Below are 46938 nucleotides of genomic sequence, written 5' to 3' on the forward strand. Positions count from 1 at the left end.
GCTTGTGGCTGTTGACGGCGGGTCGGAGGGCGGGGCCTCAGGGCTTGCGGCAGTCGACGGAGGTTCGGGAGCAGCGGGCGGGGCCGCGCCGCCCCGCGGGGCGGGGATTCGGTCAGGAGTGACGATTCGGCTGACTGTGGTGTAGTGATCATGTCAAGCAATCGGTCATCATGCCCGGATGACGTGGGGAATGACGTTACGACCTTGGCGTTCGGGAAGCGGGAAGGCGGCCGCCGCCGCGGCGGCCCTCGCACTGGTGCTCACCTCCTGCGGCGGTGACGGGGACTCCTCGCCCTCGGACGGCGGGCGCACGACGGTCAGGGTGGCCGCGCTGCCCCTGAGCGACTCCGCCATGCTGTACATCGCGCAGAACCGCGGACTGTTCGAGAAGGAAGGCCTGGACGTCCGCATCCAGCAGATCCAGCAGAGCCTCCAGGCGCTGCCCGCCCTGTCCAAGGGGCAGATCGACATGGTCGCGAGCGCGAACTACGTGACCTACTTCCAGGCCCAGGACCAGGGCACCCTCGACATCCGGATCGTCGCCGAGGCGATCAGGGCGGCGCCGCGCATGATGGAGGTGCTGGTTCCCAAGGACTCGGGCATCAAGACCCTCGCCGACCTCGCGGGCAGGAAACTCGCCGTCAACGTCCTCAACAACGTCCAGTCGCTGACCTTCAACGAGATCCTGGCGAAACAGGGCGTCAAAAGGCCCGTCTACCGGCAGATCCCCTTCCCGCAGATGGGCGCCGCCCTGGACAGGGGGCAGGTCGACGCCGTGCACGCCGTCGAACCCTACGACAGCGCCATCCAGGACGAGTCGGGGGCGAGGGTCCTGGTGGACGGGGCGTCCGCGCCCGTCCAGTCGATCCCGCTCAGCGGGTACATCACGACGGAGAAGTTCGCCGGGAAGCACGCCGACGCGCTCGCCCGCTTCCAACGGGCCCTGAAGGCGGCCGTGAAGCTCGCCGACGCGGATCCGTCCGTGGTGCGTGAGGTGCTGCCGTCGTACACCAAGGTCACCAAGGAGCAGGCCGCGAAGATCGACCTGCCGGTGTATCCGGCGACCATGGACGGGAAACAGATCGCCCGGCTCACCGCGCTGATGGAGAAACAGAAGATGCTGAAGACACCGATCGATCCTTCGGCACTTCTGGTGAAGTGAGAGAGGTGTGCGGGGTGGGGGCCAGGGGGCGGTTGCCGTGCGCCGGCTGAGGGCGCGTCAGGAACTGTGGCTGGGGCTCCTCGGTGTGCTGCTCGCGTTCGGCGGCTGCGAGGCGGTGAGCCGGGCGGGGCTGGTCCGCCGCAGCTATCTGCCACCCGCCTCCGAAGTCCTCGCCCGCGCAGTCGAGTTGGCGGGTGACTCCGTCTTCCTCGACGGGCTCGGCGTCACCCTGCGCGCCTGGGCGCTGGGCCTCGGCCTCGCCTGCGCGATCGCCGTACCGCTCGGACTGCTGCTCGGCAGTGTCCCACTCGTCGACGCGGCCGCCCGGGCGATCGTGGAGTTGTTGCGACCCCTGCCGTCCGTCGCCCTGATCCCCCTGGTCTCCCTGCTCCTCGGCTCCGGCACCGAGACCGAGGTCGCGCTGATCACCTACGCGTCGGTGTGGCCGATCCTCTTCAACACCGTCTACGGCCTGGGCGAGACCGACCCCCTCGCCAAGGACACCCTGCGCGCCTTCGGCTTCGGCCGCCTCACGGTCCTCCTGCGCGCGGAACTCCCCGCCACCGCCCCCTTCATCGCCGCGGGCATCCGTATCTCCGCAGCCGTCGCTCTCATCCTCGCCGTCGCCACGGAGATCCTCTCCGGCTTCGGCGAGGGCCTCGGCATCTTCATCGCCCAGGCGGGCCTGGCCACGGACGGCACGAGGGACGTCCTGGCGGGTGTGGTGTGGGCCGGGGGCCTGGGGCTCGTCATCAACGCCGTGTTGGTGTGGGCAGAGCGACGGCTGTTTCCCTGGACACCGGAACATCGGGAGACCGCCGCCCGGTCGAGGGACGTGGCACCCCGATGAGCGCGACGGACGGAGCCGGGGGTGGGGAGGGGGCGCGCTCGTCGTCGCAGCCGTCGTCGCCGGCGGAGGGGGAGGCGTCTGGGGCGTGTCTGCCGTCGTCGTCGGAGGGGGAGGCGTCTCGACCCTGGCCGCCCTCGCCGCTGACAGGCCGGTCACCCGGCTCTCATCCACCTCCGTCGCCGAAGGCGCCCGTGCCCGTGGCCGGCCCCAACCCGCCCTCGCCGTCGACAGACCAGTCACCAGGCCCCCACCCACCCCCAGCGCCGAAGGTGCCCGCCCCCCGCCTCCGTACCGTCGCCGCCCACCCCGTCCTGCTGCGCCGGCTGGTCCTGCTCCTCGCCGTGGGGGTGTGGGAGTTGGCCGCCCGGGCACACGGCAGCGTCTACTTCCCGCCCCCGGACCGCATCGGGCGCCAAGTCCACGAGCTGTGGTTCGACGGGCCCGCCCGGCACCTTTTCCTCAGCCCTGCCGCCGTGGACGACATCCTGCCCAGCCTCGGCCGCATGGCCGCCGGGTTCGCGCTGGCGGCCGTCGCCGGGATCGTGCTCGGTGTCGCGGTGGGCCGCTCGCGGCGGACGTACGCGCTGGCCAACCCCGTCCTCCAGTTCGCCCGGGCCGTCCCGCCCCCGGCGCTCGTCCCCGTCTTCGTCGTGGTCTTCGCCTTCGGCACCCCGATGCAGATCGCCTCGATCGCCTTCAGCGCCGTCTGGCCGGTGCTGATCAACACCGCGGCCGGCGTCCGCAACACCGACCCGCTGCGCCTCGACGTCGCCGCGGTCCTGCGCCTGAACACCGCCGAACGCCTGTGGTTCCTCGTCCTGCCCTCAGCCCTGCCCCGCGTCTTCGCCGGTCTGCGTCTGAGCCTTTCGCTCTCCCTGATCCTCATGGTGTTCTCGGAACTGCTGCCGGGCACCGCGAACGGCATCGGTTTCACGCTCACCGAGGCCCAGACCCGCTCCGACCTGCTCACCGTGTGGGCGGCGCTGGTCCTGCTCGGCGCCCTCGGTCATCTGCTCAACACCGGCCTGCTGGCGGTCGAGAAACGGCTGATCGGCAGGGAGAGGGCCACGTAAGCCACATGAGCCACATGAGCCACACGACCCCCACCCGGGGACGGGGGACCGACCGCATGCTCCAGCTCTCCTCGGTCGGCCAGCACTACGGCGACCACCAGGTCCTGCGCGACGTCACCCTCACCGTCCCCGCGGGCCAACTCCTGTGTGTCGTAGGCCCGTCCGGCTGCGGCAAGTCCACCCTGCTGCGGACCATCGCCGGTCTGCTCCCCGCCCGCGAGGGCACCATCACCGTCGACGGCGCCCCGGTCACCGGCGTCCCCGACAGCCTGGCCGTCGTCTTCCAGGACTACGGACGGTCCCTCTTCCCCTGGCTCACGGTCCGCGACAACGTCGCCCTGCCACTGCGCCGCCGTGGCCTCGCCCGCACCGAACGGCGTGCCGAGGCCGACCGCATCCTCGACCGCGTGGGACTGTCCGGCGCCGCCCGCCGTCACCCCTGGCAGCTCTCCGGCGGCATGCAGCAGCGCGTCGCCATCGCCCGCGCCCTCGTCTGCCGCCCCGCTCTCCTCCTCATGGACGAGCCCTTCGGCTCCCTCGACGCCCAGACCCGCGAGGACCTGGAGGATCTGCTCCTCGAGGTCCACCACACCGACGGCACAACCATCGTGTTCGTCACCCACGACATCGACGAGAGCGTCTACGTCGGCGACCGCGTCGTCGTCCTCTCCCCGGGCCCCGGCTCCAGGATTCTGCTGGATCTGCCCGTCCGCCTCCCCGGACGGCGCGACCAGATCGCCACCCGGGGACTGCCGGAGTTCGTCGCGCTGCGGGCGGAGGTGGGGCGGGCGGTGCGCAGCCGGGAGACGGAGCGTGCTCGGGGCGACCAGGACACCCAGGACACCCAGGGCTCTCAGAGCACTCGGGGCACGTGACGTCCGACGCCACAAGTCTCTCCCAGAACTCCCGAGTTCAGTCCGGATTCACGCGATGGTGTGATCATGTGTGCCGCCGCGGATGCCTCCCGAGTGCCCTGGGTAGGGCCCGGCTCATGACGCAGCAGCCCTTCGAACTCCCGCACTTCTACATGCCGTACCCCGCGCGGCTGAATCCGCACGTCGACGAGGCCCGCGCCCACTCGGCCACGTGGGCGCGGGAGATGGGCATGCTGGAGGGGTCCGGGATCTGGGAGCAGTCCGACCTCGACGCGCACGACTACGGTCTGCTCTGCGCCTACACACACCCCGACTGCGACGGCCCCGCCCTCTCGCTCATCACCGACTGGTACGTGTGGGTGTTCTTCTTCGACGACCACTTCCTGGAGATCTTCAAGCGCACGCAGGACCGAGCCGGTGGCAAGGCCTACCTCGACCGGTTGCCCCTGTTCATGCCGATGGACCTGGCGACCCCGATGCCGGAGCCGCAGAACCCCGTCGAGGCGGGCCTCGCCGACCTGTGGACGCGGACCGTGCCGTCGATGTCCGCCGACTGGCGCCGCCGCTTCTCCGTCGCCACCGAACATCTGCTCAACGAGTCCCTGTGGGAGCTGTCGAACATCAACGAGGGGCGGATCGCCAACCCCGTCGAGTACATCGAGATGCGCCGCAAGGTCGGCGGCGCCCCCTGGTCGGCCGGTCTGGTGGAGTACGCGACGGCCGAAGTACCGTCGTCCGTCGCCGGAACCCGACCGCTGCGCGTCCTGATGGAGACCTTCTCCGACGCCGTCCACCTGCGCAACGACCTGTTCTCCTACCAGCGCGAGGTCGAGGACGAGGGCGAACTCAGCAACGGCGTCCTCGTCCTGGAGACCTTCTTCGGCTGCACCACCCAGGAGGCCGCCGACACCGTCAACGACGTCCTCACCTCCCGCCTCCACCAGTTCGAGCACACCGCCCTCACCGAGGTTCCCGCGGTCGCCCTGGAGAACGCTCTGTCGCCGGCCGAGGTGACCGCCGTCGCCCGGTACACGCAGGGCCTCCAGGACTGGCAGTCCGGCGGCCACGAGTGGCACATGCGCTCCAGCCGCTACATGAACGCCCGCGCCGACACCACCGCCCCCTGGCAGGCCCTGACCGGTCGCGGCACCTCGGCCGCCGACGTCGGCGCCCTGCTCGCCGCGGCCGGCGCCGAGCGGCTGCGCGCCCACTCGCATGTGCCGTTCCAGAAGGTCGGCCCGTCCCTGCTGCCCGACTTCTACATGCCGTTCCGGAACGAGCTCAGCCCGCACCTGCCCGGCGCCCGCCCCCGCCTCGCCGAGTGGGCGCACCGCATGGGCATGCTCCAGGAGGGCGTCTGGGACGAGGACAAGCTCGCCGCGGCCGACCTCCCCCTGTGCTCGGCGGGAATCGACCCGGACGCGAGCCCCGAAGCCCTGGACCTGAGCTCGCACTGGCTGGCCTGGGGGACCTACGGCGACGACTACTACCCCCTCGTCTACGGCGGTCGCCGCGACCTCGCCGCCGCCCGGCTCACCACACAGCGTCTGTCGGACTGCATGCCCCTGGACGGCGAGCAGACCCTCGTCCCCGTCAACGCCATGGAGCGCGGACTGATCGACCTGTGGGCCCGCACCACGGCCGATATGACCCCCGATCAGCGGCGCACCCTCAAGGACGCCGTGAACGTGATGACCGAGAGCTGGGTCTGGGAGCTGGCCAACCAGATCCAGCACCGCGTCCCCGACCCGGTCGACTATCTGGAGATGCGGCGCGCCACCTTCGGCTCCGACCTCACCATGAGCATGTGCCGGATGGGCCACGGCCCCGCCGTCCCGCCGGAGGTCTACCGCAGCGGACCCGTGCGCTCCCTGGAGAACGCCGCCGTCGACTACGCGTGCCTGGTCAACGACGTCTTCTCCTACCAGAAGGAGATCGAGTACGAGGGCGAGGTCCACAACGCGATCCTCGTCGTGCAGAACTTCTTCGGCGTCGACTACCCGACCGGGCTGCGTGTCGTCCATGACCTGATGACCCAGCGCATGCAGCAGTTCGAGCATGTCGCCGCGCACGAACTGCCCGTCGTCTGCGACGACTTCGGGCTCTCGGAGGAGGCGCGCGAGGTCATGCGGGGCTATGTGACCGACCTCCAGCACTGGATGGCGGGCATCCTGCACTGGCACCGCACGGTCGACCGCTACAAGGCCGAGCACCTGGCCGGCCGCACCCACGGCTTCCTCCCGGACCGTCCGCCCGCGCTCCCCTTGGCGGGCTGACCCGGCGACCGACGCGGCGAGTGAGGGAGCGGCCTCCGACGGGGCGGGCGGGCGCGTTGTGCGAGGTGGCGTGGTCCGGCGGGGGCGGCGGGTTCTGTGTGGCTGTGCGGCCGCGCAGCCGTGCGCCGGAGGCGGTCCGTTCTGCGCGGGCCGGACGGTGGCCGCCGGGGCCGGTCCGCCCCCCCCGGGCTCCCCGGCGCCGCCGCCCGTGTTCAAGAGCGCGCGGTCCTGGAGGGCCGCGTGCAGGCGTCGCGCCCGATCAGCCCGGACCGGCTCACCGAGTCGCTCGAAGTCGCCGACGAGTTCGGCCCGTCAGAAGTCCTGCCGGAGCAGGCGATCTCACCCGTTCGTGGCTCGTCGCGTGCCGGTACGACGGGTAGACACCACCCGGTGGTGATCCAGCCGGAGGCGATCCATGGAACAGACTGCGTTGCGCCCCAAGCCGATGCCCGGTCAGGAGCCCGGCGGCGGCCGGAAACCCCGGCCTGCCCGGCGTCCGCACGCCGCGCGTCGACGCGGACGCCGACTCGCGACCCTGCTGTCCGGCCTGTTCGTCGCGACCGTCCTGGTGCTGTCGGGGGTGGGTCTCGGGACGGTCGGCGCCACAGTGATCGGCATGAGCAGACTGGCCGAACTCCAGCGGCAGGCGGGGCATCCCCAGGGCGGCCCGTCCGCGTCGGCGCATCCGCGTCACTCCCCGTCGTCCGCGGCGCAGGCGACCGCCCCCTCGCCCGCGCCGGCCGTCGCGACTCTCGGTCTGGAGGCCGTGGACGCCGAGAAGGCGGGCGCGCTGGTGGTCGGAGTCCACGTCCCCGGCCCGGGCTACAGGGCGGGCCTGGTGCGCGGCGACGTACTCCTCGCCTTCGGCCGGACGCGCATCGACACGGCCGACGACCTCGCGCGCGCCGTCGCGGGCACCCGGGCCGGCCGCGAGGTCGTGCTGACGGTCCGCCACCGCAGCGGCGGCTACCAGCAGCTGACGGCGGTACCGGGAGTCGTCATCTGAACCATCGGCCGGTGCCGGTGCCGGTGCCGGTGCCGGTGCCCATGGCCGTGCTCACGTGACCACCCTGAAGTGCGTGGTGAGCAGTCCTCCGTCGTCCAGCACATGAAAGGTCAGGCCGACCGGCGCGTCCCGGTCCGCGATCTGTTCGCCCTCCCAGGGCAGCCGCAGCGTCCAGGTCACCCCCGGGCCCGACGACCAGGGGCAGCCCGGCGAAGACGGTCGCCGCGGGCGTGTGCGCGTGCCCGGTGATCAGACCGGCGATCTCGGGCCGCAGTGCCACCGGCGGACGATGGAAGGCCCGGAGCACGGGAAGACGCCCGTCCAGTTCGTCCAGCGTCGCCTCGATCCAGTCGTACGTCTCCTCGTCCAGGGCCCCCTCGTCGCGTCCCGGGATGCTGGAGTCGCACATCAGTACCGCGCACCGCCGTCGAAGACCCGCACGGCGTTCACCGACCAGCCGGCCGCGGGTTGCCGCAGCAGGGCCTTGCGGTACGGGGCGCGGCTGTCGTGGTTGCCGGGGCGGGGGAGCACCGGGGACGGCGGGTCGCCCTCGTGCAGTCCCAGGATCCGCGCGGCCTCCTCGTACTCCGCCTCGGCGCCGTGATCCGCGATGTCACCGGTCACCAGCAGGGCGTCCACCCGCGTGTCCAGGCGCTGCGGCAGGCGCGCCGCGCCAAGGGGGCGTCGGCGACGGTGGCTGGGAGAGCGCAGGCAGGACCGGCTGGGCCACCTACCGCGCGGGGCTGCTGCTCAACCTCGCCAATCCCAAGTCGGCCGTCTTCGCCCTGTCCTTCCTGCCGCAGTTCGTGCCCGAGGGCGCCCTCCACCCGCCCTGGGGCACCTCCCACGCCCTTGAGGCAGTGGGGGAGGTCGGTCTCGCCGCGCTCTGGGTGGTCTACGAGATCGGCTACTACGACCTCTACGTGTGGTTCCTCGGCCGGTTGCGGCCGTGCTGTCCCGCGCGGGCGTGCGCCGAGGGCTGGAACAGGTCTCCGGGGGCGTCCCGCTGTTCCTCGGGGTCCGTATGGCCCTGGAGAGCTGACCTGCGCCCGACACCGCGTCCGGTGCCGAAAAGCGTGTCGATCGGCTCGCGCGCCCCTCGCCGTCCGGGCAGGATGCTGCCCACAGACCATCACCCGCCCAAGGAGGCCCGGATGACCGGCACCGCAGCGCCCTTCGCCGCCGACGACTACAGGGCCCGCATGGAGCGCGCGGCACGGTCGGCCGCCGAGGCCGGGCTCGCCGGGCTCCTGGTGGCACCGGGCCCGGACCTGGTGTGGCTCACCGGCTACGCGCCCACCGCCGTCACGGAACGGCTCACCCTGCTGGTCCTCGCCCCCGGACAGGACCCCGTCCTCGTCGTGCCCACCCTGGAGGCCCCGGACGCCGCCAAGGCCACCGGCGCGAGCGCCCTGACCCTGCGGGACTGGACCGACGGCAAGGACCCGTACGCCGCCACCGCCGCCCTCCTGGACGCCGGCGGCCGGTTCGGCGTCAGCGACAACGCCTGGGCCATGCACCTCCTGGGCCTCCAGAAGGCCCTGCCCGGCACGTCGTACGCATCGCTCACCGAGGCCCTGCCGATGCTCCGCGCGGTCAAGGACGCGGCGGAGCTGGAGCTGCTGGCGGCCGCGGGAGCGGCCGCCGACGCGACGTTCGAGGAGATCCGGAAGGTTCCGTTCGGCGGCCGCAGGGAGTCGGAGGTGGCCGCCGACCTCGCCGACCTGCTGCGTCGCTTCGGTCACTCCCAGGTCGACTTCACCATCGTCGCCTCGGGGCCGAACGGCGCCAACCCGCACCACGAGGTGGGGGACCGGGTCATCGAACGCGGCGACATGGTCGTCCTCGACTTCGGCGGCCTCAAGGACGGCTACGGCTCCGACACCTCCCGCACGGTCCACGTCGGCGAACCCACCGACGAGGAGCGCCGGGTGCACGACCTCGTACGCGCGGCCCAGGAGGCGGGTTTCCGGGCGGTACGGCCCGGTGTGCCCTGCCAGGAGGTCGACCGGGCCGCCCGTGCGGTCATCGCCGACGCCGGGTACGGCGAGTACTTCATCCACCGCACCGGGCACGGCATCGGCGTCACCACGCACGAACCGCCGTACATGATCGAGGGCGAGGAGCAGCCCCTGGTCCCGGGCATGTGCTTCTCCGTGGAGCCCGGCGTCTATCTGCCGGGCCGTTTCGGGGTACGCATCGAGGACATCGTCACGGTCACCGAGGACGGCGGCCGCAGGCTCAACGACACCACCCGCGAGATGGTCATAGTGGACTGACCGAGCCCCCCAAGGAGCCCTTCCACCACCGAGCGACTACGGCGCGACCATGACTCAGGCACCGACACCCACCGCGGACACGGTCCGCCGACTGGTCCGTTCCCTGCTCAAGGACGGACCGCCCGACTCCGGCGGGCCCGAGGTCCGGCCCGTCGCCGAGGGCGGGCACTGCACCTGGTGGATCGGCGCCCGCCATGTCCTGCGCCTCGCGGGCGACCGCGAGGCCTCCGTCCGCAGACGCCGGGAACTGCGGCTGCGCGACCTGATCCGCCCGCTCGTCCCGGTCGTGGTGCCCGCGAGCGTGGCGCAGGGCGAGTGGGCGCCCGGGCTGGCCTACACACTCGACACCAAGGTCCCCGGCGGCTCCGCGGAGGAGCACGAGGTGTCCGCCGTCGGCGAGGCCGACCTGGCCGGTCTGCTCACCGGCCTGCGCGAGGTGCCGGTACGGCAGGCAGAGGCGCTCGGTGTCCCACGCGTCGCCCCGCGCTCCCTGGAGGCGCTGCGCCGGGAGGCCGGCCGGGCCGCCGAACGCCTCCGCGCCGCCGACGAGTTCGACCCGGCCCGGCTCCAGCAGCTCACCTCGCCGGCCGCGGTCCAGCTCGCCGCGCAGCCCGGCAGCGCGGTCCTCGTGCATCACGCCCTGACCGGCGACCACCTCGTGATCAGCGCCGACGGCCGGGTGCGCGGTGTCCTCGACTGGACCGGAACGATCGTCGGCGACCCCGCCGAGGACATCGCGGGCCTCGCGCTGGCCGTCGGCTCGCCCGCCGCCGTCCGCGCCGCCACCCTCGCCGGGTACGGCGCCCGTCCCTGCCTGCGCGGACTGTGGCTCGCCCGTTGCGACACCGTGATCCGCCTCTCCGCGGGCCTGGACGGGCGCGCCGCCGAGCCCCTGCCCCTCCTGCGTACCCGGCTGCGGCGGGCCTGGGAGGCGATCCTGTTGGAACGCGTCACCGAGCTGCGGGACGAGGAGACGGACGACGCGGAGTTGTAGACGGCTCCACCTGGGCTTTTCCACCCTGCTTCCACCCCAGGGCCGAGGCGCGCGACCGTGCCGGAGCCGGATGGTAGAGCCAGGACGATCTCCGACTGGCTCATCGACGTGGCGCTCCTCCTGGTCGTCTTCCGGCAGCTGCGGGAGGAGCAGCCGACGCTCCGCACGATCCTGCTGCCACTGCCACTGCCACTGCCACTGCCACTGCCACTGGCGCTGATCGGCTGGGCGGCGGCCACTACCTGCACGACCTCCCCACCGCGGGCAACGTCATGGTGCTGATCGGCGCTTTCGCCGGGACCGGCGTCGCCTTCGGTCTGGCCGGAGGCCTGATCACCCGGTGTCGCCGCCCTGGTCCTCATGGCCTTCGGCGAGGTCGTCGTCCGCGGCGGCATCCTGCGGACCCGCGGCAGCCATGAGGGGCGAGGCGCCCTGCAGGTCGTCTCATGACCCCGAGGAGCCCCGTGAGGTCACGACTGCAGCAGCACCACGCACGACTCCCCGGGTACATGCAGCACCCCGTCCGCGCCCGGCGCCTCGACCGGCTCCCAGGCCGCCAGGACGCGGGCCTCGCGGGGCCCCAGGGGGATGACCGCCGGCGACTTCGCGAGATTCACGGCCACCCGGACGTCCCCGCGGCGGAAGGCCAGCCAGCGCTGGTCCGCGTCGTAGGCCACCTTGGTGTCGGCGAGGTCGGGGTCGGTGAGGTCCGGTTGCTCGTGCCGCAGCGCGAGGAGCCGGCGGTACCAGGCGAGTACACGCGCGTGCGGTTCGTGTTCGAGTTCGGACCAGTCGAGGCAGGAGCGGTCGCGGGTCGCCGGGTCCTGCGGGTCGGGCACGTCCTCCTCCGCCCAGCCGTGCTCGGCGAACTCCCGCCGCCTGCCCCGCCGCACGGCCTCCGCGAGCTCGGGATCGGTGTGGTCCGTGAAGAACTGCCAGGGTGTGCTCGCCGCCCACTCCTCACCCATGAACAGCATGGGCGTGAAGGGCGCGGTCAGTACGAGCGCCGCCGCACAGGCCACCAGGCCGGGGGAGAGGGACACCGCCAGCCGGTCGCCCTGGGCGCGGTTGCCGACCTGGTCGTGGGTCTGGGAGTAGCCGAGCAGCCGGTGCGCCGCCGCGCGCGTACGGTCCAGCGGACGCCCGTGGCTGCGGCCACGGAAGCTGGAGTAGGTGCCGTCGTGGAAGTAGCCCCCGGTGAGGGTCTTGGCGAGCGAGGCCAGGGGTGCGCGGGCGAAGTCCGCGTAGTAGCCCTGGGACTCGCCGGTCAGGGCGGTGTGCAGAGCGTGGTGGAAGTCGTCGTTCCACTGCGCGTGCAGCCCGAGACCGCCCTGCGCGCGCGGTGTGATGAGCCGCGGGTCGTTGAGGTCGGACTCGGCGACGAGGAACAGCGGCCGTCCCAGCTCGGTGGAGAGGGCGTCGACAGCTGTCGACAGCTCCTCCAGGAAGTGGCACGCACGCGTGTCGGCGAGCGCGTGCACGGCGTCCAGGCGCAGCCCGTCGATCCGGTAGTCCCGCAGCCAGGAGAGCGCGCTGCCGAGCAGATACGCGCGCACCTCGTCGGAACCGGGGGCGTCGAGGTTGACCGCCGAGCCCCAGGGCGTGTGGTGGGTGTCCGTGAAGTACGGTCCGAAGGCGGGCAGGTAGTTGCCGGAGGGGCCCAGGTGGTTGTGCACCACGTCCAGGACGACCCCGAGGCCCACCTCATGCGCCCGGTCGACGAAACGCTTCAGGGCCTCCGGACCGCCGTAGGGCTCGTGCACCGCCCACAGGGAGACGCCCTCGTAACCCCAGCCGTGCCGCCCCGGGAAGGGGCACAGAGGCATCAACTCGACGTGGGTGACACCGAGTTCGACCAGATGGCCGAGACGGGCGGCGGCCGCGTCCAGGGTGCCCTCGGGCGTGTAGGTGCCCACGTGCAGTTCGTAGAGGACCGCCCCCGGCAGTGGACGGCCCGCCCACCGCGTACGCCAGTCGTACCGCTCGTGCTCCACGACGGCACTGAGTCCGTCCGGGCCGTCCGGCTGGCGGCGTGAGCGCGGGTCGGGCAGCACGGGGCCGTCGTCCAGCGCGAAGCCGTACCGCGTGCCGTCCCCGGCCTCCGCCTCGCCCCACCACCATCCCGAGCGCTCCGGATCGCGCTCCAACGCATGCGTAGCGCCCTCGCAATGGAGCGTCACACGGCCGGCCTGCGGTGCCCACACCTCGAACTGCACGGGCGGTTCCCTTTCGTCTGCTCACCGTGATGTAGCCCGTCCATGGTGCTTCAAACGAGATCAATCCACCTTGTAATCCTCCCCTTTGCGGCAGGTGTCGTCAGGTGCGCGCGGGTGGCGGCCGTTGTCTCGTTTTCTGGACACCCGGGGTTCACTGCCCGACAATCACCAACGTGACGTCGTCCTTCGAGTTCAACACGTACCCCGCGCGGCTGTCCGACGCCGAGCGCGACAAGGTGCTGAAGGTGCTCCGTGACGGCGCCGCCATGGGCCGCCTGTCGCACGAGACGTTCGTGCGCCGCATGGAACTGGCCCTCGTCGCGCGCCGGTCCGACGAACTCGCCGCGCTCACCGCGGACCTGCCCCAGGAGAGCCGCGTCTCCCGGCTGGTGTTCGGCACCGTCGAGGCCGTCTCGGGCTTCACCGTACGGCTGCGCAGGGCCTGGCAGGCCGAGCGCCTGCCCAAGCTGCTGCTGCCGCACCCCGGCAGCGGCCACGCGCTGCGCATCGGCCGAGACCCGGCGAACGGACTGCGGCTGACCCACGAGACGGTCTCCCGTGTCCACGCCGAACTCAGCCGTCAGGGCGGCATGTGGGTCCTGCGCGACCTCGGCTCCACCAACGGCACCACGGTCAACGGCCGGCGGGTCATCGGCGCCGCCGTCGTCCGCGAGGGTGATCAGGTCGGCTTCGGCCGGATGGCCTTCCGGCTCGCGGTCAACTGAGCCCCACCTCACCTCTGGCCTGGGCTTTACGTCTGGTCGCGGCCCAAAGCCCTTTCCGTCGCGCGGTGTTGACGTACCCCACAAGTCGTGACTGACTGTGCGTACACCATGCACACCAGGTGAATCGACGGCACCACATTGTGGAGGTGTGCCCTGCCGCCCCTCCTCCGCTACCCGACCGTCGACGAACTCGGCGCGCGGGCCGCGGCGCTCGTCGCCCGCCATCCCGCGGACGCCCGACTGCGCCGCGTCGGCACCTCCCGCGCGGGCAGCCCCCTGTGGCTGCTCTCCGTAGGCCACGGCAGCCGTCAGGCCCTCGTCGCCGCCGGCCCGCACGCCAACGAGCCCGTGGGCGGCGGCACCGTCCTCAGACTGGCCGAGCGCGCCCTGGCCGACCCCCGGCTCACCGTCGAGGCCGACGCCACCTGGAATCTGCTGCTGTGCCTCGACCCCGACGGTCTGCGCCGCAACGAGGGGTGGCTGCGCGGCCCGTACTCCCTCGGCCGCTATTTCCGTAACTTCTTCCGGCCCGGCTTCGGCGAACAGCCGGAATGGCTGCCCGACGGCGCGGACGCCGCCGCGCTGCCGGAGACCCGCACCCTCCTCGCCCTCCAGGACGAACTGCGGCCCTTCCTCCAGTGCTCCCTGCACGGGGTCGACGTCGGCGGTGGCTTCGTCGAACTCACCCGGGACCTGCCCGGCCTCGCCCGCCGCGTCGCCCACACCGCGGCCCGGCTGCGCATCCCGCGCGAGCTCGGCCCGTACGACACCCTCTACTGGCCGTGTCTCGGCCCCGCCGTCTACCGGATCCCGCCGCCCCGCCGCGGCGACCTGGCCGCCGCCATCACCGAGGCCGCGGTCGAGTCGACCTGGTACCACCCGCACCGGCACGGCACCGTGACCGCCGTCGTCGAGGCGCCCATGTGGGGCGTGGCCGCCGTCGAGGACGCCGGCACACCCACCGACGCGGCCGCCGTACTGCGCACCATCAGCCACACGCTGCGCCGCGACGCGCGGCTCCTGGAGGACGTCCTGGCGCGGATCCGTCCGTACGTCTCGACCGCCCCGGACGCGGCGCGGCTGCTCGCCCCGGTCGAGGACTATTTACTGGTCTGCCCCGGACTCGCCGACGCCTGGGACCCCGACGTCACCGACGGCGGCCGCCCCCTGCCCCCGCTCAGCACCGGCCACCTGGCCGCGCTGCGCATCGCCGGACGGCGCCTCGCCCTGCGCACGGCCGGCCTCCTGCACCAGCTCGTGACCCGCGCGGGCACCGACCCGGTCGGTGCCCTGCCGGAACTGGACCGGCTCATCGACGTCTGGTGCGCCGACTACCGCGACGGCCTCGGGGCGCGCTGGATCCCGGTCCCGCGCCAGATCGAGTACCAGTCCCGGGTCGTGCTCGCCGCCTTCGAACTCGCCGCGCGGCACGCGCCCGCGTGCTCCCGTTCGGGTGAGCCGGGGTGGGGATCCGAGGCCGCCGTGCCGATGCATCGGGAATGACGTCCTCGATCACAGCGACAACGACAGCGGTACGGCGAGCGGCACACGTGGGTCTGGCGGCCGCGGCCGCCCTCCTCCTCGCCGCCGCGGCCCCCGCGACGGCCGGGTCCTCCGCCGGGAGCGGCCACCTCTACCTCATGGTGACCACGGGCGACGGCGACTCCGGCGACACCCGCGGCACCCTCCTGCTGTGCGACCCGCCCCAGGGCCACGGCCGTGCCGCCGAGGCCTGCGACCAGCTGGACTCGGTCGGCGGCGACATCGACGCCCTTCAGCCCGCTGACGTCTACTGCCCGATGCTCTACGCGCCGGTCACCGCCCGGGCGCACGGACAGTGGAACGGCCGACCGGTCGAGTACCGGCAGACCTTCCCGAACGGCTGCGTGATGGGGGCGCGGACAGGGGCGGTCTTCGCACTGGAGAGCTGACGCGCGGCTCGGGGCGCGATGACGCACACGCGCGTGGGGCGACCTCGGCTCAGTCCGCCCCTTCGCGCGCGTGCAGGGCCACCGTCACGACCGTGCGGGCCTGGTGCTCGATCTGGTCCTCCAGCGGAACCCAGCGGGCCCCGAAACGTTCCGCGAAGGAATCGCTCCACGCCTTGACGAGCCGTTCGAGACGCGGTGCCGCGCGGTCGTCCTCCTCCTGCAGCACCCGCAGCAGCATGGCGGCGGCCCGCAGCGGCAGCCTGCGGGAGAACGCGTCCACACTGCCGATGTACGCCCTCGTGTCGTCGGCGGGCCGCGTGTGGATCCAGTCCGCGGCCAGCCCCGGCACCAGCTCCAGGCCCCAGGTGGCGGCCCGCAGCAGCGGCCCGCCCGCGCCCTCCAGACGCGGCAGCGCGTCCGCCAGCACCTGGTCCACCGCCCGCGACTGAAGCAGCAGCCGGCCCGCCAGCCGGCGCATCGCCGCCGCCGGCGCCGGATGCGGCGCCGGATCGTCCACCAGCTCGCTCGCCCACATCGGTACCTCGACCACCGCGGTCAGACCGCCGTAGCGGTGCGCGTGGTACCAGGTGCTGTGCCGCGCGTCGTCCGGCATGCTCGGGTACGCCGCCCCGGCGCCCGGCGCCGGCATCACATGCACCCCGGGCCCGGACGCCGGCCAGCCCGCCGCGTCCGAGGCGCCGGTCTCCACCGGGATGTGCAGCTCCGCCGCGGACTTCGCGAAAGGCTCGGCGATACCCGGTACGTCCTTCGTCAACTGCACCCAGCTCCCGCCCAGGTCTGTGCCGTGCAGGGACACCTGGACGTAGGGCCGCAGTTCGTCGATCACCCCGGTCAGGGCGCGGGTCTCGGGCGGCAGGCGGTCGGGCGGCAGCATCGCGGGGGCCCACTCCGGCTGCTCCGCCCCGGCGGGACGGAAGAAGCCGAGGTGGTAGTCGAAGAGACTGTGCGGCGCCGGGGTGACATGGAGGCTCGCCCCGTCGGGATCCGCGCACAGCAGGAAGTGCCAGGACGTGTCCGCCCGCAACTCCCGCTCGGCCAGCACCCGCCGGGCCACCGCCAGGGCCGCGGGGCCGCCGGTCGGTTCGTTGGAGTGGGCGCCCGCCACCACCAGGACGGCCCGTCGGGCATGGCCGATCGACAGCAGATGCAGGGGCCTGCCCGCACGCGAGGCACCCACCTGCCTCAGTCGGCACACGCCGGGCCGCCGTGCGGCCAACGCCCGCGCGGACCGGACCAGTTCGGTCACCGTGGGGTAGCGCAGCTCCGGCAGCAGACTCACCCCCGATATGTCCGACCGGCCTCGCAATCCGCAGTACCCCACGGTCTGGTTGAGCTGTCAAGCACGCCGTGGGGAGCCGCCAGGGGGCGCCCAGAGGCATTTACCGCCAGTCGGTAGAGCCGTAGGTGCCGACGGGGCTGCCCGCGCCCCGGCGCCCGCGGTGCCGGCCGGGGCGTCACCGCTGGTGGAGACCGCGCCCGACCGGCGTCAGCAACGCCTCGCCGACCGCCTCCGACAGCGTCGGAACGCGGGTGCACATGCCGGGCCACGTCGACGCGCTTGCCCGAACCCAGTCAGTCCGTAGTCAGTCCGTGGCGACCCGCTCCAGCAGCGCCACCGGCGACTCGCCGAGAAGCTCCGCCACGCGCGCGTGCCCGGAGAACTCCCGCTCCGGTACCAACACGTCGCGCCAGACCCCCGGCGGCAACGGCAGCACCGTCTCCCCCCAGCCGCCCGCCTCCGCCAGCCGCAGCGACAGCCGGGTCACCGCGGTGACCACCTCCCCGGAACGCGCGAAAGCGACGCAGTGCGCCGCCGAGGGCCCCTCCGCGGTCAACGGCGTGTACGTCGCCGCGTCGCCGAAGACGTCGGGCCGGCGTCGGCGCAGCCGCAGCGCGGCGGCCGTGAGCGCGCCCTTGTCGCCGGAGTCCTGTGGCGGGAACGGCACAGGCCGCCGGTTGTCCGGGTCCACCAGCGCCAGGTACTCGCCCTCCGTGCCCTGGTACACGTCGGGCACCCCTGGCATCGTCAGGTGCACCAGGGCCGTGCTCAGCTCGTTGGCCCGGATGTGCGGCGCGAGGCGGCCCCGCAACGCGGCCACCTGCTCGGCGTGCGGCCCGCACGGCCCGGCCGCGACGAACTCCGCCACCGCCTCCTCGTACGCCGGTTCCTGCTCCGTCCAGCTCGTGTACAGCCCCGCCTCGCGCACATGCTTCAGCAGCGCCTCCCGCACCCGCTCGGGGGCCGCGGGGCCGAGCCCGAACACCGTCTGCCAGGCCGCCCACGCCAGCTGCGCGTCCGGCACGCCGTCACCGGCGCGGGTCACCTCGGCCAGCGTGTCCGCCCACCACTGGGGGCACTCGGTGAGCACGGCAAGGGCCGCGCGCACATCGGCACTGCGCTTGGTGTCGTGCGTCGACACCACGGTTCCCGTCAGCGGCCAGTCGCGCTGCACGCGCGTGCAGTACGCGTGGAACTCCTCGGGCGAGACGGCCGGACTCCCGGGGTTCCCGCCCACCTCGGTCGCCGACAGCAGCGGTACATACCGGTAGAACGCCGTGTCCTCCACGGACTTGGCCCGCAGCGCCGACGCGGTCTGTGCGAACCGGGTCCGGAACTCCACCTGGTCCGGCCCGTCCCCGGCCCGTCCCAGCACCAGATCCCGTACGACGTCGACCGCGCCCGCCTCCTCGGGGACCACGAAGGCGAGCCGGGCCTCGGCCGCGGCCTCCTCGGTGACGACAGAGGCGGCGTCCGAGGAGCCGTAGGGCCGGTAGACCTCCATCCGCACCAGCAGTTCCTGGAGCGCGGTGCGCAGCGCCCAGGGCGCGCGGTCGCGCAGCGCGGGCTCCGGGGACGTGGCACACACGCGTGCCGCCACCCGGGTCAGCCGGTCGGTCTCGGCGGCCAGCTCATGCGTGATCACCTTGTACGCCGCCCGCCGGGCCGTCGCGGCCCAGTCGCCGCCCCGGTCGGTCTGCGGGGCGGCGAACCGCCGGTACTGGCCGAGGAGTTCCCCGGCCCCCGCCGGGTCCGTGAACAGCCCGTCGATGTGGCGCAGTGCGTCGTACCCCGTGGTGCCGGCCACGGGCCAGGCCGCCGGGAGCTGCTCGCCGTCGGCAAGGATTTTCTCCACGACGGTCCAGCGCCCCCCGGTCGCCTCATGCAGCCGCTGGAGGTACGTGTCGGGGTCGGCGAGGCCGTCGGGGTGGTCGACCCGCAGCCCGTCCACCACTCCCTCGTGCAGCAGCTGGAGGATCTTGGCGTGGGTGGCCTCGAACACCTCCGGGTCCTCCACCCGCACCCCGATCAGCTCCGAGATGCTGAAGAAACGCCGGTAGTTGAGCTCCGTACGGGCCAGCCGCCACCAGACCGGCCGGTACCACTGCGCGTCCAGGAGCTGCGGCAACGGGAGTTCACCGGTGCCCTCGCGGAGCGGGAACACATGGTCGTAGTAGCGCAGCACCTCGCCGTCCACCGTGAGGTTGCCGAGCTCCTCGCCGACCGGGTGCCCCAGCACCGGCAGCAGCACCTGGCCGCCCTGCGCCTCCCAGTCGATGTCGAACCAGCGCGCGTACGGCGACTTCGGGCCCTCCCGGAGCACCTCCCACAGGGCGTGGTTGTGGCGCGGGTCCATCGCCATGTGGTTCGGCACGATGTCCATCACCAGGCCTAGCCCGTGCTCCCGCGCGGTGCGCGACAGTGCCCGCAGCCCGTCCTCACCGCCCAGCTCGCCGCGCACGCGCCCGTGGTCCACGACGTCGTAGCCGTGCGTCGAACCGGGGACGGACTCCAGGACGGGGGACAGGTGCAGGTGCGAGACGCCCAGCGAGGCCAGATACGGCACGGCCGCCGCCGCGGCCGCGAACGGGAACTCGCGCTGCAGCTGCAGCCGGTACGTGGCCGTCGGCACCGAATACGGGTCGGGTCGCTCAGGTGTCATGCAGACCTACGTACCCGCCCTGCGGCCTTTCGTGTCATCGGGTGGTCCATGTGCGTAGGAGCCGGACGACGCGACGCTACCGTCCCGTTCCGACGTCGGCGGACGCGACGGCACGGTCCCGTCCCGACGTTCGGCGCCACGACGGCACGGTCCCGTCCCGACGTTCGGCGCCACGACGGCACGGTTTCGTCCCCACGCCGACGGGGCGCCCGGCCTCATATCCCGGGCGCACCCACAACGACGACGAACACACTCCGCTAGACGGGCCGTTGCAACACCGCCATGCTGCGGTCCACCAGCGTCAGCCGATCCCCGGCCTGCACCTTCGCCCCCGTGCCCGGCGGCACCCCGTCGGGGCGGCCGGTGTCGACGACGACCTCCCACTGCCGGCCGTGGTTGACCGGCACCACGAAGTCCAGCGTCTTGGGCGAGGCGTTGAACATCAGCAGGAACGAGTCGTCGGTGATGCGCTCCCCGCGGGCGCCGGGCTCGGAGATCGCGTTGCCGTTGAGGAAGACCGTCAGCGCCGAGGCCTGCGCCCGGTCCCAGTCCCGCTGGGTCATCTCCTTGCCCTGGGGAGTGAACCAGGCGATGTCCGACAACTCGTCGTGGGTGCCCTCCACGGGCCGCCCGTGGAAGAAGCGGCGGCGCCGGAAGACCGGATGGTCCTTGCGCAGCCACACCATCGCGCGCGTGAACGCCAGCAACTCGGCGCCCATCCCCGCCGCCGCCTCCCCGGCCTCCTCCGGCCAGCGCACCCAGGCCAGCTCGCTGTCCTGGCAGTAGGCGTTGTTGTTGCCGCGCTGGGTGCGCGCGACCTCGTCGCCGTGGCTGATCATCGGCACGCCCTGGGACAGCATCAGCGTGGCGATGAAGTTGCGCATCTGCCGGGCGCGCAGCTCCCGCACCTCGGGGTCGTTGGTCTCGCCCTCCGCCCCGCAGTTCCAGGACCGGTTGTGGCTCTCGCCGTCGCGGTTGTCCTCGCCGTTGGCCTCGTTGTGCTTGTCGTTGTACGAGACGAGGTCGTGCAGGGTGAACCCGTCGTGGCAGGTGACGAAGTTGATCGAGGCCAGCGGGCGCCGGCCGTCGTCCTGGTAGAGGTCGGAGGAACCGGTCAGCCGGGACGCGAACTCCGCCAGCGCGCGCGGTTCGCCCCGCCACAGGTCCCGTACGGTGTCGCGGTACTTGCCGTTCCACTCGGTCCACAGCGGCGGGAAATTGCCCACCTGGTAGCCGCCCTCGCCGACGTCCCACGGCTCGGCGATCAGCTTCACCTGGGAGACCACCGGGTCCTGCTGCACCAGGTCGAAGAACGACGACAGCCGGTCCACCTCGTGGAACTGCCGGGCCAGGGTCGCCGCGAGGTCGAAGCGGAAGCCGTCGACATGCATCTCGGTGACCCAGTACCGCAGCGAGTCCATGATCAGCTGGAGGACGTGCGGGGACCGCATGAGCAGGGAGTTCCCGGTGCCCGTGGTGTCCATGTAGTACCGCTGGTCGTCGGTCAGGCGGTAGTACTGCGGGTTGTCGAGCCCCTTGAAGGACAGCGTCGGGCCCAGGTGGTTGCCCTCGGCGGTGTGGTTGTAGACGACGTCCAGGATGACCTCGATCCCGGCCTCGTGCAGCGCCCTGACCGCCGATTTGAACTCCAGGACCTGCTGGCCGCGGTCGCCCCAGGAGGCGTACGCGTTGTGCGGGGCGAAGAAGCCGATGGTGTTGTAGCCCCAGTAATTGTTCAGACCCATGTCGACCAGACGGTGGTCGTTCACGAACTGGTGGACCGGCATCAGCTCCAGGGTGGTGACGCCGAGCTCCACCAGGTGCTCGATGATCGCGGGGTGCGCGAGCGCGGCGTAGGTGCCGCGCAGCTCCTCGGGCAGCCCCGGGTGCCGCATGGTGAGGCCCTTGACGTGCGCCTCGTAGATCACCGTCTCGTGGTACCCGATCCGTGGCCGCCGGTCGTCGCCCCAGTCGAAGTAGGGGTTGACCACGACGGACGTCATGGTGTGCGGCGCCGAGTCGAGGTCGTTGCGCTTCTCGGGCGAGTCGAAGTGGTAGCCGTACACCTCCTCGCCCCAGCGGATCGAACCGCTGATCGCGCGCGCGTACGGGTCGAGCAGCAGCTTCGAGGAGTTGCAGCGCAGACCGCGCTCGGGAGCGTACGGGCCGTGCGCACGGAAGCCGTAGCGCTGTCCCGGCATCACGCCGGGCAGATACGCGTGCCGGACGAACGCGTCGCTCTCGCGCAGTTCCACCGCCGTTTCCGAGCCGTCGTCGTGCAGCAGACACAGCTCTACTCGGTTCGCGGCCTCCGTGAAGACCGCGAAGTTGGTACCGGCGCCGTCGTACGTGGCACCGAGTGGATACGCCTCTCCAGGCCAGACCTGCATGAAACGACTCTTTCAGCTCTCCCGCGCCGCGTGTGGCGCCTTGGCCCCGAGTGTCCCCGAAAGTGATGGAACCACCTATGACTTACGTCCCTCTTACCGATCGACCGGTGCACAGGACGATCACAGGATCGTCCTGAGCCGAACCATTTGGGGCAGACACGTACTCCCGGAGTACCCGGGGAGTAGGGGGAAGATGTGCGCAAGATAGTGCACCGCCACCTCGGGAAGGTGGTGGCAGGTGCGGCCATCGCGGTGGCCGGGACCGCCGTGATGGTCGGGATCACCCTGCCGGGTACGGCGGGGGCGGACGACACAGGGGGCGGCAAGTCGGCGTCGGGCCAGTCCGCGGCGCAGGCCGGACAGGGGGCGGACGGGGCCGTGGCGCCCGGGGTCGTCGAAAAGGCGCCGGCCGCCGAGGGCGAGAAGGGCAAGGGTCGCGACCCGCTCACCGACGACGAGATCCAGCGGGTCGAGCAGCTCGCCGTGAACCCGCAGATGATGAACGCCAGCGAGGATGTCGAGGGCGACCGCGGCCCCGAACGGCTCACCGTGGACCTCGCCGACCCCAGGGTCGGCGAACTGGACGACCCGAACGCGCCCCGGCGCGCGAACGTGACGTTCTACGACTACCGGGACGACACCCTTGTCACCAGGACCGTCGACCTCGACAGCGGCAAGGTCGTCGCGACCGGCACCCAGCACGGCGTCCAGCCGCCGCTGAGCAGCGCCGAGTACGCGGAGGCCGCGAGCCTGCTGATCGCCGACCCGCTCGGCGCGGACCTGAAGGCCGACTACAAGGACGCCACCGACAAGGAACTCACCGACCCGAACCAGCTGCTGCTCACCGGCGCCGTGTACCGGGCCGTCCCGGGCGGCCAGCCCGCCGTACTCGACAAATGCGGTGAGCACCGCTGCGTGCGGCTGTTCCCGAAGGTGAAGAACGGCCCCTGGATCGACGCCAGGGCCTTCGTGATCGATCTCAGCGCCCGCAAGGTCGCCAAGCTCGAGAGCTGATCCGCCTCCCTCCGTCCACTTTTCCCACCTGCTCCTTCCGCAAGGGAGTCATTTTCTTCATGCGTGTCAACAGAATCAGCCGCGCGCGCAGGCACGCGGCCCTCGGCGTGTCCGTGGCCGCGCTGGCCGCCGGTGTCACGACCGGTGCGGGACCGGCCGCCGCCCAGCCCAAGGCCGCCGCCGCGGCCGCGGCGGAGTGCAGCAGCGCCTACAAGATCGAGCAGAAGCTCGCCAGCGGCACGACCTGGCGGATGTGCTGGCGCTACGACAGCAAGGCCGGAATGGTCCTGGAGGACATCTCCTACCAGCCCAAGGGCGAGGCCACGGCGATCAAGGTCCTCAACAGCGCCCGGCTCGGCCAGATCCACGTCCCCTACGACGACGGCAGCGTCGAGTACGACGACCTGACGGGCTTCGGCTTCGCACAGGGCCTGATGAACCTGGACCCGGGCGAGTGTCCCGGCGGCACCATCAAGAGCGTCAAGGTCCCCGACGCCTGGGACCCGGACCGCGCGAACGTCAACGGCCTGTGCACCACGACCCGTTCCCGCGGCCACGCCTACCGCATGCAGGGCGACAGCGCGAACAAGGTCTACCAGGCCCAGGGCAAGGACCTGCTCGTCTACACGGTCAACCAGGTCGGCTGGTACGAGTACATGACCGAGTGGCGCTTCCAGGACGACGGCACCATCACCATGAACCTCGGCGCGACCGGCAGCCTCTCCTACGAGGACTACGACGCCGGCGACGGCCGCGGCTGGCCCATCGGCAAGGGTCCCCGGGCCCAGGCCGTCAGCCACAGCCACAACGCCTTCTGGCGCCTGGACTTCGCCCTCGATGGCTCCTCCAAGAACCGGGTCGAGCAGTACGACTCGACGGTCACCGCGGCCGCCCAGGGCCAGCAGACCGCCACCGTCAAGACCACCCGCACCCCGGTCACCAAGGAACTCGCGGGCGACGCCAAGAGCTACCGCTGGTGGCGCATGGTCAGCGCGGCCGGCAAGAACAAGGACTGGCACCCGCGCTCGTACGAGATCGTCCCCGGGCCCAGCACCAAGTACCCGGCCCGCTCCTTCACCAAGCACGACGTGTACTTCACCGAGTACAACCCGTGCGAGCAGTTCGCCAGCAACAACACCGGTGACTGCGGTGCCGGAGCGGGCAAGTCCGTCGACAAGTGGGTCAACGGCCAGACCCTCACCCACCCGGTGGTCTGGATGAACGTCGGCTTCCACCACATCGCGCGCGACGAGGACCAGCAGCCCATGCCGGTCCACTGGCAGGGATTCTCCATCGCCCCCAGGGACGTCACGGCTATGAATCCGCTCACTCCGGCCGAGCTCGCCGGGCAGAACGGCCACTGGGAATTCGGTAGTTGAGATTGAGCCTGTCCATCCGGCTGCACCGCCGACCGCTCCCGGAGTACCCTTCCTTGATCGTTGGCAAGGGGAGTGCTCGGGGGAGCGGAAGGCGGTGCGCGGGTGGGCTCGGGAGGGCTGGAGTTGCCCCCTGGTGACGAGGGTCACGAGGGGAACTCCGCAGACGCCCCGCCCGGCACGGTGTCCCTGGCACGGCCGATGGACGCGGGAGCGACGATCGGGCCGGAGCTGGACTGGGACGCCGACGCCTGGCGTGAGGTACGCACGCGCGCACAGCGGGCGGGCCGGGCCTACATCTGGCTGAACCTCGTCGAACAGCGGCTGCGGGCCGTCGTGGCCGCTGTACTGCGTCCCATCTACGAACCCGTCCACGGTCAGGACGACTGGGTGGTCGCCGCCGCCGGTCCCGCCGGACAGGAGTGGGTCCAGCGCGCGGTCGCCGTCCGCGAGGTCAGCCGCCGCAAGGGATATCTGCTCGACCCCGCCGACGACAACGTCCTCAGCTTCCTCACCCTGCCCCAGCTCCGTGAGCTGATGGTGCAGCACTGGCCGTGCTTCGAGCCCTACTTCGACGACCGCCGGGACGTCGAACTGGCCCTGGACGAGCTGGAGGTGACACGCAACGTCGTCTCCCGCAACCGGGCCCTGTCCGAGGCGGTCCTCGGTCAGGCCGAGCGCGCCTCCGCCAAGCTGCTCGAGATACTCGGCGCCGGCGGTGACGTGCCCTCCGCGCGGCGGCTGCCCGTCGACGCGGTCGAGGACCTGGTCGGCGACCGGTACGCCGACGTGGTCGCCGTGCACTCCGACCGGGTGCGGCTGCTGCGCCAGTTCCCCGCCGAGGACATCTTCGGCGCCGCCCGACGCCTGGACGCCGTCGGCATCGGCCTCAACCTCCTCGTGCAGAACTTCTCCGGCCGCCGTCTGGTGCGCCTGGCCGAGGCCGGCTGCCGGGTGCGGCTGCTGTTCCTGAACCCGGCCTCCAGCGCGGTCAAGCGGCGGGAGCGGGAACTCGGCATGAAGCGCGGCGAGTTGAGCCGCGCCGTCGAGATGAACATCCTGCACATGCGCCGGGTGCGCTCCAGGCTGCGCGACCCGGGCGCCTTCGAGATCCAGGTCTACGACGACACCCCGCGCTTCACGGCCTACCTTGTGGACGGCGACGGTTCGGACGGGATCGCGGTCGTGCAGTCCTATCTGCGCCGGTCGCGGGGCATGGAGGCACCGGTCCTGGTGCTGCGCAACGGTAACCGGGTGGTCAAGGCGGGCGACATCGACGACAGCGGCCTCTTCCCGACCTACCGCGAGGAGTTCGAGACGAACTGGGCGGATTCGCGGCCGGTGTCCTGAACATCCCACCGTGCGGGGTGCCAAGCGGAACGCGGTCCCCTGATTGTCAGTGGCGCATGGGAAGGTGGAGACCACTGGGGGAAAGCACCACCAAGAAGGGGGACCGCCCATGGGCTGGCACCGAGAGCTGCTGATCGGCTTCGACCTGGAGACCACCGGCACCGATCCGCGCGAGGCGCGCATCGTCACGGCTGCCGTGATCGAGGTCAGGGACGGTCAGGCCCTGGGGCGCCGGGAGTGGCTGGCGGACCCGGGCATGGAGATCCCGGCGGACGCCGTGGCGGTGCACGGCATCAGCAACGAGCGGGCGGCGGCCGAGGGCCGCCCCGCCGACCAGGTCGCCGACGCCATCGCGGACGTCCTCACGACCTACTGGAAGACGGGCGTCCCGGTGGTCGCCTACAACGCCGCCTTCGACCTGAGCCTGCTCTCCGCCGAACTGCGCAGGTACAACCTGCCGTCCCTGCGTGAGCGCCTGGGCGGTCTCGACCCGGCCCCGGTCATCGACCCGTACACCATCGACCGCTCGGTGGACCGCTACCGCCGCGGCAAGCGCAACCTCGAAGCGGTCTGCACGGAGTACGGCATCGCCCTCGACACCGCCCACGACGCCAGTGCCGACGCCCTCGCCGCGGCCCGGCTGGCCTGCGCGATAGCCGTGCGCCATCCCAAGGTCGCGGCCCTCGGCCCGGCGGACCTGCACCGCCGGCAGATCGAGTGGTACGCGGAGTGGGCGGCGGACTTCCAGGACTTCCTGCGCCGCAAGGGCGACGCGACGGCCGTGGTGGACGGCACCTGGCCGCTGCGCGAGCCTGCCGACGAAACGGTGTGAGAGGGCGTCATCCCCGTGGCGAACCCAGGTGCGGAGGGCTCGCGACGGCCTCCACCCGGGGCTTCGCCAACCGCTCGTAGTCGGCCCCCGACAGGCACAGCGACCGGTCGAGGCGGGCGGCGTTGAAGTACAGCCGGGGCTGCTTCACGACATCCGGATCGGCGACGACCTCAAGCTCGGGGTCGAAGCTGAACGGCAGCACCGTGCCGGGGATCGCCCGGGCCAGCCGCTCGGCGGTCTCCGCGTCACTGAACCCGACATAGCGCGCGGCGAACAGCGCCCGGACCGCGTCCAGGTCCACGCGCCGGTCGCCGGGGACGACCGCGAGGACATGCCGGGTGGTCCGCCGGTCCACCTTGACCCGCAGCACGATGCACTTCGCGGCCTCGGAGGCGGGGTGTCCGCGCAGCGCGCACACGGCCTCGGTGGTGCCCTCGGGTTCGTGGTCGACGATCCGGTACTCGACGGAGGAGGTGTCGAGCAGGGAGATCAGACGGTCGTAGGTGTCGTAGGCGTCGTCGCCGGACATCGGATGTCCTCTTCCGTGGTGCGGACTTCGGTGTGGGGTACGGCGGTTGTGCGGTGGGCGCGTTCCACGGACTGCCCCCAGTAGGTGCCGGTGATCATCATGACCGCTCCGAGGCCGGTCAGTGCGGTGAAGTGCTCACCGCCCAGGGCGACTCCGGCCGCCGCGGCCCAGATCGGCTCGGTGCCCAGCAGCAGACTGGCGCGGCTGGCCGAGGTGCGCTGCACCGCCCAGGTCTGGGCGAGGAAGGCGAACACACTGCAGAACAGGGCGAGATAGAGCAGCTGCGTCCAGGTCGCCGGGCCCGCGTGGGACAGGGCCGGAAGATCGCGCGCGGCCAGGGGGAGGAACAGGGCCGTGCCGACGAGGGTCTGCACGGTCGTGAGGTGCAGCGGCCGTATCGCCCGGCCCGCGGTGAGCCGGCCGACGAGTGCGACATGACCGGCCCGTACGACCGCGGCGCCGAGCATCAGCAGGTCGCCGAGGCGGGGCGCGTGGAAGCCGTTGCCCGCCATGAGGAGACCGACGGCCAGGACGCACACCCCGGCCGCGGCATAGAACACGGGCGGCAGACCGCCCTGGTGACCGGTGCGGTCGAGGAGGGGGGTGAGGACGATGGTCAGGCTGATGATGAGCCCCGCGTTGGCGGCACTGGTGTGGGCGACGCCGTAGGTCTCCACGACCAGGACGGCGGCCTGGGTGAGGCCCAGGGGCACCCCCGCCCGCAGCTCCTCGCGGGTCCACCGGCGCGGCCCTCCCCCGGGGGAGACGACGACTGCCAGGCAGGCGAGCGCGGACAGGGCGTAGCGGGCGAGGAGCACCAGCAGGACAGGCAGAGCGGACGTCGCCGTCTGGGCGGAGAGATAACTCGAACCCCAGACGATCGCGACCAGCAGGAGTACCACATCGGTACGGCGGGCGTCGGACACCCGCCCACCCTGCACCCCACCGTCTCTGAAGCCCAGGACCAGCTTCTTAAACGATCTTTTAGTACTCCTACACTGTCGTGGTGGACGAACGACAGCTGCGGATCCTGCGGGAACTCGGCGAACTGGGCAGCGTCACCGCGGTCGCGGAGGCGCTCCTGGTGACCCCGTCGGCGATCTCGCAGCAGCTCAGACTGTTGCAGCGGTCGGTCAGGGTGCCGCTGACCGAGCGCGACGGCAGACGGCTGGTGCTCACGGACGCCGGTCAGGCGCTGGCGGGCGCGGCCATCGAGGTGGAGACGGCGCTGGCCCGCGCCCGGCACACGGTCGAGGAGTTCGTGGACCGGCCCGGCGGCGAGGTCTCGGTGGCGGCGTTCCACAGCGCGGGCGCGGCCTTCTTCCCCCTGCTGCTGCGCGCCCTGGCCGACCCCGGTGCCCCCGTGCCGAGGCTGGCCGACGAGGACGTCCCGCAGGAGGACTTCCCGCGCCTGACCCGTGCATACGACATCGTCCTGGCCCATCGCCTCGACCATGCCCCCGACTGGCCGCCCACGGTGACGGCCACCACGCTCCTGCGGGAACCACTGGACGTGGCCATGCCCGCCGACCACCCGCTGGCGGCCAGACGCCGGGTGACCCCGGCAGACGTGGCCGACGAGCCCTGGATCACCGTCCACGACGGCTTCCCCGTCATGGCCACCATCGAGGCCATCGCGGCGGCAGCGGGCCACCGCCTGCACCTGGCCCACCGCATCAACGAGTTCGCGGTGGCGGCGGAGGCGGTGGCGGCGGGCGGCGGCCTGGCGTTGATGCCCCGCTGGACGATGCGCCGGCATCCGGCACTGGCCCTGAGACCTCTGAGCGGCGTACAGGCGAGACGCCACATCGACGCCCTCTACCGCCCGGAGAGGACGGCGAGAAGGGCGGTTCGCACGGTCCTGACGGAGCTGAGGGCGGCGGCACGGACCATTCGGGGCGCGGACGACTGAGCCGGGGGCGCGGCTCACCGGTCAGAACGGGTACCAGCGCACCGTCTCGTCGCCGTCCCGCAAGGACGCCACCCGGCGCTCGAACTCGGCCAGTGCCTTGGGATCGGCCGGCGCGTGCTGGGCCACCCATGCGCAGCTGGCCGTCTCCCGGGCTCCCCGCAGCACCGAGCACCCCTCCCACTCCCGCACATCCCACCCGTAGGCGGCGGTGAAGGAGTCATAGGCCGCCGCGGGCACCCCGTACCGGTCCCGGGACAGCGCCATGACCACCAGATCGTGCTCCCGCAGATCCGAGGAGAACGTCTCCAGATCGACGAGAACCGGCCCGTCCGGCCCCACATGGACATTGCGGGGAAGCGCGTCACCGTGGATCGGCCCCGGCTCCAGATGGGGCGTCAGGGCTGCCGCGGCCGCCGCGAAACCGTCCCGCCGCTCCCGCAGGTACGCCGCGTCGGCGGGGTCGATCGCGTCGCCCGCGAGGCGCAGCCACCGCTCCACACCCCCCAGCAGTTCCCGGGGAGGCAGGGCGAAGGACGGCGAGGGCAGCGCGTGCACCACCCGCAGCAGTTCGGCCAAATCCCGCGGCTCGGCGGGCCGTACGGCGTCGGGGAGCCGGTGCCACAGCGTCACCGGATGCCCCTCGACCGACCGCGCCTTGGGCTCAGCCGCCCGCACCGCGGGCACCCCGGCCTCCGCCAGCCACCCCGCGATGTCCAGTTCACGGCGCGCCCGGTCGAGGAGTTCGGCGTCGCGTCCCACCTTGACGACCAGGTCACCGGCGGCGAACACGGCGTTCTCCCCGAGGGCGAGAAGCTGCGCGGACCCTGCCGGCAATCCCGCCGCGGAAAGTACGTCCCGCGCCCGTGTCTCGTCCATCGTCCGGCCTCCCGGTCCTGACATGTCCCGCATGCCTGTGTATCGCCATCGCGAACGGCGTCGAGTTCACGCCATCGCCCGGCCAGTCTCGCATTCCCACAGGTGGGCCGGTGTGCGCGCTGCCTTGACGGCGTATACCCCCTTCACGACCATGACGGAGGCCCAGGCCAGGAGGGGCCGGATCGGCACGAGCCGCGCGAAGGAGCCGATGACGTGACCGTGATGACCGCGACGGAGCGGTCGGCGCAGGGCGCACCGCGCGCCGAGGGGGACCGCCGCCCTGCCGACCGCGGGGCCTGGATCCTGGTGCTGCCCGCGCTGATCCCCATCCTGGTGCTGAGCGTGGGGCCCCTGCTGTACGGGATCTCGCTGGCCTTCACCGACGCCCAGTCGGGCCGGACCCGGGCCACCCGGTGGATCGGCGGTCTCAACTTCCAGGACCTGCTGCACGACACACTGTTCTGGGAGTCGTTCCGGATCGGCCTGGTGTGGGCCGTCGGCGTGACCGTGCCGCAGTTCCTGCTCGCGCTCGGCCTCGCCCTGCTGCTCGACCAGGACCTCAGGCTGCGCTGGCTCGCCCGCGCCCTCGCGATCATCCCCTGGGCCATGCCCGAGGTCGTCGTCGGTGTCATGTGGCGCCTCGTCTACAACCCGGACGCCGGTGTCCTCAACGAGACCCTGCGCACCCTCGGCCTCGGCGACGGCCGTGACTGGCTCAGCGGCCTGTCCACCGCCCTGCCCGCCGTGATCGTCGTCGGCGTCTGGGCCGGGATGCCCCAGACGACGGTCACCCTGCTCGCCGGACTCCAGAACACCCCGCGCGAACTCCACGAGGCGGCCGCGATGGACGGCGCGGGCGCCTGGCGACGATTCCGCACGGTCACCTGGCCCGCCCTCAGACCGGTCGCGCTCGCGATCACCGCGCTCAACTTCATCTGGAAGACGGGGGATTGACGCCGTCGATCTCTCTGACCTGCACACCCCTTGATCCAACAAGGGGGAGTGGGAAACGAGTGGGAAACGAACTAGCCGTTCTGGCGCCCCAACCGCTCCTGCAACCCGTCCCAGCGCTCCTGCAACGTCTTCATGATGCTCTGCTCCATCGGAACTGTCACGCTGCTGTACGTCCCCTCAACACCCGGCACCTCATGGCCCATCCGCGACTCCACCGCGAACTTGCTGTGCCCGTCCTCGTCCAGCCAGGATTTGTGGCCGTGACGGATCAGGTACAGCCGCCGGCCCTTGAACGAAGGCACCTCCGGCATCGCCGCCCGGTTCCAGCGCGCCTGCCTCGACACGCGCTCCTCCGCACCGTCCGCGATCGGCCGCCAGTACTTGTAGTCGAAGTTCACCGCGCCCAGGCTGCCGCCCTGAATTGCCGGGAACACCCACCGGCTGTCGTGACTGGCAAGCAGCTCCTCCAGCAGCCCACCCAGGAACGCCGGGATCACCAGGCTGCGGTAGCTCTCGTACTTCGGCGGGAAGAACCGCAGCTCGCTTTCCTCGTACTGAACTTGGCGTTCAACACGGATCGCCGGCATCAGTCCGGGGCCCTTGCCGTAGCGCTCCCGGTCCTCCGCGTACCGGTCCTCTTCTTCCGGGTCGGGGCGCGGGTCACTGGCGGGCCAGTTCGGGTAGCAGTACTCGCGGGTCAGCCCGTACAGCTCGGCCGGCCGCATGCCCGTCATGGCCATCGTCCACATGAAGGCGTAGCCGCTCAGCCCGAAGTAGGCGCGGGCGTTCACGGCCAGCTGCTCGATGGCCTCCGGCGTGACGTCCTTCTTGCGTTCCTTCGGCTTCTTCTTGAACTTGCCGCGGCGCCGGCTGCGTTCGACGGGCGACGTCTTGAGCAGGCGGGGCACCGCGTCGTCGAGGACCATCCCGAGGACCATCATCACGTTCTTCGCCGAGCCGGGGCCGAGGACGTTGTTGACGTGCTTGCGGAAGGCCCGGTAGGCGAGCACGTCGATGTCGGAGACCGCGGTGTTGCGCTTCTTGAAGTACGGCCGGATGTGGTTCTCGATGGCCGAGCGGTAGCCGCGCTCCGTCAGATGGGCGTGGTCCATGGCTTCGAGCCAGTCGTCCAGCCAGTCGGACATGCGGGTCTGGCCGTCACGGTTGGAGACGTGGTCCCCGGCCCGGATCTCCGCCATCTTGTCGAGGCCGTGGTTGTACGCCTCGTCCTCGTCGAGGAACCCGCCCTTGGACTCGAAGCGCTTACGGCCATCGTCGTGGTATTCGCCGGTCCACCACTTCACGCGGCAGGTACCGCCGCGCCATTCGGTGTAGACGTCGCGTGCGCGCCTGGCCATGTCGCCCCCTCGTGCGGCTGTGGTGCGCGGTAGTCCGGCAGGCACCCCTGCCGCCGAGACTCCGCGTCTTCATGGTCTCAGCCGTCTTGCCCGAGTGGGCAGTGACGGCAGTGACCGCATTCACCACCGAGGTCCCGCACCAAGTCCGCCATGGCGGCCTGCGCTTCAGGCCGTTCGCGGATCTGGCGTGGAACCACGCAGACGATCCCTTTGCCTGTACGGACCGCGACTCCTTCGAACGTTGGCCCGTAGTCGACTATGAGCGCGTCTCTTTGAAGCATGGCTCCCCCTTCGTCGCCTGATGGGAAGCCTTCGAGGACGTGATCCGACTCTGCCACGTCGTGCACGTTTTGGGACTGGGTGGGACTCAAGTGAAGTGCCGAAAAAAGGTAACGGAACAGTAAAACCAAAAGGGTTGTACGCCAATCGAGTGAACTTCAGCTAGATCAGACCGCGTTCACGCAAGTCACGCACCACGCGCTCGCTCATCTCCCGGATCTCTTCGGCTGACGTGCCCCTCGCCGTGGCGATGAGGGCGAGCTGGACCACATCCCGCGCCTCAGCGTCGAGAACCTCCGGCGGCACAGGTGACTTCTGGACATCGGGCGCCTCGGCGACCTGACCGACCGGAACAGGCTCACCGCCCTCCAGGACATCGAGGCAGCTGCCGGGTGCCCACTGGAGCAGATCGTCGATCTTCACGTAGTTGGTCTCGCGGATCGATAGGCCCTTTTCGACGCGCTGCCAGGTGCCTTTGGAGACGCCGGCCGCCTTCGCGTTGGCGTCGTTCATGGCGATGCCGAGATCGGCGCGGCGGCGCTTGGCCGCCCGCGCAAGCCTCTCAAGGTCGTGATCCGTAGGGGATGGCATGGGGTCATCTTGGCAGGACCAGAGGGGACCAGCCAGGACTAGGGGCGACTTAGGCCCAAACTGATGCCCCCGTTTACCCAGCTCAGCGGGCGTCTACGGCTTCCTGGTGGCAACTCGTGTCAACTAAAGGCCATCTATGGCTAGACGGCAGGGTCATCTAAGGCTAACTTCCTCGTATGGCACAAAACCCAACCACCTTCGAGGTGGACGGGACGGCTATCTGCACCAAGCGCAAGAACGCGGGGATGGACGTCCAGCAGCTCGCCGACATGGTCGGCATCACCGACAGCTACCTCAGAAAGCTGGAACGCGGTGCCCGCAAACGCATGACGCCCGGCCCTTATCAGGCCCTGCGAGCCGCCCTGAACGCGAACCAAGACGAGCTTCTCCGTGCCCCCCACCCGAACCCCCCAGAAAGGAAGTGACGTGAACAGCATCCAGTCCCCGACGGCCCCCACCACGGCGGACAACAGCCCCTCGAAGTACCTCGACCTCAAGGAGGTCGCCAGGGAACTGAGGTGCAGCGTCCGCACCGTGCGGCGTTACCTCGCCAGCGGTCGCCTCGGCTACAGCCAGGAGAAGCCGGGCGGCGTCATCCGCGTCAGTCGCGACGACATCGACGCCTACTACGAGGCCAGCCGCATCGGGCCGGCCGTTTCCCGCCGACGCCCCGCCCGCGCCGCCGCCTAGACGGCAAAGGCCCCACCCGCCGGATCGCACTCCAGCAGCCGGGGCCCCGCGACCCGAAGGTCGCCGATCCACCCACACCATCCAGAAGAGAAGGGCGAACCGTTGCCTGACATCATCCCATCTGCCCCGCAGGACGCAGACTCGGACCCGTTCTGGGTCAAGAACCGCGCCGACTTCCTCGCCACCAAGAGCCGCTCCGCCGACCCGTCCGCGTGCGGCACCTGCCGTGGCAACGTCGCTGCGGGTGAGCCGGTCGAGCACGACGGCTGTGCGCAGCGGGCCACGCTTCTGCAGGCCCCGGATCACCCCGACTACGAGCTCCTCGCGGGTTTCTCGCTGGAGGAGAACGAGCGGCTTCCGGCCCGCTTCCACGTCCCGGTGTTCGATGACTGCGGCAAGCCGAACTCGTGGCTTTGCGCGGTCTGCTGGGAGGAGGGGCAGGTCGTCGGCTGGCCGTGCGCCACTGCCATCAAGCACGGCACCGAAGTCTTCTCGCCGCTGCACCAGGCTGAGACCGCGCAGGAGAAGCAGGCCGTCGAGCTGGCCGCGTATCGGGCGCTCGAACTTGGCGACACCGACGGCCGCGTCTCCGCATCCTGCGGCAACCCCGAGCACCCCACCTGGCTCCGCAAGCCGGACGACACCCATGGCTGCGCCTGGTGCTGCAGCGCCGAACTGGAGGCGGAGAACCAGCGGCTCCAGAGGGAGATCGAGGACGCGGCCCGCGTATCCGAGACGCTACTCCGACGTCTGACCGAGGAGATGCTGGCGGGCTCGGCGCTGCATGCCGCGCTGACCATGCCGACAACACCCGAACAGCGGCAGGCCGCACTGGACAAGTTCGAGGCTGTCGCCAAGCAGGTCATCAGCACCACGGGCGGTGCAGCATGAGCGGGTACGCCGAGATCGCCGCGCACGTCGCCCGCGACGTGAAGGACGGCAAGCTGACCGAGATCCGAGAGGACGGCCTGTACAGGCACGTCGAGTTCAGGGCCTTGCAAGGGTGGTCCCGGATCATCCTGGTGACATGGCCGTACAACCTGCTGGTAGCTGGCTCGCACGGCTCGTTCCACTTCGAGCGGCAGGGCTCGGACACGGAGGACATGTTCGACTGGTTGCGCGGCATTCGTGTCGAGCCGAGGTCGTGGGCGTCGAAGTTGGTCAACGGCGTCGATTCGGTCCGTGAGTACGACCGCGACAAGCTCGTCCAGCAGGTCAAGGACGAGGCGGCGGAGGCGGTCAAGGAGGGTGCTCCGCGCGGCCTTCGGGCTGCGGTCCGTGAGCAGATCCTGGAGAGCGACCGGCTGGTCTCGCAGGACTGGGCCATGCAGATGGTCTACGACTTCGAGCACGGCACGATCTACCGCACCGAATGCTCGTGCGGAGCATCGAAGGACCACGAGTCTCTCCACGACGCAACGATGTGGCGGATCTACGAGCGCCACACGGGCGCCGGTCACGAGGTCGAGGATCGCGAGATCACCGGCTTCACCTTCTCCGACGTCGGCGACTGGTCGATCCACAAGCTGAACTACCACTTCGTCTACCAGTGCCACGCCGCCGCGTGGGCGATCGGACAGTACGACGCCGCCCGGAAGCAGGTGGCCGCGTGAACGCCGAACAGTGGAACGCCGCCTACCCGGTGGGTTCTCCCGTCCTCGCCTACCCGGGCTGTCGGCCGGAGGACGATCCGGCTGGCGAGCTTCTGATCACCTGCACCCAGACGAGGGCGCAGAAGTCCAGCAGCGGCGATGACGTCGTCTGGGTGGAGGGCCATGGCGCCTACATCTGCCTCACCCACGTCGACGCGGTCACCGAGGAGCAGTGGGAGCAGGCGCGCATTGACCGCGACGAGGCTACGGCTGCCCGTCGTGCCGCTCTGCTCGACGCGATCCGGGCCCGCCCGGCTGGTGCCTGGAAGACGGAGCGGGTGCTGTTCGCGCTGAAGCAGGCCGGGTTCGGCTGGGTCGGCGCCCGCACCGCGAAAGCCGACCTTGAAGCACTGGCCGCCGACGGGCATCTGACACCGGTCACCGAAGTGGTCATCCGCCACTACGAGCTGGCGGAGGCGGCGTCATGAGCGTCACCCGCTACCGCAAGCGCCCCATCGAGGTCGACACCGTCCAGTGGACGGGCGACAACCTCAACGAGTTGATCAACTTCACCGGCGGGGACTTCCTCCTCACCACCCCGGGCGAGTTCGACGACACGGCGATCACCGCGAAGGTCTACGACAGCCTCCACGACACGTGGGTCGGCGTGAAGACCGGCCAGCGCATCGTGCAGGGCGTGAAGGGCGAGACGTACCCGATCGACCTGGACGTCCTCGCCGAGACCTACGAGGCCGCGCCTGACGCCTCCGGCTTCTTCCGGCCGGGCCGGACCTACGCCCATGACGTCTACCGGTTCCGCTGCGAGTTCGTCGCCACCCATCCCGTCAACGGCCACCGCTACGCGTGGGGCTGGTTCGGGCGCGAGGGGCGTGGCTGGCGGCACTACACCTTCAGTGAGTGGCAGTTCCAGGCCCGCGAGTGGACCGACGTCATCGAGGCGGTGACCGCATGACCCGCCCGGTCACGCCCCTGGCCGCCGCTGTCGAGTTCGAGGGCGCGCTACCAGTCCCGTTCGGTCACGCCCGCCCGCTCGGACCCGCCCCGCGCATCAAGGCCGCCGACATGCCCGCTTCCCGCCTGGAGCAGCGGATCCGCAACCTGGCCGCTCAACAACGGAACGACCGCGCCGCGGAGTCCGCCGCCCGCATGCGCGCGTTCCTCGAAACCGCCCAGTCCGACACCACGCCCGAGGAGGGCACGCCGTGAACGACGTGATCACTGTCTTGCGCCGGGCCGGCGATCTGGCCCTGCTGTACGGGCCGAACCCGGTGTCGTGCATCCGCGCCGCCGCTTTGGGCGCCCCTGACGCGGTGATGCCGTTCTACGGCACCCCGGAGTCGGAGCTCGCCGAGGACGCCGAGTACCGGCTGCAGCGGCACATCAACCCGGGCAGTGTGGACGCCGACGAGGACGACACCGTTGACGAGTGGGCTGCCGGACGCAGTGTCGCTGATGTGCGGGGCGCGTTCTTCGCCGCGGCGGACGGCCTTGAGGCGGGTGTCCTGTGACCGTCATCGAGCCTCTCGCGCGTCCCCTCGTACCGCCGCCGGGTGGCGAGGTTCTGCACCGGTCCGCCCGCGCCACGATCATCTGGGGCGACTGCCGGGACCCTGAGGTTATCGCCCAGGTCCCGGACGGCTACGGCCTCCTGTGCGCCGACCCACCCTACGGCATCCGCTACAACTCCGGCCGCAGCGACCGGTTCACCGAAATCCCCGGCGACGACGGATCGGTCGACTGGCCGGGCGTCCTCGCCGAATGGGTCGGCCGCACTGGCCGCACCCGAGGCCTCGCCCCGTCCCGCCACGTCTACGTCTTCGGCTACCGGCCCGACCAACTCACCGAACCCCTGCGCCTGGGCGGCACCGCCGAACTTGTCTGGGACAAGCAAGACCTCGGCAGCGGCGACCTCTCCTTGCCGTGGGGGCCTGGTCACGAAGCCTTCACGTTCGGAGTGCACGTGAAGCGGCGCAGTGACCGCGAGAAGGGCGCTGGCGCTCTGTCCGCCCGACTGCGCCGCGGATCGGTTCTGCGCTATCCGCGCCCCGGGCGTGGCCGGGCGTGCCATTCCAACCAGAAGCCGGTTCCGTTGATGCAGGACTTGATCGAGTCGTCGACCTCGCGGGCGCACCGAATCCAGGACTCGGACCTGGTTGTCGACCCGTGTGCCGGGTCCGGCTCGACCGGTGTGGCCGCTGTTCTGTCGGGCCGCCGCTGTTTCCTCGTCGAACTCACCCGCGCCGACGCCGAACTCGCCGTGGAGCGAGTCCGCGCCGCCGAACACCTCGCCAAGCAGATGGAGGCTTTGTGATGCCCGCTCAGCTCTATGGCCCGATCCGCATGGACCTCAACGACGGCCCGGTCCGCACCGACTACGGCCGTGGTTTCGACGGCAAGCCGACCGCCCGGCTCGTCGTCGGCGAGGGCACCCAGTCGGTCGCGGTGTCCGTCACCAACGCCACTCCTGAGGCGCTCGCCCAACTGCAGGAAGCCGTCGCCGAACTGGTGGCGTGGACGCAGCGGCAGACCCTCAAGGCGGTGGTCTGAATGGCTTCCCCGATCCGTCTCGCCGACGTCGTCGAGGACGCGCTGATCCGCGTGTGGACGGAAGCCCACCGCGAGTTCGGGCCGAACGAGCGCGACTGGACATCAGGCCAGATCCGCGAGTACGAGCTGCGTCTCGACGCCGCCCGCATCGACGCCGGATGGGTGGCCGCGTGATGGTGACCCTGTCCGTGACCCGCTCCCGCATCGCCACCGTCCTCCGCGACGCCGAGGACATCCTCCTGATGGAGGGCTGGGACCCGCTCACCAACCCGATCATGTCGGCCATCGACCGGGCCGCCGGATACGTCCCCGGCAAGGGCGGAACCGACGCCGAGCGGACCACGCTCGAAGCCTGGGAATCCCTCACCGAACACCTCGGGGTCGCATCCGTCTCCCACTGGGAACGGAAGCCCGGCCGCAGCGCCCTGCAGGTTCTCGCCGCACTCGACGGGGCCGCCAGCAAGACGGTGACCGCATGACCGCCCCGGCGCGCCTGTCGCCGATGGCTGGCCTGTTCAACGCCCTGCTGTGCCTGTACATCCGCCGGGCCCGCCCGGTGATCGCCGCCCAGCTTCGGCAGCTCGACGAGGCCCGCAACGTCAACGCCCGGCTCGCCACCGCCCGCGACTTCGCCGCCAGCAAAGCCGCCGGATACATCGACCGCAGCGGACTGGAGGCGCCGTGATCACCGGCCTGTTCGTTGGCGTCGCCGCCGCGGGCCTGCTGCTCGCCAGCGCCCACCGAGACCGCCGTGAAGCCCGCACCGTCAGCAAGGAGCAGCCGTGACCCTCAACGACCTCGTCCCCGCCCCCCTCAGGGGCCACGGCCGCCGTCGGGCCGTAGACAAGGTGACCGAACTCCGCGCCGAGAACGTCATCCTCCTCGGCAACCTGCACTGCGCCGGCGACGCGATCGCCCTGCTCCGCCAGGACTTGGCTGAGGCACACGCCAAGCAGGGCGAGGCCGAGGAACTCGTCGTGCAGCAGCAGGCCGACATGGAAGAGCTGACCGTCGAACGCGACGAGTGGCGGGGCCGGTTCCGCGCCCTGCAGGCCCGTTTCGGTCCTCAGATCGCCGCCGAGGACAACGCAAATCGGATCACCGTGCCGCAGATGGTGCGCCCGATCTCCGGGCCGGAAGAGGAGGCGACCGCGCCGATCGATGTCCGGCCACTGCGGGAAGCCGCCGCGCTCGGACTCCTCGGACCCGTCACCGACCCCGGCCGGGTGCACGCCGAGGAGGTGGCGTAGGTGGCGGTCCGCGAGCAGCTCTTCCACATCGCCGTCTGCGACATCTGCGGCGCCGAATGCGATGAGGCCGGCGGCATCTGGCTGTGGGAAACCACCCGGGCCGCGGCCATCGAGCAGGCCACCGAAGCGCCCGGCTGGACCGCGATCGAGGGCGGCCTGGTGTGCGGGGTGTCCGACCGGGGGCACGACGAGGCCCGCGGCGGCGACAGCCCGCTACTGCAGCCGACCAGGGATGCGATGGCCGTCGAGTTCAGGGAGGCGTCGTGACGATCAGCCTCCGCGGCGAGCCGGTCGACTTCGACGTCGGCGACCGCATCGTCGACAGCCGCTGCGGCACGCCGACCACCGGCACCGTCACCGAGGTGCGCGGCACGTCCGTCTACTACCGCGACTCCTGCATGTGATGCCGCGATGGCGCCCACCACCGCACCCAGACGACCTTCACCACCACCAGCAAGGCCCCCTGACCCGCCGCCCGCCGGATGACACCGGCCGGCGAGGCGGCGACGCAAGAAACCCCCGCCCGGGTCTAGCGGACGGGGATCCACCGCCAGCATCCCACCCCAGGAGAACTCGTGTCCGTCACGATCAACGCCCATCAGCTCGGACTGCTGCTCGACAAGACGAGCGCCCACATGCGCGACATCGACGACGAGCCGCTGCACGGCATCCGACTCGACGTCGACGCCCGCTACCTGTACGCCGTGGCCACCGACGCGTACACGCTCGCCGTCGCCCGATACGGCCTCAACCGCGGCGACGCCGACCAGGAGCCGTTCGCGGTCACCCTGCCCGGCGAGCAGGTCAACACGGTCCGCGAGTGGGTGCGCGCCATGAAGGGCGCCGCATGGGTCACCGTCAGCCTCGCGAAGGACCGCCTCGTCTTCGAGGGCCCCCGCACCGACCTGAACATCGCCGTCACCCTCGGCGAGGAGTACCCGGACTGGCGCAGCCTGCTGCGCCGCATCGCCTCCCAGACGGTCGAGGAGGTGCCGTTCCCCGCCCTCAACTCCGACTTCCTGCAGCGGTGGGCCAGCACCGAGCAGAGCCTGCGCACCCGGATTACCGCGGACAGGAAGGCCGTGCTGTTCTTCGGCGAGAACTTCATCGGTGCACAGATGCCGTCCACCGGCGGCAGCATCGGACCCGCCAAGGACCAGACGTTCAACGCCGCCCACGACCAGTGGCTGTGGACCCTCGCCGCCGGATCAGCCGACGTCGACATGGCAGCCCTGCCGAAGCCTGAGCCTTCCCGCTACGAGGCCACCCGCGACATCAGCGAGACGGCCGCCAACCTGCTTCGCGGCGTCCTGGACTCCACATCGAACGCCTTCAACTGCGACTTCGACGGGGACCGCGACGCCTGGTTCGCGCACATCCGCTCCGGCGTCTCGGACTGGATGGCCTACCGATTCCTCGACGCCCTCCACCAGGTAGACCCCCGGGCCGCACAGCAGGTCGTCAACGACACCGCCGAACAGCTCGACTCCGGCGAGCTCGGCGAGTGGGCATGGGACATGGCCGAGGAGTCCGGCTTCAACCCGCAGAAGTGGAACGACGACCACGAGGCGCGTATCGCGAAGCAGATGGCGGAGGAGCCCCGCAAGTGGGCCGTCCGCCTGGCGCTAGCCCTGACGGACGCGAAGAACGCCGGGATCAACTTCCGAGTCGACGACAACCAGTTCGTGGCGCTCGACACGGAGTCCGGCGAGTGGAAGGCCGTCGCCCCGAAGCCGGCCGACGCCACCGTCTGACCTCATCGAAGCGCCCCGCCGGGCGAATCGGCGGGGCACCCCACCCACCCAGCATCCCAGGAGCACCGTTGAACATCGAGATCAAGGTCGACGACATCACCCTCTCCACCGTCGTCGCGGACGTCGTCGCCTTCGACGAGGACGGCGACGCCTACACGGAGGGATCGAAGACCGTCGCCGACCTGGTGGCCACCCAGATCGTGGAACGGCTCGTCAAGGACAACCAGTGGCCGTCGCTGCGCGAGCAGGTCATGGAGATCCGCAAGGAGGAGATCCGGGCCGCAGTCCGGCCGTCCATCGACGAGGCCCTCGCCCGGCCGATCTACAAGACGAACGGCTACGGGGAGCGCACCGGCCAGGAAACCACCCTCGCCGAGATCATCACCGACGAGGCCCGCAAGCAGTTGGCCGAGCCCGTCGACCGCTACCGCACCGAGAAGGGCACCGTCCTCCAGCAGGCCGTGCGCGCCGAGGTGAAGAAGGCGTTCGAGACGGAAATCGCCGAAGCCGTACAGGCCGCCCGAGACCTGGTCACGCAGGAACTGGGCGCCGAGCTCACGGAGAAGGTCACCGCCACCGTCACCGCGGCCCTGGCGAAGAAGTAGCCACCTGACCGCCGCCGGCGCACTTCCCCCCAGCGCGCCGCGGCCCGGGTCCCGCCGCCAACGCCCCCCTGCGGCGGCGGGACCCACCCCAACTCCACAGCCTGCGGCAGGAGCCCCCCACTTCGCGCCGCACCCCTGGCGGCCCGGCCCGCACCACCTCCCCCCCGGTCGGGCCGGGCCGCCACCACCCCGCACACCTTCTGGAAGGTCACATGAGCACCGAAAGCACCACAAGGCAGGCCGCGCCACTGGCGTTCGTCGACACGGAGACCACCCACCTGGACGCCGAGATCGGCGAGGCGTGGGAAGTGGCCGTCATCCTCCGCGAGTTCGCCGACAACGAGTCCACCGACACCGAGTACGTCTGGCAGATCCGCCCCAACCTCGCCACAGCCGACCCCGAGTCGCTGAAGATCGGCCGCTACGAGGAGCGCTTCGCCGTTCCGCCCTACGTCGAGGCCGCGTTCACTGGGTACGAGGACGGCCAGGTCGTCCCCATGACCCGCATGCAAGCCGTCAGCGCCATCCTCTCCGTACTCCGAGGCGCGGTCCTGGTGGGCTCCAACTCGGCCTTCGATGACCGATTCCTGCGCAAGCTCCTCGGTCCGGGGTCCGCCCAGTGGCACTACCGGCCTGTCTGCATTGCCACCCTGGCCGCCGGGCGGAAGCTCGGCATGGTCGAGATTGCAACGGGTCTCGGGGGCAAGCGATATCCGTCCGACGAGGTGCCGTTCCCGTTCTCCTCTCGGGACCTGTCGCGGTGGACGGGGGTCGAGCCGCCTGGCGACGGGGTGGCGCACACCGCACTCGGGGATGCACGTTGGGCCCGCGACGTGTTCGACGCGGTGACCGGCAGCCGAGCCGCGGCCCTGGACGGTGTCGCGTGACCGCCGTCATCGCAATCAAGGCGGCCCTCGACGTCACTGCCCGCCGCGACAGCCTGCTCGCGCTCATCAAGGAAGGCCCGCGGCGGCCCGTCACCACGAAGCGGGCCCAAGACCTGTACAGCGTCACCCCGTGGTCCGGCATCGGCCGCAACGCCGCACGCCGCGACCTCCGGGACCTCGCCCGGCGAGGCCAGCTGATCCCTCGCACCGTCGACGGACAACGCTCCTACGTGCTGTACCCCCAGGCAATCCAGCGGATCCCCATGGGCCCTCGCCTCGCAAAGTCCGAGCTCCTCCAAGCCATCACCGACGAAGGCGGCGAATGGACCCCGGGCCGGGCAAAGGCAATTCTCCACCGCGCCATGGGCACCAACGTCTACCGCTCCGTCGCACGACGCTGCCTCGAAGACCTGCACCGCGACGGCCTCGTCGAACTCCACAGCGAACGGCCCGGCCACTGCTACTACACGTCGCTCATCGAGGGCGGTGCAGTGTGACGACCATCGCCGAGCCGGCCGTGGAAGCCCCCGCGTTGGGCCTGCACACGGATCTCTCCAACGAGGCGTACCACGCGGACAAGACGTCCCTGTCGTCGTCAGGTGCCCGCAAGCTGCTGCCGCCGTCCTGCCCTGCCAAGTTCCGCTGGGAGCAGGACAACCCGCAGGCGCCGACCAAGACCTTCGACCACGGAAACGCCGCCCACGCGCGGGTGCTGGGACGGGGAGCCGAACTCGTCCTCGTCGACCACGATCCATGGACCACCAAGGCCGCCAAGGCGGAAGTCGCCGAGGCTCGCGCCCGCGGCGCCATCCCGCTCAAGCGGGCCGACCTCGACATGGTCGACGCGATGGTCGCCACCATCCGACAGCACCCGCTCGCCTCCGCCCTGCTCGACCCCGCTTACGGCGCACCCGAGCAGTCCGGCTTCTGGATCGACGAGGCCTCCGGGATTCGCCGCCGCGTCCGCTTCGACTGGCTGCCATCCATCCAGGGCGGCCGACTGATCATCCCCGACTACAAGACCACCACCGACGCCAGCAACGAAGCGATGCAGAAAGACATCGCCAAGTACGGCTACAACCAGCAGGCCGACTGGTACGAGGACGGGGCGCGCGCCCTCGACCTGGGCGGCGTCGACGCCGAACTCCTGCTGATCGCGCAGGAGAAGAAGCCCCCCTACGCCGTGAACGTCATCGGCATCGAGTTCGGATCCCGCGTCATCGCGGAGGCGAAAAACCGTCGCGCCATCGAGATCTTCGCCGAGTGCACCGAGTCCGGCCACTGGCCCGGCTACGCCGACAACGAGCCCAACTATCTCGCCCTCCCCGGCTACGCGGAGAACCGCGACAAGGAGATCTACCTGTGAACTTCCCCGTCCAGCAGGCCCAAGGCCCCGACCGCATCGGCCAGTCCACGGCTGTCGAGCAGTCCCGCGCCGTAGCTGAAGTCCAGGCCGCCATCTACGTGGCCCGCCAGTTCCCCCGCGACGTCGGCCGGTCCCGCGCCAGCATGCAGGCCGCCTGCGGCTCCATGGCCCTCGCCGAGAAGGCGTTCTACAAGTTCCCGCGCGCCGGAGGCTCGGTGGAAGGATCGACGATCCACCTGGCGAAAACACTCGCCCAAGCGTGGGGCAACATCCAGTACGGCGTCTCCGAGATGCGCCGAGACGACGCCTACCGCCAGTCAGAAATGCAGGCCTGGGCGTGGGACGTCGAAGCCAACACCCGCCACGTCCTCACCTTCATCGTCCCCCACGCCAAGTTCGCCAACAAGCAGGTCCAACCGCTCCTCGACCTGCGGGACATCTACGAGAACAACGCCAACAACGGAGCCCGCCGTCTCCGTGAAGCGATCTTCGCCGTGGTGCCGGACTTCTTCATCGACGAGGCCGAAGAGCTCTGCCGGGAAACTCTCGCCAAGGGCGACGGCAAGCCACTGCCCGAGCGCATCGACGGCGCCGTAAAGGTGTTCCAGCAGCTCGGCATCAACCCCGACCGGCTGGAGCAGAAGCTCGGCCGGCCGCGCGCCCAGTGGAACGGCGCCGACATCGCCCAGCTGCTCATCACTCACAAGTCGATCGACCGCCGCGAGATCGCCATCGACGAAGCATTCCCGCAGGCCCGCATCACCGGTTCCGAGATCACCAGTAAGAGCAACGGTGGGCGCAAGCAGACGCCGCTGAACGACGACCCCTGGGCCGGCGAGCCCACCAAGTAGCCCGCACACCGCGAAGGCCGGCCCGCGGGTATCGGGCCGGCCGTTCACCCGACAAGGAAACCACGCCATGACCCTGACCCCCGAGCAGGCCCGCGCCCGATCGCTCACCGAGATGCGCGCCCTCTACTCGACCGTCACCGACTGGGACACCGCCATCTACGACCAGGTCGTCCTCCACCTCGCTGACATCGGCCAACCGATCGGCATGAACCAAATCCGCACCATCGTCCCCGACGGGGCCGCTCGGGGCGCGGGTCTGTACTTCCACCAGATGGTCGGCCACGACGCACTGCACCCCACCGAGCCTGCCCTCCTGGTGAAGATCGACGAAGAGGTGTCGATCAACCCGAAGGCCCGCGGCAAGAAGGTCAACGTCTACAAGCTCACCCGGGCCGGACGGAAGTTCATCGAGGAGCGGCAGGCCGCACGCATCGAGCAGCGGAAGGCGGCGTGATGGATCGCCTCCTCGACAACGCGCTGTGGCCGTTCGCCGGCGGCGTCCTCATCGGACTCGCCTGCCTCGCCGCCGCCTGGCTCCTCAGCAAACTCCGCGGGAGGCGCACGTGAACCCCGACCTGTACAGCGCCTGGCTGGCCGCCGGAGACCGGCTGCAGCCGGTCGGGGCGTGGCTGGCCGGTGACGGCGCCTGGGTGCCCATCGCCGCCGTCGCCGCCGTCATCGTCTGGCGCACCTGGCGCATCCGGCCCCGCGACGACTACCGCAGCCGCAACGACCGGCGGCAAGCCGCATGGCTCGCCTTCTGCGAAGACCGGCCCGAACCCGCCGAGCCCGGCAGCAACGACGACGACCTCCTCACCTGCCTGCACATCCTCGCCGCCACCAACAACGCACGGAAGGAGCGCGAGTCGTGACCACCGCCGCCAGCGCCGAACACGTCGCCCACTACGCCTGCTACCGGCGCGGATGCCGCCGCGCCGAATGCCGGAAGGCCGACCGCATCTACCGCAAGCAGTACGAACTCCGGCAACTCGCCGGCATCCCCTCCCACATCCCCGGCCCGGTCGTCGCCGCACACATTCGCGCCCTCACCGGCAGCGGGCACACCATTCGCGGCATCGCCAGCCGATCCGACATCTCCGAGCGCGCCATCAACTACATCCTCAACGGACAGGAAAACGTCCTCCGCGCAAAAGCCCTCACCGTGCTGTCCATCCAACCGCTCACCGAGGCCCCGCGCGTCGACGCGACCGGCACAGCCCGGCGTATCCAGGCCCTCGCCGCCATCGGCTGGCCCGTCATCTGGACCGCCGCACAGACCGGCTACCACTACTCCTACCTGTTCAGCATCACCAGCGGGCACAGGCAGACCATCCCCCGGCCCGTAGCCCAGCGCTTCACCGCCCTGTACCGCGAGTACAGCCACCGGGCCGGCTACTCCGAGTTCACGCGCAGCATCGCCCGCCGCAACAACTGGCACGGGCCGATGGCCTGGGACGACATCGACGACCCGAACGCCAAGCCGGAGAAGACCGAGCCCTACGGAGCAGCCGCCAAGAACGGCCGCGACTCCCTGCGCAAAGCCGAGATCGAACACCTCTACCTACTCGGCGAATCCGTGCCCTCTATCGCCAAGCAGCTCGGCGCCAACGAGAAGTACACCAGCGACCAGCTCAACGAGGTCCTGCGCGACCGCGAGAAGCGCGCCGAGCAGGAACGCCGCAACAGCCTGACCGCCGGACTCGCCGCCTAGACCGCAACGAAACAGCCCCGCCACGGCGGGGCTGAAGGAGAGACGAAGGAGGAGGGATGCGATCAGTCGGAGTCGGCGGCCGGCTTCTTGCGGCGCACGACGACCTTGCGCTTGGGGGCGTTCGGGTCGGGCGCGATCTTCGCCACCCACTCCCGGGTCATGCCGGACCAGCGGGCCATGTCGGAGGGGCCTTCGCCGGCGGCGCGCCACTTCACGAAGAGGTCGCGGAGCGCTGCATCGTCCCGCTCGAACGCGGCCTTGGACCGCTCACGCTTGCGGGCTGCGGCCTTGATCTCCTCCTCGGCTGTGGTCATGAGGCTCATAGTGCCATGCGCGAACGCCGCTCCGCTACCAATGCGCGAATGAGCCTCGCGAACAGTGCATGCGAACGGTATTCTCGTCTACGAGCAGTTGGCCAACCCGCCACATTGCCCCCATGAGGGCTGTCCCAATACAGCGATTGACCAGCAAAGACACCCTCCTGAGAGAAGAGATCCCGTGAGCATCGACGCCATGTACTGGGTGTGGAATCACTCCCAGTCCAAGGGGACCGGTCGACACGTCATGCTGGCCTGCGCCAACTGGATCACCGGCCCGGACTGCACTGTGCGCGCGAGTACCGCAGAGCTCGTGCAGTTCTCCAACGCAGCCCGGTCGTCCGTCATCAAAGCCGTCGATGCCCTCGTGAAAACCGGTGAGCTGGAACTCCTTGAGGAGGCCCGTGGGACGCGTGCCGCCCTCTACCGGATCCCTGGCGCCGTTGGGTTCACCCGCCCCGAACGCGGCTCTAGGGGTCCGAAAACCGGACCCCTAGAGGAAGCCCAGAGGTCCGGATTCCGGACCCCTAGCGCTTT

52 protein-coding genes and 4 pseudogenes are annotated in these 46938 nt (G+C 70.9%); 45 read left to right on the forward strand and 11 right to left on the reverse strand.

From position 1 onward, the window contains the following. The first annotated feature begins 178 nt into the window (after positions 1-178). From ABZT93_RS36990 to ABZT93_RS37015, 6 genes are all read left to right on the forward strand, one after another. Entirely contained in the window at positions 179-1162 is a 984-nt protein-coding gene (locus ABZT93_RS36990; protein ID WP_356112931.1) for an ABC transporter substrate-binding protein, read from the forward strand. 37 nt (positions 1163-1199) lie between these two features. Then, on the forward strand, positions 1200-2012 hold the full coding sequence (locus ABZT93_RS36995; RefSeq protein ID WP_356112933.1) for an ABC transporter permease subunit: 813 nt from the start codon (positions 1200-1202) through the stop codon (positions 2010-2012). Between the two features lie 269 nt (positions 2013-2281). Further along, the gene (locus tag ABZT93_RS37000) at positions 2282-3085 is read left to right on the forward strand and encodes an ABC transporter permease subunit (protein WP_356112935.1); all 804 of its coding nucleotides are present in this window, start codon (positions 2282-2284) and stop codon (positions 3083-3085) included. Between the two features lie 56 nt (positions 3086-3141). Next, complete coding sequence (locus ABZT93_RS37005; RefSeq protein ID WP_356113020.1) at positions 3142-3960, forward strand: ABC transporter ATP-binding protein; 819 nt, start codon at positions 3142-3144, stop codon at positions 3958-3960. A 116-nt stretch (positions 3961-4076) separates the two neighbouring features. Continuing rightward, positions 4077-6236 (forward strand): germacradienol/geosmin synthase Cyc2, encoded by a 2160-nt coding sequence (cyc2, locus tag ABZT93_RS37010; RefSeq protein ID WP_356112937.1) that lies wholly within the window; start codon positions 4077-4079, stop codon positions 6234-6236. A gap of 415 nt (positions 6237-6651) precedes the next feature. Continuing rightward, positions 6652-7242 carry a PDZ domain-containing protein gene (locus ABZT93_RS37015; protein ID WP_356112939.1) on the forward strand — a complete coding sequence of 197 codons (591 nt, stop codon included), beginning with the start codon at positions 6652-6654 and terminating at the stop codon, positions 7240-7242. 51 nt (positions 7243-7293) lie between these two features. On the opposite strand, the pseudogene ABZT93_RS37020 reads toward ABZT93_RS37015, so the two are convergent. Next, positions 7294-7884 (reverse strand): annotated as a pseudogene (locus ABZT93_RS37020) (metallophosphoesterase); the annotation flags it as partial. Positions 7885-7887: 3 nt separating this feature from the next. Here ABZT93_RS37020 and ABZT93_RS37025 point away from each other — a divergent pair. The 4 genes and pseudogenes from ABZT93_RS37025 to ABZT93_RS37040 form a co-directional block, all read left to right on the forward strand. Continuing rightward, positions 7888-8284, forward strand: a pseudogene (locus ABZT93_RS37025) (LysE family transporter); the annotation flags it as partial. 112 nt (positions 8285-8396) lie between these two features. Further along, on the forward strand, positions 8397-9521 hold the full coding sequence (locus ABZT93_RS37030) for an aminopeptidase P family protein (RefSeq protein ID WP_356112941.1): 1125 nt from the start codon (positions 8397-8399) through the stop codon (positions 9519-9521). Positions 9522-9570: 49 nt separating this feature from the next. After that, a complete protein-coding gene (locus ABZT93_RS37035) occupies positions 9571-10515 on the forward strand; it encodes an aminoglycoside phosphotransferase family protein (protein WP_356112942.1) in 945 nt (314 codons plus the stop codon). A 57-nt stretch (positions 10516-10572) separates the two neighbouring features. Then, on the forward strand, positions 10573-10797 hold the full coding sequence (locus ABZT93_RS37040; RefSeq protein WP_356112944.1) for a hypothetical protein: 225 nt from the start codon (positions 10573-10575) through the stop codon (positions 10795-10797). A 188-nt stretch (positions 10798-10985) separates the two neighbouring features. On the opposite strand, the gene treZ is transcribed toward ABZT93_RS37040, so the two are convergent. Further along, on the reverse strand, positions 10986-12731 hold the full coding sequence (gene treZ, locus ABZT93_RS37045) for a malto-oligosyltrehalose trehalohydrolase (protein WP_356112946.1): 1746 nt from the start codon (positions 12729-12731) through the stop codon (positions 10986-10988). A gap of 173 nt (positions 12732-12904) precedes the next feature. Between treZ and ABZT93_RS37050 the strand changes: the two genes are divergently transcribed. The 3 genes from ABZT93_RS37050 (at position 12905) to ABZT93_RS37060 (ending at position 15387) form a co-directional block, all read left to right on the forward strand. Then, positions 12905-13456 carry a DUF1707 and FHA domain-containing protein gene (locus ABZT93_RS37050; protein ID WP_356112947.1) on the forward strand — a complete coding sequence of 184 codons (552 nt, stop codon included), beginning with the start codon at positions 12905-12907 and terminating at the stop codon, positions 13454-13456. 138 nt (positions 13457-13594) lie between these two features. Continuing rightward, positions 13595-14959 carry a M14 family zinc carboxypeptidase gene (locus ABZT93_RS37055; protein WP_356112949.1) on the forward strand — a complete coding sequence of 455 codons (1365 nt, stop codon included), beginning with the start codon at positions 13595-13597 and terminating at the stop codon, positions 14957-14959. Continuing rightward, positions 14956-15387, forward strand: coding sequence for an SSI family serine proteinase inhibitor (locus ABZT93_RS37060; RefSeq protein WP_356112951.1), 432 nt, complete (start codon positions 14956-14958; stop codon positions 15385-15387). Before ABZT93_RS37055 ends, ABZT93_RS37060 begins: the two co-directional genes overlap by 4 nt. A gap of 49 nt (positions 15388-15436) precedes the next feature. On the opposite strand, the gene ABZT93_RS37065 is transcribed toward ABZT93_RS37060, so the two are convergent. From ABZT93_RS37065 to glgX, 3 genes are all read right to left on the reverse strand, one after another. Further along, entirely contained in the window at positions 15437-16687 is a 1251-nt protein-coding gene (locus ABZT93_RS37065) for a M14 family zinc carboxypeptidase (protein WP_356112953.1), read from the reverse strand. Between the two features lie 304 nt (positions 16688-16991). Then, a complete protein-coding gene (treY, locus tag ABZT93_RS37070) occupies positions 16992-19349 on the reverse strand; it encodes a malto-oligosyltrehalose synthase (RefSeq protein ID WP_356112955.1) in 2358 nt (785 codons plus the stop codon). A 257-nt stretch (positions 19350-19606) separates the two neighbouring features. Then, positions 19607-21739 (reverse strand): glycogen debranching protein GlgX, encoded by a 2133-nt coding sequence (gene glgX / locus ABZT93_RS37075; RefSeq protein WP_356112957.1) that lies wholly within the window; start codon positions 21737-21739, stop codon positions 19607-19609. A gap of 195 nt (positions 21740-21934) precedes the next feature. Between glgX and ABZT93_RS37080 the strand changes: the two genes are divergently transcribed. The 4 genes from ABZT93_RS37080 to ABZT93_RS37095 all read left to right on the forward strand — a co-directional run bounded on the left by ABZT93_RS37080 (position 21935) and on the right by ABZT93_RS37095 (position 26311). Then, positions 21935-22753, forward strand: a complete 819-nt coding sequence (locus ABZT93_RS37080; RefSeq protein WP_356112959.1) for a Tat pathway signal sequence domain protein — start codon at positions 21935-21937, stop codon at positions 22751-22753. Positions 22754-22812: 59 nt separating this feature from the next. Beyond that, positions 22813-24132 (forward strand): copper amine oxidase, encoded by a 1320-nt coding sequence (locus tag ABZT93_RS37085; RefSeq protein WP_356112961.1) that lies wholly within the window; start codon positions 22813-22815, stop codon positions 24130-24132. Between the two features lie 72 nt (positions 24133-24204). Beyond that, positions 24205-25479: an SAV2148 family HEPN domain-containing protein gene (locus ABZT93_RS37090; protein WP_356113022.1), complete on the forward strand. Its 1275-nt coding sequence runs from the start codon at positions 24205-24207 to the stop codon at positions 25477-25479. 109 nt (positions 25480-25588) lie between these two features. After that, positions 25589-26311, forward strand: a complete 723-nt coding sequence (locus ABZT93_RS37095) for a 3'-5' exonuclease (RefSeq protein ID WP_356112963.1) — start codon at positions 25589-25591, stop codon at positions 26309-26311. A 7-nt stretch (positions 26312-26318) separates the two neighbouring features. Here the strand turns inward: ABZT93_RS37095 and ABZT93_RS37100 are convergent, their stop codons facing one another. Continuing rightward, positions 26319-26840 carry a YbaK/EbsC family protein gene (locus ABZT93_RS37100; RefSeq protein ID WP_356112965.1) on the reverse strand — a complete coding sequence of 174 codons (522 nt, stop codon included), beginning with the start codon at positions 26838-26840 and terminating at the stop codon, positions 26319-26321. Further along, positions 26801-27766 (reverse strand): DMT family transporter, encoded by a 966-nt coding sequence (locus ABZT93_RS37105; protein ID WP_356112966.1) that lies wholly within the window; start codon positions 27764-27766, stop codon positions 26801-26803. Before ABZT93_RS37105 ends, ABZT93_RS37100 begins: the two co-directional genes overlap by 40 nt. 80 nt (positions 27767-27846) lie before the next feature. Here ABZT93_RS37105 and ABZT93_RS37110 point away from each other — a divergent pair, with 80 nt between their 5' ends. After that, positions 27847-28752, forward strand: a complete 906-nt coding sequence (locus tag ABZT93_RS37110) for a LysR family transcriptional regulator (RefSeq protein WP_356112967.1) — start codon at positions 27847-27849, stop codon at positions 28750-28752. A gap of 21 nt (positions 28753-28773) precedes the next feature. Here the strand turns inward: ABZT93_RS37110 and ABZT93_RS37115 are convergent, their stop codons facing one another. Continuing rightward, positions 28774-29628 carry an aminoglycoside phosphotransferase family protein gene (locus ABZT93_RS37115; RefSeq protein WP_356112969.1) on the reverse strand — a complete coding sequence of 285 codons (855 nt, stop codon included), beginning with the start codon at positions 29626-29628 and terminating at the stop codon, positions 28774-28776. A gap of 213 nt (positions 29629-29841) precedes the next feature. Here ABZT93_RS37115 and ABZT93_RS37120 point away from each other — a divergent pair. After that, positions 29842-30567: pseudogene (locus tag ABZT93_RS37120) on the forward strand (sugar ABC transporter permease); the annotation flags it as partial. A gap of 86 nt (positions 30568-30653) precedes the next feature. On the opposite strand, the gene ABZT93_RS37125 reads toward ABZT93_RS37120, so the two are convergent. Both ABZT93_RS37125 and ABZT93_RS37130 read right to left on the reverse strand, forming a co-directional pair. After that, entirely contained in the window at positions 30654-31940 is a 1287-nt protein-coding gene (locus tag ABZT93_RS37125; RefSeq protein WP_356112970.1) for an integrase, read from the reverse strand. 441 nt (positions 31941-32381) lie between these two features. Beyond that, on the reverse strand, positions 32382-32810 hold the full coding sequence (locus ABZT93_RS37130) for a hypothetical protein (protein WP_356112972.1): 429 nt from the start codon (positions 32808-32810) through the stop codon (positions 32382-32384). A 176-nt stretch (positions 32811-32986) separates the two neighbouring features. Between ABZT93_RS37130 and ABZT93_RS37135 the strand changes: the two genes are divergently transcribed. The 25 genes from ABZT93_RS37135 to ABZT93_RS37255 all read left to right on the forward strand — a co-directional run bounded on the left by ABZT93_RS37135 (position 32987) and on the right by ABZT93_RS37255 (position 46084). After that, a complete protein-coding gene (locus tag ABZT93_RS37135) occupies positions 32987-33235 on the forward strand; it encodes a helix-turn-helix domain-containing protein (protein ID WP_356112974.1) in 249 nt (82 codons plus the stop codon). A gap of 1 nt (position 33236) precedes the next feature. Continuing rightward, complete coding sequence (locus ABZT93_RS37140) at positions 33237-33500, forward strand: helix-turn-helix domain-containing protein (protein ID WP_356112976.1); 264 nt, start codon at positions 33237-33239, stop codon at positions 33498-33500. 102 nt (positions 33501-33602) lie between these two features. Next, entirely contained in the window at positions 33603-34391 is a 789-nt protein-coding gene (locus tag ABZT93_RS37145; protein ID WP_356112978.1) for a hypothetical protein, read from the forward strand. Beyond that, positions 34388-35113 carry a hypothetical protein gene (locus ABZT93_RS37150; protein ID WP_356112980.1) on the forward strand — a complete coding sequence of 242 codons (726 nt, stop codon included), beginning with the start codon at positions 34388-34390 and terminating at the stop codon, positions 35111-35113. Before ABZT93_RS37145 ends, ABZT93_RS37150 begins: the two co-directional genes overlap by 4 nt. Then, positions 35110-35580 carry a hypothetical protein gene (locus ABZT93_RS37155; RefSeq protein ID WP_356112982.1) on the forward strand — a complete coding sequence of 157 codons (471 nt, stop codon included), beginning with the start codon at positions 35110-35112 and terminating at the stop codon, positions 35578-35580. Before ABZT93_RS37150 ends, ABZT93_RS37155 begins: the two co-directional genes overlap by 4 nt. Continuing rightward, positions 35577-36065 (forward strand): hypothetical protein, encoded by a 489-nt coding sequence (locus ABZT93_RS37160; protein ID WP_356112984.1) that lies wholly within the window; start codon positions 35577-35579, stop codon positions 36063-36065. The genes ABZT93_RS37155 and ABZT93_RS37160 overlap by 4 nt, the downstream gene beginning before the upstream one ends. Further along, positions 36062-36319 carry a hypothetical protein gene (locus tag ABZT93_RS37165; protein WP_356112985.1) on the forward strand — a complete coding sequence of 86 codons (258 nt, stop codon included), beginning with the start codon at positions 36062-36064 and terminating at the stop codon, positions 36317-36319. The genes ABZT93_RS37160 and ABZT93_RS37165 overlap by 4 nt, the downstream gene beginning before the upstream one ends. After that, entirely contained in the window at positions 36316-36621 is a 306-nt protein-coding gene (locus ABZT93_RS37170; protein WP_356112987.1) for a hypothetical protein, read from the forward strand. Before ABZT93_RS37165 ends, ABZT93_RS37170 begins: the two co-directional genes overlap by 4 nt. Beyond that, positions 36618-37424: a DNA methyltransferase gene (locus ABZT93_RS37175; RefSeq protein ID WP_356112988.1), complete on the forward strand. Its 807-nt coding sequence runs from the start codon at positions 36618-36620 to the stop codon at positions 37422-37424. The genes ABZT93_RS37170 and ABZT93_RS37175 overlap by 4 nt, the downstream gene beginning before the upstream one ends. After that, on the forward strand, positions 37424-37660 hold the full coding sequence (locus tag ABZT93_RS37180) for a hypothetical protein (RefSeq protein WP_356112989.1): 237 nt from the start codon (positions 37424-37426) through the stop codon (positions 37658-37660). The genes ABZT93_RS37175 and ABZT93_RS37180 overlap by 1 nt, the downstream gene beginning before the upstream one ends. Continuing rightward, positions 37661-37834 carry a hypothetical protein gene (locus tag ABZT93_RS37185; RefSeq protein ID WP_356112991.1) on the forward strand — a complete coding sequence of 58 codons (174 nt, stop codon included), beginning with the start codon at positions 37661-37663 and terminating at the stop codon, positions 37832-37834. Beyond that, complete coding sequence (locus tag ABZT93_RS37190) at positions 37834-38139, forward strand: hypothetical protein (RefSeq protein WP_356112992.1); 306 nt, start codon at positions 37834-37836, stop codon at positions 38137-38139. The genes ABZT93_RS37185 and ABZT93_RS37190 overlap by 1 nt, the downstream gene beginning before the upstream one ends. Next, entirely contained in the window at positions 38136-38345 is a 210-nt protein-coding gene (locus ABZT93_RS37195) for a hypothetical protein (protein ID WP_356112994.1), read from the forward strand. The genes ABZT93_RS37190 and ABZT93_RS37195 overlap by 4 nt, the downstream gene beginning before the upstream one ends. Before the next feature lie 97 nt (positions 38346-38442). Beyond that, the gene (locus ABZT93_RS37200) at positions 38443-38910 is read left to right on the forward strand and encodes a hypothetical protein (RefSeq protein ID WP_356112995.1); all 468 of its coding nucleotides are present in this window, start codon (positions 38443-38445) and stop codon (positions 38908-38910) included. Next, positions 38911-39177 (forward strand): hypothetical protein, encoded by a 267-nt coding sequence (locus ABZT93_RS37205; protein WP_356112997.1) that lies wholly within the window; start codon positions 38911-38913, stop codon positions 39175-39177. It abuts the gene before it with no gap. Further along, positions 39174-39314 (forward strand): hypothetical protein, encoded by a 141-nt coding sequence (locus tag ABZT93_RS37210; protein WP_356112999.1) that lies wholly within the window; start codon positions 39174-39176, stop codon positions 39312-39314. The genes ABZT93_RS37205 and ABZT93_RS37210 overlap by 4 nt, the downstream gene beginning before the upstream one ends. A gap of 171 nt (positions 39315-39485) precedes the next feature. Next, the gene (locus ABZT93_RS37215) at positions 39486-40664 is read left to right on the forward strand and encodes a hypothetical protein (protein WP_356113001.1); all 1179 of its coding nucleotides are present in this window, start codon (positions 39486-39488) and stop codon (positions 40662-40664) included. 68 nt (positions 40665-40732) lie between these two features. After that, positions 40733-41269, forward strand: a complete 537-nt coding sequence (locus ABZT93_RS37220) for a hypothetical protein (protein WP_356113003.1) — start codon at positions 40733-40735, stop codon at positions 41267-41269. A gap of 212 nt (positions 41270-41481) precedes the next feature. Continuing rightward, positions 41482-42156, forward strand: a complete 675-nt coding sequence (locus ABZT93_RS37225; protein ID WP_356113005.1) for a hypothetical protein — start codon at positions 41482-41484, stop codon at positions 42154-42156. Beyond that, on the forward strand, positions 42153-42653 hold the full coding sequence (locus tag ABZT93_RS37230; RefSeq protein WP_356113007.1) for a hypothetical protein: 501 nt from the start codon (positions 42153-42155) through the stop codon (positions 42651-42653). Before ABZT93_RS37225 ends, ABZT93_RS37230 begins: the two co-directional genes overlap by 4 nt. Continuing rightward, a complete protein-coding gene (locus ABZT93_RS37235) occupies positions 42650-43522 on the forward strand; it encodes a PD-(D/E)XK nuclease-like domain-containing protein (RefSeq protein WP_356113009.1) in 873 nt (290 codons plus the stop codon). The genes ABZT93_RS37230 and ABZT93_RS37235 overlap by 4 nt, the downstream gene beginning before the upstream one ends. Beyond that, entirely contained in the window at positions 43519-44373 is an 855-nt protein-coding gene (locus tag ABZT93_RS37240; RefSeq protein WP_356113011.1) for a hypothetical protein, read from the forward strand. The genes ABZT93_RS37235 and ABZT93_RS37240 overlap by 4 nt, the downstream gene beginning before the upstream one ends. A gap of 67 nt (positions 44374-44440) precedes the next feature. Further along, the gene (locus ABZT93_RS37245; RefSeq protein ID WP_356113013.1) at positions 44441-44827 is read left to right on the forward strand and encodes a hypothetical protein; all 387 of its coding nucleotides are present in this window, start codon (positions 44441-44443) and stop codon (positions 44825-44827) included. 109 nt (positions 44828-44936) lie between these two features. Next, the gene (locus ABZT93_RS37250; RefSeq protein ID WP_356113015.1) at positions 44937-45245 is read left to right on the forward strand and encodes a hypothetical protein; all 309 of its coding nucleotides are present in this window, start codon (positions 44937-44939) and stop codon (positions 45243-45245) included. Further along, a complete protein-coding gene (locus ABZT93_RS37255; RefSeq protein ID WP_356113016.1) occupies positions 45242-46084 on the forward strand; it encodes a hypothetical protein in 843 nt (280 codons plus the stop codon). The genes ABZT93_RS37250 and ABZT93_RS37255 overlap by 4 nt, the downstream gene beginning before the upstream one ends. Before the next feature lie 62 nt (positions 46085-46146). Here the strand turns inward: ABZT93_RS37255 and ABZT93_RS37260 are convergent, their stop codons facing one another. Beyond that, positions 46147-46398 carry a hypothetical protein gene (locus ABZT93_RS37260; protein ID WP_356113018.1) on the reverse strand — a complete coding sequence of 84 codons (252 nt, stop codon included), beginning with the start codon at positions 46396-46398 and terminating at the stop codon, positions 46147-46149. A 184-nt stretch (positions 46399-46582) separates the two neighbouring features. Here ABZT93_RS37260 and ABZT93_RS37265 point away from each other — a divergent pair. Beyond that, positions 46583-46938 (forward strand): annotated as a pseudogene (locus ABZT93_RS37265) (hypothetical protein); the annotation flags it as partial.

This window comes from Streptomyces sp. NPDC005303, from assembly GCF_040607335.1.
GTDB lineage: Bacteria > Actinomycetota > Actinomycetes > Streptomycetales > Streptomycetaceae > Streptomyces.

Coding starts and splice junctions, on each gene's coding strand:
- ABZT93_RS36990 (WP_356112931.1), top strand. CDS start 179: ATGACGTGGGGAATGACGTTACGACCTTGGCGTTCGGGAAGCGGGAAG.
- ABZT93_RS37005 (WP_356113020.1), top strand. CDS start 3,142: ATGCTCCAGCTCTCCTCGGTCGGCCAGCACTACGGCGACCACCAGGTC.
- cyc2 (WP_356112937.1), top strand. CDS start 4,077: ATGACGCAGCAGCCCTTCGAACTCCCGCACTTCTACATGCCGTACCCC.
- ABZT93_RS37015 (WP_356112939.1), top strand. CDS start 6,652: ATGGAACAGACTGCGTTGCGCCCCAAGCCGATGCCCGGTCAGGAGCCC.
- ABZT93_RS37030 (WP_356112941.1), top strand. CDS start 8,397: ATGACCGGCACCGCAGCGCCCTTCGCCGCCGACGACTACAGGGCCCGC.
- ABZT93_RS37035 (WP_356112942.1), top strand. CDS start 9,571: ATGACTCAGGCACCGACACCCACCGCGGACACGGTCCGCCGACTGGTC.
- ABZT93_RS37060 (WP_356112951.1), top strand. CDS start 14,956: ATGACGTCCTCGATCACAGCGACAACGACAGCGGTACGGCGAGCGGCA.
- treY (WP_356112955.1), bottom strand. CDS start 19,349: ATGACACCTGAGCGACCCGACCCGTATTCGGTGCCGACGGCCACGTAC.
- glgX (WP_356112957.1), bottom strand. CDS start 21,739: ATGCAGGTCTGGCCTGGAGAGGCGTATCCACTCGGTGCCACGTACGAC.
- ABZT93_RS37085 (WP_356112961.1), top strand. CDS start 22,813: ATGCGTGTCAACAGAATCAGCCGCGCGCGCAGGCACGCGGCCCTCGGC.
- ABZT93_RS37095 (WP_356112963.1), top strand. CDS start 25,589: ATGGGCTGGCACCGAGAGCTGCTGATCGGCTTCGACCTGGAGACCACC.
- ABZT93_RS37100 (WP_356112965.1), bottom strand. CDS start 26,840: ATGTCCGGCGACGACGCCTACGACACCTACGACCGTCTGATCTCCCTG.
- ABZT93_RS37115 (WP_356112969.1), bottom strand. CDS start 29,628: ATGGACGAGACACGGGCGCGGGACGTACTTTCCGCGGCGGGATTGCCG.
- ABZT93_RS37125 (WP_356112970.1), bottom strand. CDS start 31,940: ATGGCCAGGCGCGCACGCGACGTCTACACCGAATGGCGCGGCGGTACC.
- ABZT93_RS37130 (WP_356112972.1), bottom strand. CDS start 32,810: ATGCCATCCCCTACGGATCACGACCTTGAGAGGCTTGCGCGGGCGGCC.
- ABZT93_RS37135 (WP_356112974.1), top strand. CDS start 32,987: ATGGCACAAAACCCAACCACCTTCGAGGTGGACGGGACGGCTATCTGC.
- ABZT93_RS37150 (WP_356112980.1), top strand. CDS start 34,388: ATGAGCGGGTACGCCGAGATCGCCGCGCACGTCGCCCGCGACGTGAAG.
- ABZT93_RS37160 (WP_356112984.1), top strand. CDS start 35,577: ATGAGCGTCACCCGCTACCGCAAGCGCCCCATCGAGGTCGACACCGTC.
- ABZT93_RS37165 (WP_356112985.1), top strand. CDS start 36,062: ATGACCCGCCCGGTCACGCCCCTGGCCGCCGCTGTCGAGTTCGAGGGC.
- ABZT93_RS37180 (WP_356112989.1), top strand. CDS start 37,424: ATGCCCGCTCAGCTCTATGGCCCGATCCGCATGGACCTCAACGACGGC.
- ABZT93_RS37185 (WP_356112991.1), top strand. CDS start 37,661: ATGGCTTCCCCGATCCGTCTCGCCGACGTCGTCGAGGACGCGCTGATC.
- ABZT93_RS37190 (WP_356112992.1), top strand. CDS start 37,834: ATGGTGACCCTGTCCGTGACCCGCTCCCGCATCGCCACCGTCCTCCGC.
- ABZT93_RS37195 (WP_356112994.1), top strand. CDS start 38,136: ATGACCGCCCCGGCGCGCCTGTCGCCGATGGCTGGCCTGTTCAACGCC.
- ABZT93_RS37225 (WP_356113005.1), top strand. CDS start 41,482: ATGAGCACCGAAAGCACCACAAGGCAGGCCGCGCCACTGGCGTTCGTC.
- ABZT93_RS37245 (WP_356113013.1), top strand. CDS start 44,441: ATGACCCTGACCCCCGAGCAGGCCCGCGCCCGATCGCTCACCGAGATG.
- ABZT93_RS37260 (WP_356113018.1), bottom strand. CDS start 46,398: ATGACCACAGCCGAGGAGGAGATCAAGGCCGCAGCCCGCAAGCGTGAG.